Source organism: Ohtaekwangia sp. (genome assembly GCF_036786105.1).
Lineage (GTDB): Bacteria > Bacteroidota > Bacteroidia > Cytophagales > Cyclobacteriaceae > Ohtaekwangia.
Map to the genome: position 1 here is coordinate 38,398 of NZ_DAIQRQ010000010.1, position 57,671 is coordinate 96,068.

Below are 57,671 nucleotides of genomic sequence, written 5' to 3' on the forward strand. Positions count from 1 at the left end.
TCTTCTATAACAGCAACCCTGTATACGACTATCCTGCTGGCGACAAGATTGCTGCCGCATTGAAGAATGTAGAGCTTTCAGTTGCTACCAGCTATAAAGAGGATGAAACCGGAACGCTGACACACTATCTTGCTCCGGACCATCACTTCCTCGAAGCATGGAATGATGCCGAGCCTAAGAAAAATTTCTTCAGCCTTGGTCAGCCTGCCATTACGCCGATTTTCAAATCACGTCAGGCACAGGAAAGCCTCCTGGTATGGGCGAATGAACCAAAAGCAGATTACTTTGAATTTGTAAAGAACAACTGGAAGAACTGGTTCTATAAAGATCAGTCTGTAGACTTCCAGAGCTTCTGGGATAAGTGCCTGTACGATGGTGTGTATGAACAGCCTGCAACAGCCGCTGCCGCTGCAGCAACATTCGCGGGCAACGTAAGTGCCGCTGCGGATGCTATTGCAAGCAACTACAAAGCAGGTGCATGGGAACTGGTGATCTATGAAAGTGGTAACATCGGTAATGGCACACAGGCGAATAACCCGCTGCTGCAAGAGCTTCCGGATCCGATCACAAAAGCAACCTGGGATCACTATGTAACAGTAGCTCCGAAAGATGCTAAAGACATCGACTTCTCTGAAAGCGTTACAAAATATGCTACTATATCCATCGATGGTAAGAGTGTAAAACTTCCGATGCTGGTACAACCCGGCCAAACTCCGGGTACCATTGGTATACCAGTAGGATACGGTCGTACAAAAGCTGGAAAGGCTGCCGATGGTATAGGACAAAATATATATCCTTTTATAGGAATGGTGAATGGTTCACTGAGCTATTCAGCTACTGTGAAATTCGAGCCTACAAAAGAAACGTATCAGATCGCCCAGACACAGACCCACAATACGTACATGGGCCGCGAAACAGTAGTGCAGGAAACATTACTGACTGAGTACAAAAACAAGAATTGGGATCGTGAGTTTCATCCAAAGGTTGCTACCTGGACCTCACCGGATCATAAAGTTGCTCCTGGTGAACTTTCATTGTGGAAGGGCCACGAGTATAATAATCACCACTGGGCAATGTCTATTGACCTGAACACTTGTACAGGTTGTGCGGCTTGCGTGGTGGCATGTAACGTAGAGAACAACGTAGCGTTGGTAGGTCGCGAAGAAGTGATCAACCGCAGGGAAATGCACTGGTTGCGTATCGACCGCTACTATAGCAGCGATGCTCCGGCTGATGATTGGAGAGGTGTTGAAGTGGCTTCTGAAAACCCAGAGGTTGTATTCCAGCCGATGCTGTGCCAACACTGTAACAACGCACCTTGCGAAACAGTATGTCCGGTAGCAGCAACGACACACAGCACAGAAGGTCTCAATCAAATGACTTATAACCGTTGTATCGGTACACGTTACTGCGCAAACAACTGTCCTTATAAAGTAAGACGTTTCAACTGGTTTAAATACCACGACAACAGCAAGTTTGAGTCTGCGAACCCGGCCATGAACACTGATCTTGGCAAGATGGTGCTCAACCCGGATGTAACCGTTCGCTCACGCGGTGTAATGGAAAAATGTTCATTCTGCGTGCAGCGTATCCAGGCTGGTAAACTCAACGCGAAGAAGGAGAGAAGACCAGTGAAAGATGGAGAAGTAACAACAGCTTGTGCTGCTGCCTGCTCTACCGGTGCTATTGTGTTCGGTGATATTAACAATCCTGAGAGCAAGATTTCACAACTCCTCCGCATTAAGCCTCTCGATGAAACAAGACCTCATCGTATTGATAAGATTGCAGAGAACCCTCGCGCTTATCAGGTGTTGGAAGAGATCGGCGTGAAACCTAACATCTGGTACCTCACGAAGGTTAGAAATAAAGATGCAGCAAAAGCGTAGGCCCGGTATAAGCGCTTCATTTAATTGAAGAATACTGAGCAAAGCCACACACTCACACACGAATAACTTATAACGAATAACGGATAACTTTTTAAAATAAATGCAAGTTACGTCATCAGTTCGCGATCCCCTGGTAACCGGAGGTAAAACGGTAAAAGATGTTTCGCACGATATCAGCCGGCACGTAGAGAACAAACCGCCAAGATCATGGTGGTTGGCACTGGCTGTTTCACTGGTACTCTTCGTCTACGGATTTTACTGTGTTTGTACTGTACTGTGGAACGGTATCGGAATGTGGGGACTCAATAAAACAGTAGGTTGGGCATGGGACATCACCAACTTTGTATGGTGGGTTGGTATCGGTCACGCGGGTACCTTGATCTCTGCGATCCTTCTGTTATTCCGCCAGAAATGGAGAATGTCTATTAACCGCGCAGCAGAAGCGATGACAATCTTCGCCGTTATTTGTGCCGCTACTTTCCCGTTGATCCACATGGGCCGTCTGTGGCTCGGGTTTTACTGGGCACTTCCGCTGCCTAACGCATTCGGATCACTTTGGGCAAACTTCAACTCACCTCTGTTGTGGGACGTGTTTGCGATCTCTACATACTTCACCGTATCATTAGTGTTCTGGTATATCGGTTTGATTCCTGATTTTGCTACCATCCGCGACCGCGCTGTAGTGCAGGGAAAAAACATCAGAGCACAAGTATATAATGCATTGAGCTTCGGCTGGCAGGGTGGCGCCAAAACCTGGATGCGCTACGAAGCTGTGGCCTTGATCCTTGCAGGTCTTTCCACACCGCTTGTATTGTCCGTTCACACGATCGTATCCATGGACTTTGCTACATCGGTTATTCCTGGATGGCATACAACGATCTTCCCTCCATACTTCGTTGCCGGTGCGATTTTCTCTGGATTCGCCATGGTGTTGACGCTATTGCTGATCACTCGTAACGTATTTAAACTGGAAGATTATATCACAATTTACCACATCGAATTGATGAACATCATCATCATCGTAACAGGTTCAATTGTTGGTATCGCGTATATCACCGAGTTGTTTATCTCCTGGTACTCAGGAGTAGAATACGAAGGATATGCTTTCTATAATCGCGTTCAAGGTCCGTATGCATGGTCTTACTGGTCCATGATGACTTGTAACGTGATCTCTCCTCAACTTTTCTGGATCAAGAAGATCAGAACCAGCATCGTGGCAACATTCGTACTTTCGATCGTTGTGAATATCGGTATGTGGTTCGAGCGCTTCGTGATCATCGTAACATCACTGCACCGTGATTACCTTCCGTCAAGCTGGACTATGTTCCACCCGACTATGTATGATATCGGAGAGTACATATTCACCTTCGGCCTGTTCTTCACGGCATTCCTTCTGTTTGCGAAGTTCTTCCCGGTAATCAACATGGCAGAAGTGAAAAGCATTGTACGATCAGATTCTGAGAAAGTGTCGCACAGTACACATGTAAATGAAGAAGTTCACGCTTAATTAAGACTTTTGAAGAAATGGATGCAGATAAAAACTTTGTAGTAGGCGTATTTGATAACGAGGAGGTGCTGCTTGACGGCATCAGCCAGGTACGCTCAAATGGTCTTAAAATTCATGATGTGTTTTCACCATTCCCGGTACACGGTATTGACGATGCCCTGGGATTGAAGAGATCACGTCTGCCAAGAGCGGCTTTCCTGTTCGGTCTCACCGGTACAACGCTGGCACTTACCATGCAGATATGGATGCTTGGGTATGACTGGCCGATGATCATTGGTGGTAAGAACTTTGCATCTCTGCCGCCTTTCATTCCGGTAACGTTCGAGCTAACCGTACTATTGTCGGCACTGGGTATGGTAGCAACCTTCATGATCGTGAGCGATCTGAAACCTTACAGATGGCCACGCCAATTCGATGTGCGCAGTACAGACGATAAGCACGTAATGGCGATCGACCTGGCATTGAATGCAGGAAAAAGCAAAGAAGAGATCACCCGCATTCTGAAGAGTGCAGGAGCGTCTGAAGTAAACGAAAAGAATTTTGAATAATCATAGAATATTGACCATGCGTTTTGTAACAAGCTTGTTCGTGGGACTTTCGGCAGCAGCGCTGCTAACATCATGCGGTGCGGGTGGTGAAGATCAGGGTACTGAGTATGCACCGAATATGTATCACTCTGTAGCCTATGAACCCTATACTCAAATCGTGGATGAAGATGCAGGACGTTGGGTAACTTCCATCGATTATCCGGACGGCCACGCAGAATATTTCAACTCCAACAAGTTCAATCCTAACCGGATGAACATGCGCGAACCGGCTCCCAACACAGTAAGCCGTAACAAGAACGGATGGCTTCCTTATCGCCTCGGTAAAGACAGCCTCGCGTATGCAGCCGCACATATGAAAAATCCGCTAGACTCTACCGCAGAGATCGTAGCAGCAGGTAAAGTGTTGTACGAAACATATTGCGATCATTGCCATGGTCCAAAAGGAGCCGGCGATGGTAAAGTAGCAGCTGGTGTAAAGATCGATGGTGTGCAGAAAGGAAACTATAATGGTGTTCCTGACTACAGATCAGATGCATTGAAGAACATCACAGAAGGACATATCTTCCACGTGATTACACATGGTAAAGGTTTGATGTGGGCACATGGTTCTCAGATCAGCCCTGAAGATCGCTGGAAAATAGCGAAGTACGTAAAGACACTACAAAAATAGGTTAGTCTCTTGCTGAAGAGCAGGCGACAGAAGCTTAAACGGATAACAAATAAGACAAACGAATAACGGAACGGAAATGGCTCATCACGTAGAAGTTGCTGAAGAACAATATGTATTTAAACCGGAGACCAGAAAGAAGCTGTTCATACTGCTTGCAGTAGGGATTGTAGTGTTCCTCCTGGGGCTTGTGTTAGCCATGAATGACAGTGGTCATCATGAAGAGCACGGTGCGGCAGGACATGGTCATGCGGCAGTGACAGAAGCAGGCAAGCTGGTAGCATCGGCTGATCAGCATGGTGCGGCTTCAGAAGGTCACGAACATGCTGCTGCCGGAGCTGAGCATCATGAAAAACCTACCTGGTTAAGAAGATTATACAGCACGCTCTGGATGAACAATATTTTCTTCACAGGTCTGGGCATCATCGGTTTATTCTTTGTTGCCATTCAGTATGCTGCGCAAGCTGGTTGGTCAGTAGGGGTGAAGCGCATTCCCCTGGCAATGGGCAGTTGGATACCATTTGCCGGCATATTGATGCTGGTACTTTGGTTCATCACAAGCCACGATATTTTCCACTGGACACACGATTATCTCTATCAGGCCGGTGGTCCGCAATTCGATAAGATCATCAACAAGAAAGCTCCTTTCTTCTTTTGGCCTTTGGCAGGCGGTACATTCCCGCTCTTCTACATTGCCCGTATGGTAATTTTCTTTGGTCTGTGGTACTATTTCTTCGTGCAGATCAGAAAGAACATGCTTGCTGAAGATCTGGAGCCAACCAATGCTTACTGGTATAAAAATCGCGTTACCGCTACGCTCTTCCTGATCATATTTGGTGTAAGCTCTTCGGTATCTGCCTGGGATTGGGTCATGAGTATCGATACCCACTGGTTTTCAACCATGTTTGGCTGGTATGTATTTGCCAGCTGGTGGGTAACAGGTCTTGCTACCATTACATTGATCGTAGCACACCTCAAGTCTGCAGGTTATCTGAAAGTTGTTAACGCAAACCACCTGCACGATCTCGGTAAGTTCTGCTTCGCATTTTCTATCTTCTGGACTTATATCTGGTTTGGTCAATTCCTGTTGATCTACTATGCAAACATTCCTGAAGAAACTGTATACTTCGTTGAGCGTATGAAAACAGGTCCTTACAGCTGGATCTTCTACTTCAACCTGATCGCGAACTTTGTTCTTCCATTCCTGTTATTTATGACAAGGGATGCCAAGCGTCAGATTTCAACATTGAAACTTGTTTGTCCCATCATTATCATCGGTCACTGGTTTGATTTCTTCAACATGGTAACTCCTGGTGTAATGAAACAAGACGGAGTAGTTGGATTTATGGAAATCGGTGTGGCATTGATTTTTGCTGCAGCGTATCTGCTGGTCGTACTGAGTGGTCTTGCGAAGATGCCACTGTTCGGAAAGAACGATCCTATGTTACAAGAAAGTCTTCATCACCACATTTAATATATTGAAAACGCTATGATGAGTTTGATTATTTTTCTAGGTGTTGTTCTGGTCCTTGGGATCCTGTTTCTGATCTTCCGGATCAGCACCCTGGTAAGTATTGCGAAAGGAAAGAAAGAAGGTTATGTAGGTGCCAACAACGGCATTCACGGTACACTTTTCATCCTTTTCCTGGTGTTGGGGTTAGCTGGATTTTTCTGGTATTCATTCACATACTTTGACCAGTATACATTGCCGATCGCTTCTGAGCACGGCAAAAAGACAGATACATTGTTCTGGATTACGATGGGCGTTACAGTAGTAGCCTTTGTGATTATCAGTATCGTAATGTTCGTGTTCATCTATCAGTATCGCTATCAGGAAGGGAGAAGAGCTAAATTCTTCCCGGATAATCACTACCTCGAATTGACCTGGACGATTATCCCTGCCATTGTATTAGCTGTACTGATCTTCACAGGTCTGCGCACATGGAATGAGATTACTGCACCTGCTTCAAAAGAAGCTGAGGTGATTGAACTTGTGGCACAGCAATTCGCATGGACTGCACGCTATCCTTCCAAGGACAACCAGCTTGGAAAAGTAAATTATAAATTGATCGATGCGGTGAATGAATTCGGTCTTGATCTGACTGATAAAAATTCATTCGATGATTTCAAATCGCTGGAGCTTCACTTCCCGGTAGACGAAGAGATCCTGTTGAAGATCAGAGCAAAAGATGTATTGCACAGTGTATTCCTTCCGCACTTCCGTGTGAAGATGGATGCCGTGCCAGGTATGCCTACACAATTTAAATTCAAGGCAACCAAGACTACTGAAGAGATGAGAACGGAAACCGGTAACCCGAATTTCAACTACGAACTTGCTTGTACAGAGATATGCGGTAAAGGTCACTTCTCGATGAGAATGCCGGTGATTGTTGAAGACAGAGAGTCTTATGATCGCTGGAAGGCTTCGCAGGAAGCTTGGTTGAAACAGAACCCTGACTACCTGAAAAATGTACCGGCTCAATTGAAAGAAGCTGCAATGATCAAAGCAGGTTTGCAGAAAGATCCTGGTGCCAACGTAGCAGCAGTGAAAGAATAAGAGGAGTTTTTTCGAATCTAAGAATTATCAAGACATGGCAACGACCGATATTCACATTCATCAAAACGTACATCACGATGATCACGGCCACGAGCACGATGAGCATCATGAAGGTAACTTTTGGACCACGTATATTTTCAGCCAGGATCACAAGATCATTGCAAAGCAATTCCTGATCACCGGTATATTCTGGGCGCTTCTCGGAGGAACACTTTCTGTGATCTTCCGTCTGCAACTCGGTTTTCCGAACATGAACCTGGAGTGGTTGAAACCTGTACTGGGCGGTTGGATTACACAGGAAGGAAAGCTCGATCCTGAGTTTTATCTGGCACTGGTAACAATGCACGGAACAATCATGGTGTTCTTTGTATTGACAGCTGGTTTGAGCGGTACATTCTCTAACTTCCTCATTCCTTTGCAAATTGGTGCACGCGATATGGCATCCGGTTTCATGAACATGCTTTCATACTGGTTCTTCTTTCTGTCAAGTGTAGTAATGTTTGTGTCGTTGTTTCTGGAAACAGGCCCTGCTGGTGGTGGTTGGACTATCTATCCTCCACTGAGCGCGTTGCCGCAGGCCATTAAAGGTTCAGGCACAGGTATGACGCTGTGGCTTGTTGCGATGGCACTATTCATTGTAAGCTCATTGTTGGGAGGTATTAACTATGTCACAACGGTTATTAATATGCGCACACGCGGTATGTCGTTTACGCGCATGCCACTTACCATCTGGGCATTCTTCTTTACTGCGATTATCGGTATACTTTCGTTCCCTGTATTGTTTGCAGCGGCCTTGTTGCTGATCTTTGATCGTAGCTTCGGTACAAGCTTCTACCTGTCGGATATATACATTGGTGGTGAGGCGTTGGCACACGATGGTGGTAGCCCGATCCTGTTCCAGCACTTGTTCTGGTTCCTCGGTCACCCAGAAGTATACATTGTATTGTTGCCTGCACTCGGTTTGTCATCAGAGATTATAGCGACCAACTCACGTAAGCCTATCTTTGGTTACAAAGCCATGATTGGTTCTATGTTATTCATCGCGATTCTCTCATTCATCGTATGGGCGCACCACATGTTCGTAACCGGTATGAACCCGTTCCTGGGATCAATCTTCATGCTGTTGACATTGATCATTGCTGTTCCTTCTGCAGTGAAAATATTCAACTATGTAACAACACTCTGGAAAGGTAACATTGTGTTTACGCCAGCGATGTTGTTCTCAATCGGTCTTGTATCATTCTTTTTGACAGGTGGTATCACTGGTATATTCCTGGGTAACTCTGCTATCGATATTCAATTGCACGATACATACTTTGTAGTAGCTCACTTCCACTTGGTAATGGGTAGTGCATCATTCTTCGGTATGCTGGCCGGTATATATCACTGGTTCCCGAAAATGTTCGGTCGTATGATGAACTCGACATTAGGACAGGTTCACTTCTGGATCACATTTGTCGGAGTATACATGGTGTTCTTCCCGATGCACTATATCGGTATCGCTGGTTTCCCCAGAAGATATTATTCATGGACGAACTTCGAGACATTCAGTGGATTTGCTGATCTGAACATGCTTGTTTCGATCGCAGCGATCATCACACTGGCAGCTCAGTTTATCTTCCTGTTCAACTTCTTCTATAGCATTTGGCGCGGTCGCTTGGCTCCGGCTAACCCTTGGCACTCTAACACATTGGAGTGGACTACACCACGCAATCCCGGTCACGGTAACTGGGTAGGAGAGATTCCTTCGGTATATCGTTGGCCTTATGATTATAGCAAGCCTGGTGCGAAAGAGGATTACATCCCGCAGCATATTCCATTCTCTGAAACACCTGAATCAAACCTGCCACACGAGAATGAGCTTATCAAGCTTGAAACATCGAATGGCGAAGGCGCGATTGTAATAGAAGGTAACAAACACTAATTTAAAATTAGTTCAAGGTTTCAGGTTCCAGGTTCTGTTGCGTTAAGCAAGAAGGACCTGGAATCTGAAACCTTAAACTTTATATCCCATGCGGTCCTTTCGTAGACTTACAATAGCGACACTCGTAGCGGTATATGTGCTGATCCTGGTAGGAGGGATTGTACGCAGTACCGGGTCAGGCATGGGATGCCCTGATTGGCCGAAGTGTTTTGGCAGTTGGGTTCCTCCAAAAACAATAGATGATCTGCCGGACAACTATAAAGACATATACGCTTCCTATCGTGAGAAGAAGAATGTCAGGTTCGCAAAATATCTGAATGCTTTAGGGATGGAGGATACAGCACAGAAACTGTTGAATGATCCATCCGTATTGCAGGAAAATGATTTTAATCCTACGAAAACCTGGATCGAATACTTCAACAGGATTGTAGGCGTAATCATCGGCTTTTTGATCTTCGCTGTATTTGTATCTTCTATACGTTTCTGGAAGATGGAGACAAGGTTAACGGTTATAGCACTGGTCGCATTTCTGTTGGTAGGTTTCCAGGGATGGATCGGTTCGTTTGTAGTGTCAACCAACCTCACACCGTGGACGATTACGGTGCACATGTTCCTGGCACTGTTCATTGTAGCTTTACTGGTATATCTCATTCACAGAAGCAGCTATGTTACGATGATCAACTCCGTTATTGGTTTCTGGTGGTTACTGGTGTGCATGGCTGTATTGCTGGTACAGACTTTACTCGGCACACAAGTGCGTGAAGCAATCGATCGGGTAGCAGTCTGGGCATCGCGCGAAGCGTGGGTATCTAACCTTGGAATCGAATTTATATTGCATCGGTCATTCTCCTGGATTGTGTTGATATTGCATGTGGGATTAATCCTGAATTTGCGTAAAACTGAAGGCTCAAAAGTTTTCCTCCTTACCCTAATCGTGCTAATTTTGGGCACCATTTTAACGGGTGCTGGCATGGCTTACTTCGCTGTTCCGCCCTACCTTCAGCCGGTGCATTTGCTGTTTGCCACAGCAACCTTTGGCATGCAGTTTATGCTTCTGCTGAAATTAAATCGTAAAGAAGAATCTGTAGCGTTAAACTGATGGTAGCCGAACAAACAAATCAACTAACGGGCATTGCAATAGCAGGAGCAAAGGCGAAAGCTTATTGGGAGCTATTGAAGTTCAGGCTTTCATTTCTGGTGGCATTCTCCTGTGCTTTTGGCTTTACATTGGCTTCAGCGCACGTTAACTGGTTTACACTTACCATGGTATTTATAGGAGGTTTCCTTTTGTCAGGATCTTCTGTTATCGTAAACCAGATCATCGAAAAAGATATTGATAAACTGATGACGCGTACGATGTCGCGTCCATTACCGACAGAGCGCGTATCAATAAATGAAGCCATTATGGTTTCTGCACTTTGCTTTATAAGTGGTGTCGGGCTTCTATTCATGTATACCAATCCGCTTACTGTAGCACTTTCCGTAGTGTCGATGCTTTTGTACAGCTTCGTATACACACCGCTGAAAAGGGTAGGGCCTATTGCTGTATTTGTAGGTGCTATACCAGGTGCACTCCCTCCGCTATTGGGCTGGACAGCTGCTACAGGCGCTATATCACATGAAGCATTAATAATTTTTGGAATACAGTTCATCTGGCAGTTTCCACACTTCTGGGCGATAGCCTGGGTAGCGGATGAAGACTATAAAAAAGCAGGTTTTAAATTGCTGCCGTCAAGTGGAGAGAAAGATCTGAACACAGCAATACAGATCATGATCTATACGATGTGTCTGATACCGTTGGGTATGCTGCCGGCCACATTCGGCATCACCGGTGTGAACTCAGCCATTGTAGCAACGATCTGTGGTGTATTATTCTTCGCGCAGACCTTCTCTCTGATGAAGTCAGGCGATAGAAAAGCAGCACTGAAAATTATGTTTGGGTCGTTCCTGTATTTACCGATCGTACAGATCGCTTACCTGTTAGATAAAGTTTGATGACGTGAGGAAAGGAGAAAGACAGTATGGCATTGGATATTAAAATAGTGGAAGAGGCAAAGAAGCCGCTGGCAATGAATCCGAAGAAATTCGGTTTGTGGCTTTTTATTGCTACGGTGATCATGCTCTTTGGAGCATGGACCAGCGCATACATAGTGAAGCGTGGCGACATGGGATGGTCTGAGATTGTAGTGCCTGACCTGTTTTGGGTAAACACAGCAATCATTATGTTCAGCAGTGGAACCATGATATGGGCTGTGCGTGCAGCGCGCAAGAATAATCAGGAGCAGTTGAAAGTAGCCCTGAGCATTACAACTATTCTCGGGATTGCTTTTGTGGTTGGTCAGTTCATGGCCTACAACCAGATGGTAGAGATGAAAGAGCATTTTACCGGTGGTCCAGTATCACATTCATTTGTATATGTTTTAAGCGGCGCACATGCTGTACACTTGATCAGTGGAGTTATATTTCTCATCATTGTGCTGGTATCTGCGTTTCGCCTGAAAGTTGATTCCCAAAACATGACACAAATAGAAATGTGTGCCACCTATTGGCATTTTTTGGATCTTCTTTGGCTATATTTGTTCGTTTTTCTGCTGTTAAACAAATAATCGGAAAAAGAACAAGTCGATATAAACCTTGAACCTGAAACACTTTAAACCTGAAATTTCAAACTAGAATATGGCAAGTACCTCAGTAGCAACAGCTCCCGGACGGAGCGCTTGGGATGGCGGAACATCACCTATGGGTGCCAGTTATGGTAAACTGATGATGTGGTTCTTTTTGCTGTCAGATGCTTTTACCTTCTCAGCACTCCTTATTACCTATGGTTTAGTGCGTTCTGCACACCCGGTGTTCGTAGGTTCTGTTCACGACTTTAAATTCTCTCAACATTATTGGCCTATACCTGAACGCGTATTTGAAGCAGTTCCTTTTCTGCATGGTGTAGAAGCTCCGCTCGTATTCGTAGGTATCATGACCTTTATTCTCATCATGAGCTCTGTTACCATGGTGTTAGCAGTTGAAGCTGGTCATCGTATGGATCGTAAAGCAGTTGAAAAATGGATGCTCTGGACAATCCTTGGTGGTATCTGTTTCCTGAGCTGCCAGGCTTGGGAGTGGTCTCACTTCATTCACGGAAGTGAAGCCGGCAGAGCCGTTGTAGAAGGTACGAAATTCTTTGGCGCTAACCTGGTGCATAACCAGTATGGTCCTCCCGATTTCGCAGCATTCTTCTTCTTTATCACAGGTTTTCACGGCTTCCACGTATTCAGTGGTGTGTGCCTTAACTTCCTGATATACTATAACACGGTAATGGGTGTATATGACAGAAGAGGTCATTATGAAATGGTTGAAAAAGTAGGTCTGTACTGGCACTTTGTGGATCTGGTGTGGGTATTCGTATTCACTTTCTTCTACCTCGTATAATCAAGATAAACGCTAACTGTTAATAGAATAAACATGGCACACGCTGAAGAAACTGTACACGTAAATGTATTGCCCCCGGATCACGTAAAAATTCGCAAACTGTGGATGACTGCGTTGATACTTCTCGTAATCACTGTTATCGAGTTTATCGTAGCATTTACAATATCACACGAATACAAAGACCTGCGCGTCTGGATATTCATTACGATGACGATTGTGAAAGCCGCTTATATCGTGGGTGAGTTTATGCACTTGCGTTACGAAGTAAAGGTTCTGATCTGGTCTATTTTGATACCCATGATCTTTGTAGTATGGATGCTTGTTGCCTTCCTGTATGAAGGTATGGCAATATCTGCCGTGAGATAATCCACACTATAGATTTAAGAGATATACCAGAGGCTTAGGTGCGAACTTAAGCCTCTTTTATTTGACAGATAACATGAATTCTTATAGTGCTATAGTTTAGCACTTCGCGTATGAAAGGTACTAAAGCAATCCTGCTCTTCCTGGCATTTTTACTACCCATTCTCATTTTCCTGTTTCTTAAATATTTCGGGAAGAATGAATTTGCAGTGGCTCCTCTCTTTGTAAATGAAATGCCGGAGATGCAAAGCGGATGCGGACCGGTAACATTGCCGTATCATGTGCAGGATAGCGTATTGGCGGCACTTCCATGGAAGCAGGACAGTCTTATACTAATTGTATTTGGGCAACCCGATAAGGAAGCCACTACGCAACTGAAGCGCATAGCAGAGGAAGTGGAGGGCGGCATTCAACAAAAAATCATCACCGAAGCTGAACCCAACTTTGTTTCCCTGAAGAAATGTACTTTCCTTTTGCAGGAACCTTTTGACCTCGTTCTGGTTGATAAGAAAGGAACCATCCGCGGTCAATACATAGCCAGCGATCGCGAGGACATCGACAGACTGCTTACCGAAGCAGCTATTATTTTGAAAAAATACTAATCGAAATATGGAACAGACACTCAACGTCAATCAACAAAAAGAGCCTTACAGAAAACTGATCATCGCCGTTTCTATTCTGATACCGGCAGTAGTAGCGGTTTTGTTTGGTGTAAAAATTCCAGGATACGACCTGTCATTTTTGCCTCCGATCTATGCCACCATCAATGGTATTACTGCTGTGTTGCTGATTGCTGCGGTAATAGCGATCAAAAATAAAAAGAGAAAGCTTCATGAAACGTTGATGAAGACGTGTATGGTGCTCTCGGCTGCGTTCCTGGTCATGTACGTTCTATACCACATGACAAGCGACTCCACACCATTTGGCGGGGAAGGGGTTATCCGGTATGTATACTTCTTCATTTTGATAACCCACATTCTTTTGTCTATCGTGATTATACCGCTGGTCCTGTTTACGTTCTCACGTGCCTGGTTTGGCAATTTTGAGCGACACAGAGCATTGGCTAAATTTGCATTTCCGCTGTGGCTTTATGTGGCGGTAACAGGCGTGATCGTATACCTGATGATCAGTCCGTATTATCAATAGTATCAGGTATAGCAGTTCCGCAGAGTAATAGAAGTTAAACATGTGCGTATGAAAAGAATTGCAGTAATTACCATCGCGCTTCTGGCAAGCCTCAGCAACAGTTGGGCGCAATGCGCCATGTGCCGATCCACATTGGAGAATAACTACTCAAATGGCAATCCCGGTATAGCCGCGGGTATCAACACCGGTATACTATATTTGCTGGTGCTGCCTTATTCGGCTGTTATGATATTAGGATATCTCTGGTATAAATCAAGTAAAGATGCCCGCAACAAGTTATCTGGAAGCACTGCTGCAGGGTAAGTGCCCGCGGTGCCGGCAGGGCAAGATGTTTAAATATCCCGTTACCAACATCTCGAAGTTCGCGATCATGAACGAACGTTGCCCGCATTGCAACGTGAGGCTTGAGCCCGAGCCTGGATTTTACCAGGGATCAATGTACGTGAGCTATGGTATTACCGTAGGTTTTCTCATTGCCATGAGTATACTTTTTTACCTGGTTATTCCGAACCGTTCCGAATGGCTCTATATCGGCATATTCATTGCTCTCATGGTCTTCCTGATACCGTTCAATTATCGTTACTCGAAGATCCTGTTCTTATACTTTTTCGGAGGTATAAAATATCAAAAGCAAGAGTAAATCCAGGCTTCGCTCGTAAAGTAATGATTCGTGATGCTCATGCCCGCTTTTAACAGGAGCTGGACTGTGAAAACAAAAAACGGTTCACTAACTTTAACGATCACCATCGGCTTGCAGCATTTTGAAATCGAAGGTAAAACTCATCATTGCGTGTGTATTTTTTCTGGTAGCCGGGCTCCTTGCTGCACTCTACTCTCATCAGCGTCCCTCACCGCAGGCGTATGTAGTAAAGCTTGCAGACGGCGTTAACCACGAGCTGCGTGCGCTGGAAGAAGAAGCCGGTGATGTAATGCACAAACTGAAAACAGATACCACCACCCGCGCACTACCGGCCGAGCATGAATATTCTTTCTTTGTATACAACAAAGGTGAGCTTATTTATTGGAGCGATAACAAATACGTTCCTTCTTACGCATCGGTACAGGATGCCTTTGTATTAAAATTATTAAAGGCTGGTAACAGCGATTACCTGGCACGCAAGTGGAGTTTATCCGGAGAGAAAGTACTCATTGGCATCATCCCGCTATACAGGCGTTATCCCATTACCAACAACTATCTTCAGGCAGAGTGGAATGATAGAATTTTTTCTTCCGGCGATGTAACGATACTGGAGGCAAGCGCCACGGTAGGCATACCCGTTTGTGTGAAGGAGGCGTGCCCGTTTCGGGTTAGTATGCAACAGCAGGATATGTTGTTCCCGGAGCGTGCCGTGGCAGCAGTAGTGTTGCTATCCATTGGTATCATACTGCTGGTGATTGTAGTATATCAGGCCGCGCTAAAAGTCAGGTACCTCGAAGTGGGTTTCGTTATGCTTTATGTTTTTTTATATGCACTGCGCATTGTGATGATAGAGCTGAACTTCCCCGCAGATTTTCTGTCTTCCGATCTCCTCAATCCACAGATTTTTGCTTCCTCTACATTGAATGGATCGCTGGTTGATCTTGTGCTCAATGAGATTGGTGTATTGTTACTGTGCTTCTATATTTTCAAAAATTATGTTCGCTTCAAAGTTGCGCTGTGGCTCATTCACCATAAAGTATGGTCATGGCCGACTTCCGTGTTCTGCAGTTTATGTATACTTTTCGCTGCGCTGTTCCCGTTTGTGGTAATTCAAACACTCTCCAATAACTCGGTTATTGTGCTCGATATTTCGCAATCACTACGTGTTGATGTGCTTCGCATGGCAGCGCTGGTTGCGGTGGTTATTGCCGGAGCATGTTCGTTTCTGTTTATGCACGCGTTCATCCGCTTGCTGGCTGTGAACCGTAACCGCTTGCGTGCTCTTATATCTTTTCTGATTGCCATTGCAGTGTTTGTAGTGATCAACGCGATCACCCGGCAGGAGTATATCTCGTCTTTAATCATGGCCATTGTATACTTTGTGGTGATATACTCGCTGCACCTGTATAGCAGTTTAAAGCGATTGGGCTTTGCTACATTTGCTTATCTGTTCGTAGCATTGTTCTTTCTGGCAGCCAATGGCGCCTATACACTTCAATATTTTACACACAAGAAGAAGATTGAAAGCCAGTTTCGTTTTGCGCGTAACTTTTTGATCGACCGCGATGACTTTGGCGAATACCTGTTATCAGAAACAGCGACTAACGTATCACGCGATGTATTCATTCAAAAGCGATTAACCAGTATCTTTTTAAGTTATGATGCCATCCGGCAGAAGATACGCCAGGTATTTCTTCCGGCATACTTCAATAAATATGATGTAGATATATTTTTATTCAATGCCGCGGGGCAACCGTTGGATGATCTGACGGCTACTTCTTTCTCGGAGTTGATTGCACGCTACGATCGCGAAGCTTATCGCACGAAATACGAGAATGTATACTTCATCAACAACCCCGCAGGCGATGTGTCACAACAATATCTGGTTCGGATACCCATACGAAAGCAAGGCACGATAGCAGGCCACGTAGTGTTGCAGCTTTCGCTGAAGAAAATCATCCCCGAAAATGTATACCCGGAATTGCTGGTCGATAACCGATTCAAACAATTTGTGCGGGCACAGGATTTCAGCTATGCCGTATTTGCCAACAACAGGATTCTATACAGCGCGGGTGATTTTAACTACGATCTTCTTTTCGATACGGGATTATTTGGCGACATCGCTATTCACACCAATGGAACAGTTTTCAATGGCTACGATCATATTGCAGTAGAAGATGAGAGTGGGAGAGTGGCCGTGGTATCGTCACAACGCGATTCGGTTACGTTCCGGCTGGCAAGCTTTTCTTTTCTCATGGTAACCGGGTTGATGATTATCCTCGCGCTTATACTTGTGCAGGGGGTAGTGAACTATGTGCGGGGCGATAAACTATATTTCAGTGCACGCATTCAGTTGCTGCTCAACCTGTCGTTCTTCCTGCCGCTTATTATTGTGAGCTTTGTAACGCTGCAATTGATTGGCCGGTCTTCGCAGAATCAGCTCAACGATGATTACCTGCGCAAGGCACGCACCATCGGCGAACAGATATCCGGGCGGTTAAGCGATGTATCTGAATCGGGTACTGATTATATCACCAGTATTTTTGAAGCACAGATAAACAACCTGGCCAAGCTCGACAACCTCGATATCAATGTATACAATGCCCGTGGTGTGCTGATCGCTACCAGCCAGCCGATGATCGAAGAACATGAATTGCTTTCGGACTATATCAACCCGCGCGCCTATAAAAAAATACAGGCTGGTGAATATCTCTTTATTGACACCGAGCAGGTTGGCAAACTAAATTATTTCGTGGCGTATACCGTGTTGAAGTCGCCCGTGAGTGGCGAAACGATGGGTATATTAGGCATTCCGTTTTTCCGATCGGGTGCCTCGCTGGAAAGTGTGCAGATCACCATCTTCACCAACATCCTGAATATATTCACGCTCATCTTTATTGCACTTGTAGTACTGGCCTACTTTGTATCGAAGTGGCTCACCTTTCCACTGGAGTTCATTACCCAATCGTTGCGCAGAACATCCCTTACCAAAACCAATCAGCCGCTGGTGTGGAAGTCAGACGATGAGATTGGGCTCATGGTGAAGGAGTATAACCAAATGCTTTATAATCTTGGTGAAAGTAAAGCAGAGCTGGAGCAGAATCAGCGTGAACGCACGTGGCGCGAAGTAGCGCAGCAGGTGGCGCATGAGATCAAGAATCCGCTCACGCCCATGAAGCTCACCTTGCAGCAATTGGAGCGCACGATACAATCGGGTAACAACGTACAGGAGAAAACAGCGAAAGCCGTATCGTCATTACTCACACAAGTCGATACGTTGAATGATATAGCATCTTCGTTCAGCTCGTTTGCCAAAATGCCCGAGCCGGTTATTCAACCGGTGGAACTGGTGAGCCTCCTTAAACGTATTGTCGATCTGCATAGCCATAGCGGAGAGATCAATCTCAAACATCACCTCAAAGAACTTTATGTACTCGGTGATGATCAGCTTTTAGGGAGAACGTTCTCCAACATTATACTCAATGCCTTTCAGGCGGCACGTCCCGGTGAAGCAGCGGTGGTGAATATATCGCTTCAACGAAAAGATGGTGTTGCCCATATAGCCTTTCAGGATACAGGCAAAGGCATGGAGCCGGAAGTAGCAGAGCGGGTTTTCTTTCCACACTTTACTACCAAAAAGTCGGGTTCCGGGCTTGGTCTTGCCATTGCCCGGCAGGCGATTGAACACATGCAGGGGCGCATCTGGTTTGAAACACAACCGGGTAAAGGCACTACGTTCTTCATTGAAGTGCGGGTGCGCGATGGCGCAGCGAAATAGACGAATTTGTTTTTTAAGCTGAGCATCCGTAACCTTTCCTGAAAGGGGCAGTATGCTTTTAGGCTACGCAACCTTTTCATATTTCCATAGTCTTCTATCAAACCGCTATCGCATGATCAAAAACTATCTTCTCATCGCCATCCGGAACATCTTCCGGAACAAGCTCTTCTCAACGGTTAATATCCTTGGCCTCGCCTTTGGTATTGGCAGTGCGTTGCTCATCTTTTTGTGGGTGAATGATGAACTGGGAGTGGATAAATTTCACGCTCACAGTGACCGGTTATACCGGGTTATGGAGAACCAGACATACTCCGATGGCAGGATGTATACTTTCCAGTCAACGCCAGGGCCCATGGCGCCTTTCATTAAAGATAAGTTTCCGGAGATCGAGAAGGCTACGCGATGGACGTGGCAGATGACGCAATTATTCCAGTATCAGGATAAATCATTCTATAATGAGGGTTTTTATGTCGACCAGGATTTTATCGAAATGTTCTCATTTCCCTTTGTAGCAGGCGATGTAAAGACTGCGCTCAAGGAAAAGAATTCCATCGTGATCAGCGAGACGATGGCGAAGCGCTATTTTGGCGATGACGATCCGATGGGAAAGATTCTCACACTCAATACGCAAACTGCTTTTACCGTGACGGGCGTAGTAAAAGACATTGGTAAAAATTCATCGATACAGTTTCAATATTTACTGCCGTTTCAGTCATTTTTTGATGAGAACAAAAGCTGGCTCGACCAGTGGGGCAATAACAACATTCGAACATTTCTGTTGCTTGCCGAAGGTACGGATGCAGCTGCGTTTGCCAAGAAACTGAAAGGAGAGATTAAGGAACACGAAAAGGAATCGAATGTAGAGCTGTTCATTCAACCTTTTGGTGAGGCGTATTTGTATAATGAATTTGAGAATGGTATTCAGTCCGGCGGAAGAATCGAGTTCGTGCGCATCTTCTTTATTGTGGCTGTGTTTGTACTGGTAATTGCGTGTATCAACTTCATGAACCTCTCTACCGCACAGGCAACAAAACGTGCCAAAGAAGTAGGATTACGCAAAGTAATAGGAGCAGTGCCCAGTCAGCTATTCCGGCAGTTTATGGGCGAGTCGTTTATAACTGTATTTGTTTCGGCACTCATCGCCATGCTGCTGGTATATTTACTAATACCAGTGTTTAACAACATCATCGGTAAATCGCTCAGTTTAAATCTGCTCGATGCCAAAACACTGCTCATTTTTATTGCCATCATTATTACAACGGCATTTGTAGCCGGCAGTTATCCGGCATTATTCATCTCGGAATTTAAACCGGTGCAAGTACTCAAAGGACAATTGAAGAGCGGCAGCCGTGCCGCTATATTTCGTAAAGGATTGGTGGTGGTGCAATTCACCTTCTCTATATTCTTAATCATCAGCACGGTGGTTGTCTTTCGACAGATGAGTTTTATGGAAGATCGCGATATAGGTTTTGATCGTACAAACCTTTTCTCGGTGTGGCTGGAAGGAGATATACCCAAGAAGTACGAAACGTTCCGCACACGGCTTATGACCGAGCCGGGCATTGAATCGGTAACAGCATCCAGTCAGTTACCGATTGATGTCGGCAATTCCACATCGAACCTGCAATGGGAAGGTAAGGATGAAAACGAGCGCATTCTCTTTTCGAACATGGATGTTGATTATGAATTTATACAGACCATGCGCATGCAAATGGCCGAAGGACGCCCGTTTGATCGCAGCCTCGTTACCGATACCAATAATTATATAGTAAATGAAAAAGCAGCGGCGAAATTCGGGTTCAAGAACGGTACTGCAGGCCAAGATCTCACCATGTGGGAAAAGAAAGGCAAGATCATTGGTGTAGTAAAGAATTTTAACTTCGGCTCGCTGCATAGTGAAATTGAACCGCTGGTAATTCGTGTAAACGCTGGCTGGCGTAATTGCCTGCTGGTACGCGCGAAGGCTAACGAAACAGAAGCTGCGATACGCTCAGTGGAAAAGCTCTGGAAAGAATATGCTCCGGCTTATCCGTTCAAATATAGTTTCCTCAACCAGGACTGGGAACAGTTTTACAAAGCCGAAGGTCAGCGTGGAAAAGTGTTTAATACGCTGGCGATACTTTCCATCTTTATATCATGTTTGGGATTGTTCGGTCTTTCTGCATTCTCGGCTGAACGCAGAACCAAAGAGCTCGGCATCCGCAAGGCGATGGGTGCTACTGTGCCGGGGCTGGTACAACTCATGAGTCGCGAGTTTACCATGCTGGTATTGATTGCTGCCTGTATAGGTTGCCCGCTCGGATGGTACTTTATGGATAAGTGGCTGCAGGCGTATGCCTATCACGTAGAGGTAGGATACATCACGCTCATTGCTGCTACGTTGGTCTGTCTGGCCATCTCGATGATCACGATCTCCTATCACTCGATAAAAGTAGCAGCTACCAACCCGATAAAAAGTCTGCGCTACGAATAGAGTAAAATAAAAAGGCATCTCTACCATGAATCGTTGAAGATTGTGTAGAGATGCCTTACTATAAATTGTTGAACTACGCTATTATCAGCTTACGCGTAGAGCGCTTCTTTCTGTTCTGCTACTTTATCACTTTCAATATACTCATCGTAGCTCATCAGCTTATCGATGAAACCATTCGGTGTTATTTCGATGATGCGGTTGGCTACCGTTTGGGTGAACTCGTGATCGTGTGAGGTAAACAATATAGTGCCCGGGAAATCTTTCAGCGCGTTGTTGAACGCTGTGATCGATTCAAGATCGAGGTGGTTGGTAGGCTCATCGAGGATGAGCACGTTGGCACCGGCCAGCATCATGCGTGAAATCATGCAGCGCATCTTTTCTCCTCCGGAGAGTACATTGCACTTCTTGAATACTTCTTCGCCTGAGAAAAGCATTTTACCGAGGAACCCGCGGATATATACTTCATCCTTGTTCTCTTCCTCTGCAAACTGACGAAGCCAGTCGATCAGGTTATCGTTCGATTGAAAATACTTTTCGTTGTTGTTCGGCAAGTAGGCTGTGGTGATCGTTTGTCCGAATTTGAATTCACCGCCATCCGGTTTCAGTTCACCTGCCAGTATCTGGAACAACGATGTAATCGCGAGACTTTCTTTACTCAGCACTGCAATCTTGTCGCCCTTGTTTACAAAGAAATCAAGGTTCTTGAAAAGTGTGGTGCCGTTGAGTGAGTAGCTCAGATTTTCTACCTGCAGGATCTGATCGCCAGCCGTGCGTTTCTGCTGGTATATAATAGCAGGGTAACGGCGGGTAGAAGGTTGAATATCATCTACGTTGATCTTATCCAGTAATTTTCTGCGGCTCGTAGCCTGGCGTGATTTGGAAGCATTGGCGCTGAAGCGGGCAATGAACTCCTGTAATTCCTTCTTTTTGTCTTCAGCCTTCTTGTTGGCAGCCGAGCGCTGTTGTAACGCAAGCTGACTGGATTGATACCAGAATGTATAGTTACCAGTATATAATTTGATGGCACTGAAATCTATATCCACGATGTGCGTACAAACGGTATCGAGGAAGTGACGGTCGTGGGATACAACGATCACGGTATTCTTGAAATCCAGCAGGAAGTCTTCCAGCCACGTAATCGTGTTGATGTCAAGGTCATTGGTAGGTTCATCGAGGATCAGGATATCCGGATTTCCAAACAGCGCCTGTGCAAGGAGCACGCGTACTTTCTGGTTACCGCTCAATTCCTTCAGCAGCTTGTAATGATCTTCTTCCACAATGCCCAGTCCGCTCAACAGCGCTGCTGCATCTGACTGTGCATTCCATCCATCCATTTCGGCAAACTCAGCTTCAAGCTCTGATGCGCGAACGCCATCTTCTTCCGAGAAATCGGGCTTCGCATAAATCGCATCTTTCTCCTGCATAATGCTCCACAGCTTGCTGTGTCCCATCAGTACTGTATCCAGCACCGATGTTTCATCGTAAGCGTGGTGGTTCTGGCGGAGCACGGCCATGCGTTTGCCGGGTTCAATGCTGATGTTTCCGCGGGTAGGATCGATATCACCAGCCAGTATTTTCAGGAACGTGGATTTTCCGGCACCATTCGCACCGATCACACCGTAACAGTTGCCGGAAGTGAATTTAATGTTCACTTCGTCAAAAAGTACGCGCTTGCCGAACTGAAGAGAGATGTTATTTGCTGCAATCATGTTGTTGTGGACAAATCAAGCTGCAAAGATAACGAAAAGACTGACGTGCACCGGGCGTAGCGAGTTAGGCAAAGATTAAAATTTGTTGCAATCGAAATAGCGCAGCTGGCAGAACGGCTACTAGCCACAGGCTGCAGGCTACTGGAAAGACAGTTTCCGTGTTATTTTGTTTCCGATAGAAGTTATCGGGATGTGGAAAATAAAATCCCATCACGCAAAGGAACACAAAGAAGACACATAGTTTCCCAAAGAAATCATTCCTTGACCTCAATATGTCCAGCAGCCAGAAGCCTGCAGCTACTCATGCCGGTATCCTTTCTTCTCGATCACTTTTCCTTTCAATAGTGCATCGATATCGTCATCGCTTCGCAGGTAATTCATTTGTGAAACGATCCAGGTTGCACGCCTGTCCATGTAAGGCGAAGCGGGATTGACTTTATACTTTTTAGGATTGGGCAAACATGCTGCAATCAGTGCAGCTTCACGCTGTGTAAGTTTACGCGCAGGCTTTTTAAAATAATAGTGTGCAGCCGCTTCAATGCCGAATACACCGCGGCCCATCTCCGAAACATTCAGGTATACTTCCAGTATACGCTTCTTGCCCCAGATCTTCTCGATCATGAACGTGAAGTAGGCTTCAAGTCCTTTACGCGTCCAGCTGCGACCTTGCCACAGAAAAACATTTTTGGCTACCTGCTGGCTAATCGTGGAACCGCCACGGATAATAGAAGTTTTTTTACGATCGTTATATCGGATCGCTTTCTCTATACTCTTCCAGTCGAAACCATTGTGAACCGGAAACAACTGATCTTCGGATGACATCACCGCCAGCGGAGCATTGCTGGACATTTCTTTCCAGGTAATATAATCGCGCTTCAATCCATACCCGGATACCCAGCTCACCAGTTGTGTAATGGTAACAGGAGGATCTATCCACTTCAGCAGAATAATATATACCAGTTGTGCGAGAAAGAGTATAACAAATATCTTCTTCAGCTTATGTCCAATCTTCTTCCAGTTCATACTCAGCAGGGGCTCATGCAACAGGCGCTATACTTTTCATGGAAGAAAAGTATAGCGCCTGAAATTTTTCTGTCAACTACGTGTTAGTTCAATTCTTTCAATGCATTCTCCAGGTCGGCCTGAAGTTCAGGTTGCGAGAGAGCTCCTTTCAAACCGGTAATGAGGAAGTTGGGTACTTTCTCCGCACGCGCTATTTTATTTTTGATCTCGCTTATCATTTCGAGTGCGTTTGTCTTGCCGTCAAAATCGCTCATGCCTTTTACTTTTTCTTCCAGTGTATCCCATGAGTTTATCTTCTTGGTTTGCTCTACACGTGTAGCGATTACCTGTGTGTGCTCGGCAGTTCTTCCTGCAATGCATGCATTATACTCATCAATAATCTGCAGTAATTCTTTTTTGCCATAGTTACCTTCATCAATTTTGGCAGATACGGTAGGGCAATCGTCGAAGAAGCGGGTCATGATCTTTTTAAAGCTCAGGTTGGGAACTTCAGAACCTTCGCCATCGCGCTTTAAAAGAAAGCGGCCATCGTAGGTAGTCTGGTTCTCTTGTTGAAAAGCGAACAATGAAACATAGCCTTCTTTAAGCAGCTTCATAAAAGCATAACCGGCAGGGCCTTTCACCGGCTGGTATCTTTCTCCCTTCAGTATAAAGTATTTCACATGGAAAAGCGGGAATATCTGTTTCTTTTTATCGGCACCGGTAACCTGCACTTTTTTCTCGTGGCCAAAGGCCAGTTGCTTTACTGTGCCGGTAATAGAGTCTCCTTTTGTGGTGATAACATAATCCTGCGCCGAAACACATTGATAGGCGAGCATCAGAATCAGAAACAAGAGAATGTGAATGATACCAAAAGTTTTCATACGTTATTTTATTCGGCTTAGGTGAAATGCAATGCTATATTTCAGGTGTGCAGGTAAGGTGTGTGAGGCAGGCCACGAGCCTGTCAACTCGAAATATAAAAGGATTTTGTGAATACCGGATTTTAACTTTTTGATTTCAGCCGGTTGGCATCTTTTAATGCCTTGCTGATGATCCACTCCAGTTGCCCGTTGGTGCTGCGAAACTCGTCTGCAGCCCATTTCTCTACAGCTTTCAAAACTTCAGGATCAAGTCTCAGAACAAAAGGTTTTTTTTGCGCCATGCTACTCGTTTGAATGATTGGTGAACAGGCGCTTCAGTGCCCTATCAAATTCGTCCGGATGTTGGGTGCCGATCAATACCTTTCTGTCCCCCGACAGCACGAGCCGTATATATACCGATCCGCGGATGATCATGCTGCGCGAATTTCTGAAAACATTCCGGTGATATCCAATACCACCCGTCTCGGAGATAATTTTTTTCCGGCGAACTTCGTAGGATGTAATTTCTCCCCTGGCGATGGTGCGCCAGGTATATCGATTGGGGAAATAACGATAATGAACGCCTTCCGAATCGATATATACTTCCAGCCTGATGGAATATAGCATCCAGCCTGTAAGAGCCCAGCACACGAGCATAAAAAGGATAAATGCAATCAGACCATCGTTGCTCATGGGCTTGTCTCCCCAAGGTATTCCCTTCACGAGTTGAATATATATACCATTCAGCAACGGAAGGAACACGAGCAGCGTGAACGGCGTGAAGATATACCACACCCACCGGTTTTGCCGGAAGCGCTGTACCTCTTCAAAATATTTCCGCACGTGCGCCATACCGTGAGTATATATCAATGATTGAGCGTACCTGTATTTACCACCGGATTCACATCTTTTTCTGCACAGAGCACTACCATCAGGTTGCTTACCATGGCGGCTTTGCGCTCTTCATCCAGCTCTATAATCTGTTGTTTGGAAAGATGGTCAAGTGCCATTTGCACCATGCTTACAGCGCCTTCTACAATTTTAAAGCGTGCCGATACTACGGCTGCAGCTTGTTGCCTGCGCAACATGGCTCCTGCAATTTCAGGAGCATAGGCGAGCGAACCTATACGTGCCTCCACTACATGTATGCCCGCAATGTCAAGGCGGTTGCGCAGGTTCTCTTCGAGGGCGTGATTTACTTCATCATTACCCGAACGCAGTGTTACCTCTTCTTCTTTATCAAAGTTATCGTATGCATATTGACCGGCCAGTCTGCGCACAGCCGCATCGCTTTGAAGTTTTACAAATGATTCATAATTATCTACTTCGAAGTTGGCTTTAAAGGTATCGCGTACCTGCCACACCAGAATAACACTGATCTGTATCGGGTTACCAACCTTGTCGTTTACCTTGATCTTATCGCTGTCGAAGTTACGGGCGCGCAGCGATATAGGCTTCTTGCTGAGGAATGGATTGGCCCAATGAAAACCATTCGTTTTTACGGTGCCTTTATATTCTCCGAACAATGTTAGCACCATTGAGCTGTTGGGATTCAGGAAGAAGAAGCCCGGCATAATAAAGAGGAATGCTGCCATGAAAAGTATAGCGACAGGACTGCTCTGCGCCATGGCAACAACACCAAATATTGCTATCAAGATTGCGATTACCAGCATCATATACCCTGACACCGGATTGAAGTCCTTTTCTCTTTTCATAGAAGTGATATTAAAATGATATCATAAAGATATTGAATTGAATTTTATAACGCAAATGCACTTCATCAGGTTGAGGCGTTGCTTAAGAATATTTCTTGAACTTATTTAGCGGCCGGAAAACCGCCGTATGGTAAAGTATAACCCCAAAACCTGGCTCGCCCTCATTCTGCACTCGTATAGCCGCCATGTCGTAAAGACTTTGTTACCCGCCATTATTGTAATCGCCATCTTCACATGGGTATCCTGCTATATTATTCTGGATTATTTTGAATTTAAGCCCAACGAATTTCCCGGTACTACAGCCGTGCACTCTTTATTAGGTATTGTGCTCGGTTTGTTCCTGGTGTTTCGAACCAACTCTGCGTACGATCGCTGGTGGGAGGGAAGAAGACTTTGGGGCAGCACGATAAACAGCACGCGTAACCTTGCCCTGAAACTGAATGCCTACCTCGATGCAGAGAACAAAACCGAGCGCGCGTGGTTTGCCCGCATGATTCCCAACTTTGTGTTTGCCATGAAGGAGCACCTGCGTGGTGGCGTAAAACTGGACGAACTGGATATGGATCGTGCAGAAGCGGAGGCGCTGAAATCTGTCGAACATAAACCCAACAGGATATCAGCCCTGTTGTATAGCAGGGTAAACCAGTTGTATAAAGCAAATATTCTTACGGGCGATCAGCTTATCAATCTCGATAAAGAGCTGAAAGATTTTATCGATCTCATCGGAGCTTGTGAGCGGGTCAAGAATACACCCATTCCGTATTCGTACTCCATGTTCATCAAGAAATTTATATTCATCTATATCGTTACCTTGCCTTTCGGGTTTGTGATAACGTTTGAATACTTCACAATTGCTACGGTTGTGCTTGTTTCGTATGTGTTGTTAAGCATTGAACTGATCGCAGAAGAAATCGAAGATCCGTTCGGTCGTGACGTTAACGATCTGCCTACCGATGAACTGGCGAAGCGTATCAAGAAGAATGTAGATGAGATATTGCTCTAATCGGGTTACGGCACTATTAAAGCACCGTGCTGATGATAAAGTAAATAATGATCATCAGGATGAGCGATGCGTACATAATAAGGTCAACCCGCACATAAGGTTTATACTGTTGATATAATTCTTTAATCTTTCTGAACATAAGCACTTCTCATGGCAACACAATGCTGCCAGTGCTACAAAGGTATTACAATAATTTCTTACGCGCAGGGCAACCAATATTTTCTTTTCCCGTCCTAATAAGCTTCCCCCGAGTCGCGTATGTAACATCATACTATGTTCACGTAATACGCGATAATATTTTTTTGTGAGATGGGGGGTAACGATCACCTGATTGTCTTGAAACCGAAATAACACAAACCCCTTATTATACAATGACTCGATTTTTGGTTGTTACAACAATGTTAGTCTTGGCAGGTTTCATGGCCCGATCGCAGGATAAAGTTACCCTGAATGGCTACGTGAAAGATGCAGACAATGGAGAAGAGCTTATCGGTGTAACGGTATACATTCCGGAATTAAAGGCAGGCACTGCTACTAATGCATACGGTTTTTATTCCATCACAGTTCCCAAAGGTACATACGAAGTGCAGTATAGCTTTATAGGCTATACGATACAGAATGTGAGTGTCGATATGAAATCGGATGTATCACGAAACATTGAGCTGGCAGGTGAAGCACAGATCATTAACGAAGTAGAGATCTCTGAGAAACCGTTGGATGAAAATGTGGTTTCGGTGCAGATGAGTAAAAACACACTTAACATCAGCCAGGTAAAAAAACTGCCTACACTTTTTGGCGAAGTAGATATCATTAAAAATGTACAGATGTTGCCCGGTGTAATTTCGGCCGGTGAAGGAACGTCTGCATTTTTTGTGCGCGGAGGTGGCGGTGATCAGAACCTGATATTGATTGATGAAGCTCCTATATATGATGCATCGCACCTGGGTGGTATGGTATCTGTATTCAATGCCGATGTAATTAAAGAATCAGAGCTATATAAAGGCGGTATACCTTCACGCTTTGGTGGCCGATTGTCGTCTATACTGGAAGTGCGCACTATTGACGGTAACAATAAGCGCTTGGGTGTTACAGCCGGTGTTGGCACCATGGCGAGCCGTGTAATGATAGAGGCACCTATCAAAAAAGAAAGGAGCTCTTTTGTATTGTCGGGCCGCACTTCGAACCTCGGCATGTATCTGAAAGCAGCCAATACCGACAACAGTATAAATTTCTACGATCTGAATGGAAAAGTAAACTGGCGTGCGAATAACAAGAACCGCTTTTTTGCATCCGCTTATACCGGTCGCGATAAAATATCATTCTCCGGCGGCGATATAGGTTTCGGTTGGGGTAACACCACCGGTACATTTCGCTGGAACCACCTCTTCAATGAACGCCTGTTCTCGAACACAACCCTGATTGCCAGTAACTTTGATTACCTCTTCGAGATCAAAGACCCGGTGCAGGGGTTCAGATGGAAATCCAGTTTGCAAGAGGTAAGTCTTAAGAACGATCTCACGTATTTTGCCAATGTAGACAACGAATTTACCTTCGGATACCACCTTTCCGGAAGACGTTTCTCACCGGCTACGATCGAACCTAACTCAGATGAATCGATCTTTCAACATACGGTATTCGACAAAATGTATGCGCTGGATCATGGACTCTATATCAGTAACCAACGAAAGCTGACGGATGCGCTTACGCTGGATCTTGGCGTGCGTCTCTCCATCTTCCAGAACATGGGACCTGGCAAAGTATATTTGTATGAAGATCCTAAAGACAATGCCGATCCTACACGTATAGATTCGTTGCAGTTTAAGAGCTGGGAGTCGGTCAAAACCTACGCGAACCTCGAACCACGATTAGGATTACGCTATTCTGTATCCGAAACACAATCGGTAAAATTCTCTTACAACCGCATGGTGCAGAACACTCACCTCGTGGCCGCCGGCACTGTGCCGCTTCCTTTCAACACGTGGAGCCCCAGCGGCTATTATCTGAAACCTCAATTGGCCGACCAGGTAGCGCTCGGATATTTCCAGAACCTGCAGGACAATATGTATGAAGCATCTGCCGAGATATACTATAAAAACTCACAGCATGTAACCGACTTTGCAGACAATGCGGAGATACAGCTGAACAAGAACCTGACGACTGAATATCGCCAGGGGCGTGCGTGGGCGTATGGTGCCGAGTTTATGGTAAATAAAAAAGAAGGACGCCTCACCGGTATGGTAAGCTATACATGGTCAAAAGCACAGCGCAAGATCGATGGTGTAAATGCAGGCCGCACGTATGCTGCCAACTACGATCGCAGAAACGTAGTGAACATCAACGCAGCGTTTGAGCTGAACGACAAGTGGACATTCGGGGGAGCCTTTACCTATAGCACCGGAAGACCTACTACCGTTCCATCGGGTAAATATGAATATGGTACGTATCATCCTGATGTTGTTACCGAGCGTAACGGCTATCGCCTGCCAGCCTTCCACCGGCTGGATCTTTCAGCAACACTCAACCCGAGAAAGAACCTGAATCGTAAATGGAAAGGACAGTGGGTATTCTCGATCTACAATGTATACAGTCGCAAGAACGCGTTCACGATCTATACCCGAACCAAGCAAGATAAAGATGGCAACGTAATTGGTGATGGAACTGTGAAAGAAGCGCGCATGGTATATCTCTTTCCGTTCATGCCATCGGTAACCTATAACATTAAATTCTAATCAACATGCAGTATATAGTATCAACCGCTCAATCGCTTAACCGATCCGTACGCGCCATGTATATCCATACAACATCTTTCAACCGTATATTTCTGCTGGCTGCACTGGTCATGCTGGCAGCTTCCTGCGAAGAAACAGTCGTATTAAAACTGAATAACGATACGCCACGAATCGTTATCGAAGGACAGGTAACGAATCACCCTTTTTACCAGTATGTGAAAGTTTCCAAGTCTGTAAGCTTTTATACCAGCGGAAAGACACCGCGCATCACCGATGCCACGGTGCGTATAGAAGACGATCAGGGCAACCACATTGACTTTGTGCACAACCCCCGCAATCATGCTGACTCGGTTGGTTACTATCTTCCGCCCACATCGTTTATAGGCCAGGTGGGAAGAACCTATACCCTCACCGTGGTTGCCGAAGGACAAACCTATACCGCACAGGATAAACTGAATCCGATTACCAATATCGAAAAATTAGAGTATCGCATTGACGAAGATGAAGCAAAAGATCCGGAACTGGCAGGCAGAATTTATGAAGTGCTGATGTATGTAAAGGAACCTAAAGAAACAAGAGATTACTATCTTTTTAAGACGTATCGCAATGATTCGTTGACCTACGACCGGGATTCAGATATATACTATGCCGATGATGAGTTGGTGGGAGAGAAGATTGATGGCTTTCCGCTTCCGGTGTTCTTTAGCATGAACGATAAAGCCCGGGCCGAAGTGCTCAGCCTTTCACGCGAGGCTTACATCTTTTACCGCGACCTTGACAAGCTGTTGAACAATGACGGAGGTATGTTTGATCAGCCTGCAGCCGAGCCGCGTACTAACTTATCGAATGGAGCGTTAGGACTCTTTCAGGCCAGTGCCGTTACCAGCAAAGAGATACGTGTAGGCGAATAAGTTCTTTCAGAATTAAGTAGCAATAGTTGCTTTTCACAAAAGGGAGTTTCATATTTCATCAGGTAAATTATTTCCGGATGAAACGAATACTCCCTTTTTTACTTTTCCTATTCTCTGTTATAGCGCATGCGCAAACTACTGTTCTGGAAAATAACCCCACAGGCATTCACTGGTATCAGGTAAATACACCGCATTTCAGGGTGTTGTTTCCGAAAGGATTTGAAGAGCAGGCACAGCGGATGGCTAATACGTTAGAGTATATCCACGACCCGGAAGCCAAATCGTTAGGTACACGGCCCCGCAAAATTTCAGTAATCCTGCAGAACCAGTCATCGCAATCCAATGCCTTTGTGTCTATTCTGCCACGCAGATCGGAGTTCTATACCATGCCCCCGCAGGACTATAATTTTATAGGTACGGGCGACTGGCTTAATATGCTGGCCTCACATGAATACCGGCACGTAGTACAGTACCAGCATGCCACGCGCGGGTTCAACCGGTTGATTTACTATATCTTTGGTACACCTACGCTTGCAGGTATGGCGCAGGCAGCTGCACCGCAGTGGTTCTGGGAAGGTGATGCCGTTGTTACCGAAACAGCATTCACGCGCAGCGGCCGTGGAAAGATACCTTACTTTAATCTTGTATTTCGAACCAACTTACTGGAAGGAAGAACTTTCAATTATCACAAGCAATACCTGCGATCGTACAAGCATAATATACCCAACCACTATGTGCTGGGGTATAACATGGTAAGTTACCTGCGTAAAAAGACCAACGATCCGGAGATATGGGGGAAGATAACCGCACGGTCGTGGAATGTTCCGTTTATACCCTTTGCGTTTTCCAATGCTATTCATAACAAGACTAACCGCTATGTTACCGGTCTGTATACAGACATGGCCACCGAACTACGCAAGGAATGGCAGAAGGAGATTGATCAGTTAAAACTTACTTCGTTCGAGAAAGTAAATGTACGCAGCAGCTCAGCGTATACCGATTACTTCTATCCCCAACCGCAGGAAGATGGAAGTATACTCGTAATGAAATCAGGTATAGGTGATATAGAGCAGTTTGTATTGTTGAAAGACGGGCAGGAGAAAAAAGTTTTTACACCGGGATTTATCAACGATGCCGGTATGCTTTCCACAGCTGAAAATTCTGTAGTGTGGAATGAGTATGGCTATGATCCGCGCTGGCTGGTAAAAAACTTCTCACTCATCAAGATATACGATTACAAAACGAAACAGAAACGTGTGATCGGTGGCCGGCACGAACGCTATGGCAGTGCAGCCTTATCACCGAAAGGCGACAAGATCGTTACGGTCCGTTCCGACAACGGTTATCATAATACGCTGCTGGTGCTGGAGTTATTCACCGGCAAGGTGCTAAAGGAATTTGACAACCCGCAGAATTACTTCTACTCCATGCCGCGCTGGTCGGATGACGGTTCTAAAATTATAGTGTTGAAAACTACCGCTACAGGAAAAACAATAACGCTGGTAGATGCCGCGTCTGGTGCCGAAACCGATCTTCTACCTGTATCGAAGGAAAATGCGGGACACCCGGTGCTTTATGGTAAATATGTATTCTTTAACTCACCTTCCAGCGGCATCGACAATATATATGCAATTGATCTGGAGACGAAACAGCGATACCAGGTTACTACCAGCCGGCTGGGTGCGTACAATGCCGCGGTTTCGAAAGATGGTAAATCAATATACTACAACGACCAGTCGCGCGATGGTTTGGATGTAGTAAAGATACCGTTCGATCCTGCAGCGTGGCAGCCGGTAAATAATGTAGTGATCGATGACACCGAGTATAAACACCTGGTGGAGCAGGAGGGAAGACCGATGCTCTTTGATAGTATACCACAGCAAACACTACCGGTAAAACGATATTCCAAATTAAAAGGCATGATCAATCCCTTTAGCTGGGGACCATACCTGGAGAGCAATCTTACGCGTGCAGACTTTGGTATAACTTCACGTGATATACTCAGCACCACTACTATCACAACAGGCTATACGTATGATATCAACGAGCGTGATGGCTTCTGGCGTGCAGGCGTAAGCTACCAGGGTTTATTCCCGATCGTGGATGTGAACGTTACCAAAGGAAGTCGCTCCACAACCGAAGACGCGGTGAAGTATGCAAAAGTGGTGGGAAGAGACACCACGCTGGTAACTCAGAAACCTAAATTTCAATGGGACGAAGAGAACGTGGAGGCCGGCCTGCGCATTCCGTTGGTTACTACCAGTTCGCGATTTTATGGAGCCGTAAATATAGGAAACTATATAGGCTACACGCGTGTTACAAACTTCCGCAATAACATTGATGGTGGTGGTCGCTTGTTCCCCTCCAACTATCCGCAGTACTTCTTTCGCGATTACCAGGATCACGGTAACCTGCTCTACAACCATTTCAGCGTATCGGCACAGCGCCTCATGAAACGCAGCAGACGCGACATCAACAGCAAATGGGGACAGGCTATATTTATGCATGTGCTCAACACACCGTATGGTGGCGATTACTCCGGCAACCAGTTTTCATTTTATGGTTTGGGATATTTCCCAGGTCTCTTTAAGCACCACTCCTTCTATGGCTATTGGGCATACCAGTATTCTGATATAGCCACCACGCTGAATGTAAAAACTGGTGAAGGCCTCGATAATTATACTTTCAGAAACTGGGTGCCACTGCCGCGCGGACAGTCGGTGGCGCGATTCAGGAATTTCTATTCGATGTCGGGTAACTATACATTGCCGCTGTGGTATCCGGATATAGCACTCGGGCCGCTACTGAATGTACAGCGTGTACGTGCCAACCTGTTCTTTGATTATGGTTATGGTTCTACCGTATATCCTAAAGAGGTGGTGAGCCAGGAATATGTTTCAACGGGTGCGGAAATGAAATTCGACATCAACATTATGAGGTTCCTGCCACAGATCGATGTAGGTTTCCGGTATTCGTATGGCATCCGGCCGTCTGTTACCAAGTTCGAACTGCTCATCGGTACATTTAATTTTTAGGATTCAAAAAATCCTTGAAAATCGCCTTTTATACCCTATTTTTGGAAGCTTAATGCGGAAAAAAGAGGTTTGCAACGGTTTGCAAAAGGGCTTTTTCCTAATCTTTGAAATCATAAAATCTACAATCGACAATGGCAGAAATCATACGCATGCCCAAAATGAGCGATACCATGACCGAAGGCGTGGTGGCCAAGTGGCATAAGAAGGTGGGCGATACCGTGAAGTCAGGTGAGTTAATGGCTGAAATTGAAACTGACAAGGCTACAATGGACTATGAGTCCTTCAACACCGGTACTGTTCTTTACCTGGGAGTAAAAGAAGGTCAGGCAGTAAAAGTAGATGATGTTCTCGCAATCGTGGGAAGCAAAGGTGAAGATTACTCTGCCCTGCTGGCCGGCGCAAGCAATGCTGCCGCTACCGGTGGCAAAACAGAAGCCCCGAAAGCTGCCACCGCGGCTCCTGCGGCCAGTGCAGCACCTGCTATTGATACATCCAACATTAAAGCAGAGATCGTACGTATGCCGAAGATGAGCGATACCATGACTGATGGTGTGATTGCTGCCTGGCATAAAAAAGTAGGCGATAGTGTGAAGTCAGGCGAACTCCTGGCTGAGATCGAAACCGATAAGGCTACCATGGAGTATGAATCATACAACACGGGTACGCTGTTATATATAGGTGCTGAAGCCGGTAAAGCGGTTCCGGTAAATGGTGTACTCGCCATCATTGGTGAGAAGGGTGCTGACTATCAAACGCTGTTGAAAGCTGCTGAGGTCGGTGCCGGTGCACCCGCTGCGGAAGCTGCCAAGCCTGCAGAACCAACAGCAGCAGCCACTACATCTGCTCCTGCAGAGGTATCGGCTGATCATAGCACCAACGGCCGCATCAAAGCATCGCCACTGGCAAAGAAATTAGCAAAAGATAAAGGATACGACATCAGCAAAATACAAGGCTCCGGTGAGAACGGCCGTGTAACCAAGCATGATGTTGAGAACTACAAACCGGCACCGGCTGCTACACAACCCGCTGCAGGTAAAGAAGGTAAAGCTGCTGCACCGATCGTATTGCCACAGGTGGTAGGTCAGGTGAGCTTTGAAGATGTACCTGTATCGCAGATGCGCAAAACCATTGCGAAGCGTTTGGCCGAAAGCAAATTCAGCGCGCCGCACTTCTACCTCACCATGGAGATCAACATGGACAAAGCGGTTGAAGCACGCAAGAGCATCAACGAGATGAGCCCGGTAAAGATATCGTTCAATGATATTGTGATAAAAGCTACCGCCGCTGCACTGCGTCAACACCCGGATGTGAATGTGAGCTGGCTTGGTGATAAGATCCGCAGGAATGCGCACATCAACATCGGTGTAGCCGTAGCGGTGAAAGACGGATTGCTGGTACCGGTAATTCGCTTTGCTGATAATAAATCACTGTCGCATATAGCCGTGGAAGTAAAAGACCTGGCGCAGAAAGCACACGATAAAAAACTGCAGCCTGCGGATTGGGAAGGCAGCACTTTTACTATTTCCAACCTCGGCATGTTTGGTATAGAAGAATTTACAGCCATCATCAATCCTCCCGATGCATGTATTCTGGCAGTAGGGGGTATCAAGGAAACTGCTGTTGTAAAGAACGGACAACTGGTTCCAGGCAATGTGATGAAAGTTACAATGTCATGCGATCACCGCGCGGTAGACGGAGCGGTAGGATCGGCCTTCCTCAAAACGCTGAAAGGCTTGCTGGAAGACCCGATCAGAATCTTGATCTGATAAATAAAAAGGTATAGATTGAATGTCCTGTAGAAATGCAGGACATTTTTTTATATCCTAAATCCTATACATTAAAAAACCTCTAACCCAATCAATGTATGCGAAACGTTATGCTCGCGGCCTTCGTGGCACTGCCCCTTTGTTGTGCTGCACAGTTTAACAAGTGGACCATTTTCACGAACGGCACAGGAGCATACAGCTATAGTAAATATACCGGCTCCAATAATAGCAGCGACAAAAGCATGACGTTAACACCAAGTATAGGCGTCTTCGTGTTCAACCGGTGTGTGGCAGGTGTGGAGTTCAACTACCTGTACGCCAAAGACGAGTCGAGCACGGTGTTGTTATTAACCAGTCAAAACGTTTATGCTAACCGTGAGACTACGCGCTCGCGCGCTTATGCGCTTGGCCCGTATGTTCGCTATTACCCGGTAGCAAAACTGTTTGTACAGGGAGGTTATTTCTGGGGAGGAACGAAACAGGAAAATGTAGCGGATACCTATGCAACAGGGACCGGCAACTTGCCCGATTTGCCGACACAACCCTCCCGAACGCATACGGAGCAGAGATCGAATGTATCATTGAATGGTTTTTCGGTAGGGCCAGGGTATTCTTTTTTTATTGATGGTAATAAGAAGGTAGCGATCGATCTTTCAATCGTATATCAACATTATAGTGCAGAAGGAAATGGCTACAACGGCTTCAGTGTTGGGCTTGGTTTGAGCGGATTTCTGCGCAGGCAGGTAGAATAAAAACAACTAAACAAAATCATGGAAAAAATTCACGCAACAACCATTATAGGAGTTATACACAACGGACAGGTTGCCATTGGTGGCGATGGTCAGGCAACGATGGGCAATTATGTTGCCAAAAGTAATGTGCGCAAGATCAGAAAATTACAGGATGGAAAAGTGCTTGCCGGTTTTGCAGGTTCAACAGCCGATGCTTTTACACTGATTGAGCGCTTCGAAGAAAAACTGAATGGCTATGGTGGCAACATGAAACGTGCTGCTATAGAATTGGCAAAAGACTGGCGTATGGATCGTTTCCTTCGCAGACTTGAAGCGATGCTGATCACGGTAAACAAAGATGAATTACTGGTGCTCTCCGGCACAGGCGATGTGCTGGAACCCGATAATCAAGTCGCTGCTATTGGTTCAGGAGCGATGTATGCACAATCCGCTGCACTCGCACTGAAACGTCATGCCCCGCATTTGACTGCCGAGGAGATTGTACGCGAAAGTCTCACGATAGCGGCCGACATCTGTATCTATACCAACCACAACCTGGTTATTGAGAAACTGTAGGAGGTTCTTCATCTCCTTCACGCTCAATTTCCTGAACCACTATATCGGCTGTAGTCTCGGGTACTTTTTTTCCGCCGGAAGAATCATCTTCAAGCAGGATCACAAACGACTTGAGGCGATGCGTATGCGCCAGCAGGATTTTCATCAATCCTATACCCGGCACGGCCAGGATCATACCGGCTATGCCGAGCAGCTTGCCGCCAATGAGTAATGCAATGATAGCAGCCAATGCATTGATGCTGACTTTTGAACCGGTGATGCGCGGGGTTATAAAATTACCTTCGAAGAACTGTACTGTGGCGAACACAGTAACTACTCCCACGGCATACCAGATGCTTTCTTTGGTGATGAGTGCCATCACGATCGGGAAAGTAGCCCCGATGATGATACCTACGTAGGGAATGATGGTGAGTACACCGGAAAGTATACCGAAGAATATAGCGTGCTCGATGCCTAATGCCAACAACCCGATGGTGTTGAGCGCTGCAATGATGAGCGTAACCAGGAACAAACCGGATATATAGCCTTGAATAACGCGCTCTACATCTTTCTTCCAGATCAGCTCTTCGCTTTTGAGCATACTTAAGAAGAACAGGCGAAACTTGTCGCGGTATATCAGGAAAAGAAATATATAGATCGGTATTTGTACCAGTGTAGAAATGATGTTGGTGGTTGACAGAAGTATACCGCCCAGGTACGTGCTGATGCTGCGCATGATTTCGCCCACCAGGTTTTTCTGCTCCGCTTTGCTGATGCCAAAATCTCTTTTCAGCGTACGACTCATCTGGTCGATGAAGGATTCGAATTTTACCTGCAGGTTTGGAAGGTCATCTACGAGGCCTACCACCTGGTTCACAATAAGCCAGATAAAAAGTGCAAGCACCACAACCGTGGTAAAGAGCACCAGAGTAATGGATAGCGCTGTGCCTACGCCGCGGTCTTCCAGCCTTTTGATTACCGGCAGCATAACAACCGAAAGTATACCGGCAAATGCAAAAGGTATAATGATATCCTGCGCAAGCACAATGGCTGTTACAGAGAGCGCAATAATAACGAGCAGCTTGTAGGTATAGTCGAGCCGGTCGAATGGTTTTGACGGATGATCAGGCATGCAACGAAATTAAGCATTATCGATAGCCAGCAAAATGGAGGCACATGATTCTTTGATTTGTTCTTCGGTAATAGTAAGCGGGGGTGCTATACGAAAACTATAGGGATGTGACAAGAACCAGTAGGTGATGATGCCTCGTTGCTTGGCCTGCTCTACAATTTTGTTTACCCGCTCGGCAGAATCAAAATCGATCGCGAACATCAGGCCGATCCTTCTTACTTCTTTTATCTGTGGGTGTTTCAATAATCGTTCGAAGAGCTTTCCTTTTGCTTCTACCTGTTCGAGTAATTTTTCTTCTTCTATTACTTCCAAAGTAGCCAGTGCTGAAGCACAACAAACCGGATTACCACCAAACGTAGTAATGTGCCCCAGCATAGGATCATGTGTAAGCGACCGCATAATCTTTCGGTCGCTGATAAAAGCCCCGATGGGTAATCCGCCTCCAAATGCTTTTGCTGTAGTAAGTATATCCGGCACGATGCCGAACTGCTCGAATGCAAAGAGCGTACCCGTGCGGCCCATGCCACATTGAATTTCATCGAGTATAAGTAAAGCTCCCGTCTCGTTGCACTTCGCACGCAGGGCTTTCATATAGGCTTGCGATGGAATGCGAACACCGGCATCACCCTGAACCGTTTCTACGATCACGCATGCCGTGGATGTGGTGATCTGTTCGATGTCTTTCATAACATTGAATTCGATGAAGCGCACATCCGGAAGCAAAGGCCGGAATGCCTGCTTCTTGATCTCATTGCCTGATACGCTCATCGAGCCATGCGTACTGCCATGGTATGATTTGCGGAAGGATACAATCTCGGTGCGCCCCGTATAGCGCTTGGCTAATTTCAATGCACCTTCATTGGCTTCCGTGCCGGAGTTCACGAAGTAGCAGCAATTCAGATTTTTGGGCAGGAGCGAAGTGATCTTCTGTGCGAGGAGGTTGGGAGTTGATTGGATAAATTCGCCATAGACCATTACATGCAGGTGCTTATCGATCTGCTTTTTAATGGCATCCACTACTTTGGGATGGCGATGGCCAATATTACTTACGCCAATACCCGAAATGAGGTCTGTATAGCGCTTGCCATCAGGACTGTATAAATAGATTCCCTCAGCCCGATCGATAGTGAGCAGGTAAGGAGAATCGGTTGTCTGGGCAATATTGTTAAGAAATATATCCTGGCTGAACTCCATGTTGTAAAGATAAACCAACGATGGCGATGGAGGCAGGTACTGATATAAAAAACAAAAACCCCGATAGCCGGGGTTTTGCTGAAACTAAATTTAACCTTAAAAAAAATTGGTTTAATCTTGCGTTTAAAAAATGGATATTAAAAATCGTTAACTACTTAATAGGGAGCCTGCTACGCTGCATTCACTGTAATGGAGATGATCATACCGATCAGGATAGCACCTATCAACACAAGTACTTGCTTAAGCCGGGAACCTACCCGGGCATTGCTTACATCTCTAAAATCAAGGTTCTTCATGTATGGCATGGCTGTGGGGTTTTTACACTTCAAAATTCGGAAAAACAGGCCCCTGATTTCAACCGAAAGTAATGTGAAACCATACATTTGTGACTTAACCGTAAGGGATTGGCAATGTTAGCTTTATACGTACAAGGCTCAAGTGTCATTTACCCCGTTCGTGCTGGTAACTATCCATCAATGCTATAAAATCCTTCATTGCTTCATTGGGAACTGTTACCGACAGGTGATATTGTTCTATTTTCCATCCATCAGCAGTTTTACGAAGTATACCGGAGCCACGGCATGTGCCCATGCGTGTTGTTAAAAGTTCTGAGAACCATGCAAAATTACCTTCAGATGTTACATGAAAGTCTCGATTATGGGGTGTAAACGTCCAGGCTTTTCCTTTATCGAAATAAGGTTTAGCGTACGCCAGGAACTCCGGCTTCGTCCAACGCTCCGTTGCATCTGTGCCAATATAGATACCGTTGTCAGCTATACACCCGAAGAAAAGCTTCTCGTTGGCATCGGCCGCAGCCTTGTGCCACGCATCTATAAAGTGGTTAAGCTCATTGATTACGGTAACAGACTGTGCGTGTGCCCCGGCCGACAGGCAGGTGAGCAATAGCAATACAAAAAAAGATTTCATGATGCTGTCAGGAATTTAATGGGTTCAGATTCAGGTAATTGATTCACGTTTACCTGATTCAAGGTAGGCAAAGTTAAGATAAACGTAGTGCCCTTATTCAATTCTGATTCCACGGCGATAGTACCCCGCAGCATTTTTACGGACTCACGCACCAGGAACAAGCCAATGCCCGAACCTTTGGCATAGTCGCTGGCGCGATAAAACATATCGAATATTTTATAGATATGCTCATCGGCAATACCAATACCGTTGTCTTCTACTTTTATAATCGTGACGTTACGCTCGTGGATGACCTCCACGAGGAGGGAGGGCTTTTCTTTATCCAGATCGGCATACCGTATAGCATTGGAGATAAGGTTTTTAAGGATAATCTCAAGCCGTGTTTTGTCCGTGTAAAATTCTCCGCTGCCAATGTGTATGGTCGTGGTGATGCGCTCTGCCTGAGGCATAAACTGGAAGCTCTGAAATATATCGTTGAATACCGTTTGCAGGTTTATCTTTTCAGTCTTGATCTGCTGCCGCTTGTTCTTGGCATAGTCGGTAATGTCGCGGATAAAGCCTTCCATTTTTTCGATGCTGTTCTGCATGCGCTCGAAGTAATGGTTATGCTCCGCTACGTTCATTTCACGCTTGGCCAGATGCACAAGCCCGGCCATGGAGGCAAGCGGTGATTTGAGATCGTGCGCAGAGCTATAGATGAAGCGGTCAAGCTCTTCATTGAGCTTCTGTAACTCTGCATTTCGCTTTTCAAGAAGCTGCGATTTTTTCTGAATCTCATCAAACTGTGTTTTCAGTTTCCGGGTAAGCTTTACATAGGCGTTCGAGAGATTGCTGATCTCGTTGGTTACCCCCGCGTCTTTCAGTTCATCTTCATTCAGTCCCTGCGTTACCATGAACTTGCCGATGGAGTGCGACAGTTTTTTGATAGGTCGCGTGAGTCGCAGTGCCGTCACGTAAGTAAGTATAAACGAAACGATGATAGCACTTACGCCAATGATGATATAGGTAAAAAGACTTTGCCGGATGATAGCATTGGCACGCTCGTCTGACAGGTCTACCAACGATGTTAATTGTGCTGAGAGCTGGTTGGTGCGATTATTCAGATCGCCCATCAATCCTTGTGTAGGTATAAGTCCGATCTCTTCGTCCAATGTTGCCAGCTGATTAAAATTTTCTTTATACGATCGCAGCAGGTGTACTACAAAACTGTTTTCAGAACCGAGGCGTGTAATGAGCGAATCAGCCAATGAATTGAATCTGCGCTTGTATACTTTTTCTTTTCGCAGAAAGTAATCCTTTTCATGTCGGCGCAGGGTGAGTATATCTACGATGCTTACCTCGGTAGTATGTTTCTCCAGTTCGTGCGCAAATTTACGCATGCGCCCTTCCATGCCATAATCTTTAAAACCACGGTATATTATTTTCTCCTTGATACGCGCGAACGTAGTGTTATAGGTTTGCAGTGTTTGATTGATGGAGTCGAAATTCTTTTGCACCCCCAGGTTGTAGTCGAACATGATCGTGTTGAGTAAGGCAGCCTCTTGCAGAATGATATTGTTCAGGCTATCGCGCTGCAGTAATACAGCACTCTGATTGGTGCGGTAAAAATCCTGGTTAATGATTTCGAAGCGAAGAAAGTCGAGATCGAGCTTGAGCAGGCGTTCAATTTGAATGCGCTCGTCTTCAATGCGCTTGGTAAGCTCATAAATATTTCGCGTGCGGGAAATAAAATGGTAGGAGAGGACCGAGATGATAATGACGTTTACCGCCAGGATGCTGAAGGAAAGGAATAAACGCTTTCCGATGGTATTAATATTCCAGAACATTGCTAGTTCAAGGGCACAAAGCTAACGCAGCCTTAACGGTTCGGATTATAAACCGTGTTAAGGAAATATGAATTTTAAAATGAACGGAAATATATATAGTGCAGATGAAGCAGCTTACGCTTCGTGCAGCTTCAGAAAATCCATTACCTCCTGGCGCACATCACGGGTTTCTCCTTCATCGTATGCTTCGGTCGCTATAGATTTGAAAAGATCACTCACGATCGATGGACGGAAGCCGAGCTGTTCGGCATATATAGTGGCTACTTCCAGCTCTACATCTTCTACTACGGCATCCAGGTAAATCATATATACGAGATGATAGATCGATTCGAGCTTGGAAATCTTATCGGCCGGATCGGCAAATTGCAAATGCGTAAGATCTACATTTGCCTTCGCAAGATCTTCGGGACTCAGGTGCAGCTGGAATCCCCACTTCAGTAAACACCGGAGAAATCGGCTATCAATCTTGGATTGTCCGAGGAACAAGGCAAGAATATTAAAATAACTGTTCTTAACGGATAAGAGATGTTCGCGATCCAGTTGTTTGTTCATGATACAGGGCTTTTAATGTATTAACTGTTATTTGGGTTGCTTGTGATTCTATAACATACCGCAGAAACAGTTAACGGTATGTAAAAGTACAGATAATTTATGGTTTTGCTTACGGGCAATACTTGCGAATGAGTATTTCAGAGTCCGTTGCGCCTCGTTCTTTTGCCTTTCGCAAGTCGGCACATACATTTTCAAAAGTTCGTCCGCTGATTTGTGCCTGTGCCCGCAATTTATAGGGCATTGCTTTTTCGGGTCGCAGGTACATGGCCCAGTTACAGTCGTTTTTTACATCGTCAAAGTGTTTCAGAATGAGGTTTGCACGGGCGCGGGCCTCAAATATATCGTAGTAAATATCCGGAGCATCCGCAGGGTCCATCACAATCATGAAGGCCTCGCCATATATCTCTGTAAGGTTCTCTTTAAAAAGTTTTTTGCCAAGGTTCAGGTACTGCAGCGCTTCTTCCGGCTGATCGAGCTTGTCGAGGTTGATAACGCTGATGCGATAGATGAGCTGGAGATTTTCGGGCTGCTGGTTATGAAGGTGCTTAAGCGCGGTAACAGCTTCCTGAAAATTACCCAGGTAATACTGGCACAGTGCTATCTTTTCCAGCGTCTCAAACCGTACGGGTTCTTCGTGTTTTTTTAATACTATATAATGCGATACCGCTGCAGCAAACTGCTGTTCTTTAAATTCGAGATCAGCAGAATTTTGTAAAGTTGTAATAAGGCTATCGTGTGCATAAATGAAGCGCAGTTCCAGCGGATCTTTCTCCTGTAGCGTAAGCACCATGGCAAATGCTTCGTCAAACTTACCGGTACCGAACAGGGCATTTACCTGGTTCAATGCCTGGCTGTTTGCCCGCCACTGCGCAAGTCGTTTCTGCTCAACAAAATAATAGGTGGTATGTATAACGGCAAAGCAGAAGCCTGCTATTACGATAAACACCAGAAAAGCCAGTGCCTGAATTTTGAAATATTCTTTATCAATCTTATAGCGTTTCTGATGGGCATATTGCCATTGCCAATACCTGCGCCGGTTAAATTCGTATTGCTGGGTATATATGGTTTCTACCGGCGGATCAGGATTGAGGTGGAGGTCGTAGCGTGATTTTTTGAGAGGATCGGAGAGAACGTGATAAGCTTCGTTTATTTTTTTAAACATTTCTTCTGCGGCCGGCTCGCCAGCATTGCGATCCGGATGGTACAGCATGGCCATTTTTTTATACGCTGCCCGTATATCTGTGGAATTTGCTGAAGGATTGATGCCGAGTATCCGGTAATAATCTTCCATAGCCCAAAGTTTATGCTACTGTATAAACGTTTTTGCAGGGCTTTTTCTTCTTAAAGCCCGGTAAAATTTAGCTTCCTATACTATAAAAGAGTGCCAACCGCTTCTCTTACCGCTATAAATGCTATAAAAAGAAAAACCCGGAGAATTTACGTTCTCCGGGTTTTGTAAAAAAACGGTATAGTTAATTTATACTTTTGCCAGTTCAGATACCAGGTCGATCAGCTTGTTAGAGTAACCCCATTCGTTATCGTACCATGATACTACTTTCACGAAGTTATCATTCAGTGCGATACCTGCTTTCGCATCGAAGATAGACGTGCGGGCATCACCCAGGAAATCCTGCGATACTACATCGTCTTCTGTATAGCCGAGGATGCCTTTCAGTTCGCCTTCAGAAGCTTCTTTCATCGCAGCTTTGATCTGCTCGTAAGATGCTGCTTTCGCCAGTCTTACAGTAAGATCTACCACCGAGACGTCAGCTACCGGCACGCGGAATGACATACCGGTAAGTTTACCTTTCAGTTCAGGAATAACCAATGCTACGGCTTTGGCAGCACCTGTAGAAGAAGGGATGATATTCTGGTAAGCACCGCGGCCACCTCTCCAATCCTTCATGGAAGGGCTATCAACCGTTTTCTGTGTAGCGGTAACAGCATGCACAGTGCTCATCAGACCTTCTACGATTCCAAATTTGTCGTTCAGAACTTTTGCAAGAGGAGCAAGGCAGTTTGTTGTACAAGATGCATTGGAAACGATTGTATGCTGTGCAGTAAGTTTCTTGTGGTTAACACCCATTACGAAAGTAGGGGTGTCGTCTTTTGCAGGAGCAGAGAATACAACTTTTTTCGCTCCGGCAGCGATGTGCTTTTGGCCATCGGCTTGTGTAAGGAACAGACCAGTAGATTCAATCACGATTTCAGCGCCTACTTCAGACCACTTCAGGTTTGCAGGATCTTTCTCAGCGGTTACGCGAATCTTCTTTCCATTCACGACAAGGCTTCCATCCTTTACCTCTACCGTTCCTTCAAATTTTCCATGGGTAGAATCATACTTCAGCATATAAGCCATGTATTCAGGATCCACCAAGTCATTAATCCCTACGATCTCAATATCTTTGCGATTGATAGCAGCTCTGAAAGCCAGGCGACCGATACGGCCGAAACCGTTAATACCTACTTTAGTCATTGTTGTATTTTTTTGGTTAAAATTTCGGAAGCCAAAAATAAAGTACCCCGGGGACTAAAACCAATGAAATAAAATTGTGTTTGAAAAATTTTTTTGAGCACCGATTTGCAAATCCAAATAGCAGCTCTATCTTTGCACACCTTTTTGAAGGGAATAGCAAAAAGGGAGCACACTCAAAGACACTAAAACACAAATAGACGGTCCGTTCGTCTAGGGGTTAGGACACCAGATTTTCATTCTGGTAACACGGGTTCGATTCCCGTACGGACTACGAAATGAAAGCAACTACTGATTGGTAGTTGCTTTTTTGTTTTTAGCCTGTACAGAATTCTGATATAGATATATGTGTACGTAGCCATACCGTTGTTTTATAGCATAAACCTTGATATATATACCTGCATCGTCACATCAGATGCAGTGCCAGGTGTGGCGTGCCGGGAGAGACGACTTTTAAAACTTAGGTTTTTATTTTATGATGGAGAGATTCACAAACCCACGCCACCCTCCAGGATTAGTCCACTATAAAACGGGTATATCTTACGCCTTTCTCATAATCAAGTTTGATTATATATATACCGGGCTTAAGGGTTGGAGATTAAATGCAGTTGATATCGCTTATCACCTTCCTGCCGCACTTGTTTTTTCAAAACACTCCATTCTATATTTTCAGGTAATGGCCATGATATGTCAATCACCACTACGGTATCACCGACAACAGATTCTTTGGGATGTGGAAACAGTGCACTATAAATGTCAGTAATACACTTACCAAGAATACCTCATAGTGTGGTAAATATCATTATCGTTCTTCCTCAAGAATAGGGCTTTTTTAAAAGGTATATCTTCTGGTAACTATTGTTCACCGATAAATTTCTATAGAACACCTATGCACGTGCCTTTAAACGTTTTTTTGTTGTAATTTTGATTAGTCCATTTTACACTTACTGTGAGTGAGCGCAGGGAGAAATTAAAAAAATATGAAAAATTTTATCGAGGAGTATGGCACTGTGGTGCATGAGCAAGATCAAAACCTGGTAAGCATTTGTTGTAAAGGCTATATACCGTATGAAAATCTGGTTGATATAGCGGAGTATGGGTATTCTATGATTGTGTTCTACAAAGCTGATGCGTGTCTTATCAACATGCAGGAGATGAAGATCTATCCCTTCGCGTTTGAAGAATACCTGCGAAATACATGGTATGCCAAAATAAGAGCTGCGGGTATCAACCGCATCGCGTTTATTGTTCCGGAAAATATTTTTGGCAAAATTTCCATGGAACACGTGCACAGCAGCGAAGATGTTAAAAAAATAGAGCGGCAGTATTTTACAGATGAACAAAGCGGCAGAGCGTGGTTAAGTCATATACCGGAAGCTGCCTCGCAGGCCGTCTTGTCTCATTGATCAATTCACCGTCTTCATGGTTTTGCGTCTTTTGTGAATAGCGTCCGTCTTATGGGCGAACAAAATGTTCATTAAAGTATTCACTAAATTCTATTACCATGGAAGATCTGATCGTATCCATCGAAGGCGGTGGGTGTTGTGGTGGCACAGGGTGCTGCTAAACAAAAGAGCGGGAGATTACTCCCGCCTTTCTTCGTTTTGGTAATTATACTATACATATTGGCAACAATTCCGCTGCCGATTCATGCAGACAACAATGTTTCCATACCGGTCTGCTTTAATAACGAGTGCTTTGTGAAGTTTCTCTTTCAGCATTTGTCGGGCACGCTGCACGCGCGACTTTACACCTGAATAGGAAATTCCCAAACGATTGGCTATTTCCAGTTGTGAAATGTTTTCAAGCCCGGCCATTTCAAGTGCTTCCCTGTATTTGAAAGGAAGTGTCTGGAGTATTTTCTTCAATGAATTCTCAACGCATTCGTTAAAATTAAGCGCATCATCGTGTGCATTTATATCATAAGGGCCTATATATTTTGATTGCTTTCGGAAGTGATCAATAATGGTATTTCTGGTTATCTGGTAGATCCATCCGGCTGCCTTCTTGGGTTCCTGTAGCTGGTTTATCTTTTCCTGAACTTTTATAAATACATCGTGAACAATGTCTTCAGCCAGTGCCTTGTCTTTTACCTGTTTGTAAACAAAGCCCTTCAGTTCGTTTTCAAAGAAGCATGCAGGTGTCTCGAATTGTTCCATAATTCTTATGCTATAAACTTTCACGGTAATGATGACGCGGTGTTTCCGGAAAAGACGCAAAATAAAAGGGAAAAGTTTTGTATAACTTCTTGTCAGTGTTTTGCCGGCAACGTGAAGTAAAACGTGGCTCCTTCGTCTACTTTTGCATCGGCCCATATTTTTCCGTCATGCTTTTCTATAATTCTCTCCACAAGCGACAAGCCTATACCGATGCCTTCAAAATCTTTTTGCAAATGCATGCGCTGAAAAACACCAAACAGCTTCTGTGCGTATTCCATATTGAAGCCTGCACCGTTATCTTTCACATAATAAAGAATGTTGTCCTGCTTTTCTTCAAATCCTATTTCGATGATCGCTGCTTCTTTTTTACGGGTATATTTCACTGCGTTGGAAATCAGGTTCACCCACACTTGCCGGATCAATGTAGTGTCGGCCTGTATATCGGGTAAATCGGATATATGGAAAATAAGCTGGCGATCTCCCTTCTGTTCCATGAAACTTTCGCAAACATCGCTCACCATCTTCTTTATAGCTACATTTGTTTTTAGCAGTTGTTGTTTGCCCATCCTGGAAAATGCCAGCAATCCGTCAATAAGCTGTTCCATGTGTTTTACACTGTTCACGATCCGCTCGGCAGTATTCCTTTCGTGTATGTCAAATTTATCGCCGAGGCTTCTTTGGAGAATATCTACAAAGCCGGAAATAGATCTGAGCGGAGCCCGCAGATCGTGTGATACAGAATATGAGAAAGCCTCCAGCGATTTATTGGCAGCTTCCAGGTCGGCTGTACGATCTTTTACACGTTGCTCCAGTTCGTTATATACATTTACATTCTCCATGGTTACGGCTGTAATATCTGCGAGCGACTGAAGTAATTTAACTTCATCCTCTGTAGTCTGGTGGTGGTTAGCCCAATAATTGCCAATCGCTCCAATAGGTTCAATGGTTCGGATGGGCACCATGGCAAGGCTCTTCACAAACGTTGGGCGGTAAGCATCGTGTGGAATTCTGTTATCCTGGTATATATCTTCAATAGCAACAGGTCGCTTGTTGAGCATAGCCCAACCGCTAATGCAGGATGTTAACGGAAAGCGATTACCCTTCCACAACGGGCTTATCGCATCTTCATCAGCATAGTAACATTTATCTTTGTCCTTCAAAACAAATGTAGCACCATCAGCACCGGTAAGTTTTCTGGCGGCTGTTCGTACTATTTTCATAACCGTATCCAGATCGCGCGCAAGCGATAACTGTTGCACGACTAAAACCAGGTGTTCCATTCCCGTCTGCGGAGTATTCGTATCCATTGCGATAGAAATTTTACTTCACTACCTAGCCGATAACACTGCTGATCTCGGCTGTGAGGCATGATTAAGTGTAATTAAGTTAATGAATGTTGGCACAAATTAAAGCAGACTGGCGATAAAAATCCATCCATACAAAATTTAGTATACATAAATTACTAACTTAGGCAACTGAACCTTTACCTCATTCTCTTCCCGTAATTGCAATTAAATGCAGTGACACCTATTGTCACCGTTGACACGACACTCTTTAAATTACAAGGTTATGAATGATCAAAAGCAATTGAAGATCCTCATGCTGGAGGACGATCCGAACGACATTATTCTGATTGAGCATGTTCTTCGCAAGGAAAAGCTGGTATTTTCCAATCAGTGCGTAGACACACGAGATGAGTTTGATCATGCCATTAAAACCTTTAAACCCGATGTAGTACTTTCTGATCATGGTCTTCCGGGTTTTAATTCGCGTGAAGCACTTAAAATATGCTTACAGGAAGTACCTTCTACACCGTTCATCCTGGTTACAGGTACGGTATCAGACGAGTATGCTATATCGTGCCTGCGCGAGGGGGCTGATGATTACATACTGAAATCAAACCTGGCCCGCTTGCCGTCTGCTATAAAAGGTGCACTAAAGAAACGCAGAATAGAAAAGCTGAAACGCGAAGCGAGGCTTTTGCTTCGAAAGCAAAATGAAGAATTGCTGAAAGTAAACAGAGAGCTCGACAGCTTTGTATATAGTGTTTCGCATAACCTGCGCGGTCCGCTTGCTTCTGTTATGGGACTCCTGCGTCTTGCCAAAGAACAAAAAGATATACAGACGGTGTCTTCACTTCACAACATGATGGAAAGCAGCATCAGCAAGCTGGATGAAACGTTGCGTGAAATATTGGAGTATTCGCAAAATGCAAGAAGTGAAACACAACCCACAGCTATCGACTGGCAAACGATTTTACAATCGTGCCTGGAGAAGCTTAGCTATATAGACAAAGCGAACCCTATCAGAAAAAATATATCCTTATCAACCAGTATACCGTTTTATTCAGATACAAATCGTATCCAGACTATTCTTCGAAGTTTGTTATCAAACGCATTTTTATATACTGAAAAAAATCGTGAGGCGATTGTGGATATTGAAATACATACTACCGATGTTGAGGCATCGATCGTTGTAAAAGACAATGGTATTGGTATCCGAACAGATATACTTCCCAAAGTCTTCAACATGTTCTATCGCGGAACGGAGAAAAGTCAGGGTGCCGGCCTCGGGTTATATATTGCAAAAGACATTCTTGCAAAGCTGCGCGGGCAAATTAATATAAGCTCTGTTTATGGTGATGGAACTACAGTTACCGTTACCATTCCACAATTGTCATCGCAAATAGTGAACGCTAATGCTGAACCTTGTGTGTAAACAATGATGTATAGTATATTCTGAAAACAGCATTTAAGCTACCTGTAGTCTATAAAATTGTACGTTGACTAAAATCAACATATAAAACTGCGCCATTGCGTTGGGATTTTTACTTAAACTGGTTATATTGCTATAACCTACCTACCGGGCAAAATCAAAAAAACGAATTATGGTGACTTATTGTGCCGAAGTCGTAATCAGGATACGAAGTGCTGTCAGTGATGGCGAACTTCAGAAGCGGGTAGATGATTCCATCGCGGAATTTGAAAGGAGGAGTGCTGCGCACATAGCAAGCTATATTCTTAATATGATCGTGACACTACAGGCTGCCCTGGAAGATGATGAAACTCCTGATGCAATCCGCCACAACATGCGTAAAGCCATGGAGCTCTTTCGGGCTTATAATCGTCTTTACCAGGCATCGCCGTTCTAGGATATTATGGTTGAAATTTGAAAATTCTGTAAGGTTGTGTGGGATTTTTAATGTGAATTTGTGAAGTAGTTACGTAGATGGTTCCATCCGGGCCAACAGCAAATGAATCGGGCCATTTCAGATCTTCACCTTGCGTTACTATACTGGTTGCACTTTCGCCTTCATCATATACTCTCACTGCATTTTCTTCTATAGAAGTAAGGTATAAACGGCCATTCTTTCCGAAGATCATGCCATCCGAAGGTGGAAAGTCGCCCATGTGTTGAACGTTCGCCGATAAAGTACTGTCAGTAACGTTCGGGTCGTTTAATAGTGCCGTCGAAAGCCTGTAAAGACTTTCTCCATTAATCGGTCGCCAGTATATATAACTTTTGTCGGGATTGATTTCAATTCCGTCTGAATGAAAGTTTATATATTCTCCCTTTTCGTTTCGGACTTTTATTCCTTCTACAGTAAGAATTCTATTTTCCGACTTCGTAGTGGGGTCTTGAGCCAGGCACCTTCTGGCTTCGCCAGATTGAAGGTTTACCACTACCAATGCGCCCTCGTTGGAATCAGTTATATAGCCGATCTGTCTGGCTTCGTCTATTCTGATATCGTTCAGGTAACTGTTCTTCTCAATAGCTGGTTCATGAAATACAATTGTTTTGACAACTGTATTGGTGTTAAGATCAATCTTTACCAGCTTGGCACCGCCCGGCACAACACCCAGATATTCGCCCTTGCGCTGTGGATTGGCGGCATCGAGAATCCACAGATAATTTTGCTGATCAACAAACACAGATTGAACACAAATAAAATGCTCTGACGGGTCTTGCTCGCCTGTCCATGTATTCCAGGCTTCGTTGGGATAAGGTCGCTTGTTCGCTGTATCTGTCAATTCAATCACCGACAGTGTATGACCTTCTTTCCAGTTCGGATAGTTTGCAAATGTACGTGATGTCTGGGAAACAGCTATACCGGTCCATTGCGAAGAAGAATTGGCCACCAGCGTAAGATCATGATTGTTGTCTGGTCCTGCATCACCATCATTGTTATTATTATCACATGAAATAAAAATTATAAAAATCAGCCACAACAACATCTGGTAGCGACAATGTATCAGTTTCAGATAATTATTCATGCGATATATATTTAGCAAAACGTCTATCCTCTAAATTCTTGTGCCTTGTGTTTCTATCTGTTATGGAGATGCAATAACCGCTGTGGCAAAAACAATATATATGCACTGGCATGAATTTATTCAAGCCATTATGATCACAGAAAGCCTGAAAATGAAAAAAATACCTGTATATAATTTTGCTCTTCGTTTGCTGATTTTATTACTGCTTTGGGGATGCGGGAATACGCATCCGGATTCGAAAGAAAATCAGGCCGTTTCCCCGGATCAAACGGCAGCACTCTGGTACAAGAACGCGATCATCTATACACTGGATGTAGAAGTATTCAAGGATAGTGATGGCGATGGTGTTGGCGATTTTAAAGGGCTTACTTCCAGGATTGGGTATATTGATTCACTGGGTACAACGGTCATCTGGCTTGCTCCCTTTCAGCCGACACCTAACCGCGATGATGGATATGATATATCAGATTACTATGGCATTGATAAACGGCTCGGAACACTCGCAGATTTTAAGGATTTTTTACACGCTGCACGAGAAAGAAATATTAAAGTAATTATGGACCTGGTGGTAAACCATACTTCCGACAAGCACCCCTGGTTTGAGGATGCAAGAAAAGGTAAACATACATTGCATCACAACTGGTATGTATGGAGTGACGATCGCCCGTCAAACTACGACAAGGGAATGGTATTTCCGGGAGTACAACAATCCATCTGGACTTTTGATACAAGCGCGCATCAATATTATTACCACCGGTTTTATGATTTTCAACCCGACTTAAACATGCAGAATCCTGCTGTGAAAGAAGAGATAAAGAAAGTTATCCGCTATTGGTTGCATCTCGGCCTCGATGGATTCAGGCTCGATGGCGTTCCTTTCTTTATAGAGATTCCTGAAAAGAAAGGTGACCGGTTCGAGCATCAATTTGAGCTGCTCACCGAGATGCACCTCCTGGTTGATAGCATCAATCCACAGGCTGTTATTCTGGGCGAAGCCAATGTATTGCCAAAAGAGAGTAAAGACTTTTTTGGTAAAGATGGCAATGGTATGCACATGATGTTTAATTTCTTTGTGAATCAGCACTTGTTTTATGCGCTTGCATCGGAGCAGGGCAAGCCGTTGGAGAAATCGCTCGAAGAAACAAAAGCCATTCCCACATCGTGCGCATGGGGGCAGTTTCTCAGAAATCATGATGAACTGGATTTGGGAAGATTGAGTAACAAAGAGAGACAACAGGTATACGATTCGTTTGGCCCGGATAAAAATATGCAACTATATGATCGCGGCATTCGCCGAAGATTGGCTCCTATGCTTAATAACGATCGGCAACACCTGGAGCTTGCCTACAGTTTGTTGCTATCACTGCCCAGTACACCTGTGCTGCGCTATGGTGATGAGATTGAAATGGGGGACGATCTGTCACTGAAGGAACGGCTCTCTGTGCGTACGCCCATGCAATGGAATAACACAAAAAATGCAGGCTTTACCACCAGCAGTAAACCGGTTTTGCCTGTTATTGATGCTGGTATATATAGCTACCAGCACGTGAACGTTGCTGCAAGCAAGTTGGACAATAATTCTCTGTTAAACTGGTTGAGACGCATGATTGCCCTGCGAAAAAAACATCCTGAAATTGCTTATGGTAATTGGAAGATTATAAAGACCAACGCGCCCGAAGTTATAGCGATGCTTTATACCTGGCAGGGGAAGCAATTGCTGGTAGTGCACAACCTGGATGATGCACCGAAACATATAGCGATAAATATAGATGGCAAGACTATGAAAGACTTGCTTCATCAAGCGGTATATACAGCAGACAATCTCAGTTTAATCGGGCATGGTTATAAGTGGATAGAGGTGTCGGATCGTTTATGATCAACTGTGCCGTCTGGTGTTTACGCGTTTTTGTTGCTGCCAGTGTTGATAAATAGTTATTAAACGTTAAATTCACGACTTATCAGTGTTGATGAAAACGAGTATGATGAGAGTTTTGATTATTTTACTGGTGTTGTTAGGAAATGCCTTTGCAGCGTTTTGCCAGGCAGATACGGTTGGGCACCATGTGGATACAATCACGAACCCAGAGTCAGTATATAACAGTGAATTGCCGCACGATCTTAAGCCCTATAAAGACAGTGTAAGGCTTGCGCCGAATGAGATACCCAAAAAGCTGCTGCACCGGCTTACACATAACAAGCGTTACGATGGATGGGAAGAAAACGGTGTATACCTGGATAAAAACACAGGCGTCTATATGTTATACATTGCCAGCGACAGTTTGATGATTAAGTATGGCCTGGATGAGTATGGAAAGGTAGTTACCTATACTTCGTTTGTGAAGCGGTAATAGCGATACCAGTTCCTTTTACTTTGCAAATCTTTTTATACTTGCCACAAACATGGCGATAGCAAAAACAATGTTTTTGAATGCGTTTGATCCGTTGTGAAGCGCCCATGATAGCAGGAATTGATTGTCGTTTTTATCAATGACCCGGTCTACAGTGGCGAAAAGAAAGAGGTTCGTACCAAAGTATATAAATACAGCAGCACTTGCCCAGAACATAAAAATTCTTTCAATGAACGGGTCTGGTAAATCATGCAGCAGCTGGTGGAAGTATAAAACAGAATATACCAATAGCAAGGCACTGGACGCCGTAAAAGCATTTGAGTTTAGCCGTACAATTCCCTGAACAAAGAAGAAGTTTACAAAAGCAAACGCTACAAACAGCACTATACCTGCGATGGTTATTTTTTGCAGGATCGTATTTGTATACACACTTCTATATACAAGCGACAACAGTATAAATTGGGCCACGGCGTATACAAGAATAATAGGGTTGGGGTTGATTTTGAAATACTGATAGCTGATAAGGCTTATAAAATCGGAGAGTGCTGAGATGACGAGTAAACTGCCCAACAGCTTTACCGATGCCGGTTGTAACTTGTTACAAAGGGCGCGAACAAAAAACAGCAACGGTATAAAAACGGAATACATGGACAGGTTCCTGATGATGTTATAGGTTTCCATACCCATTATACAGAGAAGTCTTTTAATTAGGTTTGTAACTCATACGTAGCCAGGGGGTAAATTAAAATATTAAATTGTTATCACCCGACCAGCTTAATTTGTATTGATGTTATATTGCTGATGCACATTCTGTATTTTGTGGCAATGGAAGTATACAGAGGCGGAAATCCACAAGCCGTGCCGGTTACTGATAAATCGTGCAGCCTGACGATGTAGTAAAAATATACTATGACATTAGTATATTTTTACTACGACACGAATTGCCGGTTGTGTTTATATAAAAATGAAACGCGTGCTTTCAGCTGAAGATATATTCTGGAATACCAGTTCCTACATATTGTTGGCGATTGAGCTTCTGTTCTGGAACAATACGATCAGGTATTTATACTGATTTTGTCATGCGTAATGGACGAGACGTTGCGTTTTTTTTCATCATCTGATTTACATTTGCATGCCATAAGCTGTGCTCCCAATAGAAATACGTAAAATTTTGGGATAATACAAAGCGCAGTGAGACTGTTAATCGTCCGATGCATGCGAGGAGACTGGAATATAATCACCCAAAACGGGATGATGAAAAGTATCTACCGTTGCCGCGTTTGAGAATAAAACGTTGGCACGAAGGATCTTATCCAAACGTTCTTCGCGATTTAGAAAGGCGCATTACGTTCTGGCAAAAAAATTGTGATTACTCATGATGGGCTGTTTCTATAGTTTAAAAAAGAACTAACGCAACGATTTCGTGTTAATTTTTTTCGGTAAAAAAAGCGAAAAATCAAATTAAAAATCAGAGCGCGTATGGCCTTCGGAATTTTCAAATGTTAAATTGCATTTATAAAATGGAGTCTGTGGAATCGTTGAAAGAGTTTCGTCCCATGCAGTCAGAACATGTAGCTTTTCAGGAATTGCGCCCTTCTATCCATCAGATCATAGAATGGGTTCAACAATGCCGGAACAGCAAGGTAAAATCGTTTATGCAAAAGGATGTAGTGATTTCTTTCTTTAGAGAAAACCTGCAGGCACCACTCAGTGAGCGCAAATTTGAATTTCTTTCGCGCGAACTGAAAGAGCTTACCCTTTCTCCTGTCGATCTTGTACATTATTCATCTGTTATTACTGAGTTAAAAGAATCACCGCACAAACCGGAGTTGGTCGATCTGTGCGACCAGCTGGTAATGGATGAACTTTCTGCCATTTTCAGAAAGTATATCTTCTGAGTAATACTTCCAATTATTGCCTTTTTGTTTTTATCAGCTTCAATTCCGGAAAAAATTCCCCGGAGGTGAGCAATATTTTCCTCCCTGTAATTCGTTGTTGCCCGATGATACGGCAGGTATATGAATTGTTGAATTGAATATAATTATTCAACAAACCATCGCTGTATGAATCCAATCATTGATGAAACGGAAGATATACTCCCTGTTGCCACACGGGTGTGGGGCCGCAAGGAAGTGTTTGTGAACTTTTATATGATACAAGATGAGGCATCTGGTAACTGGGCTTTGGTAGATGCCGGGTTGAAGTGGTCGGCACCGAAAATTATCCGCATGGCCGAAGAGCTTTTTCACGATCGTGCGCCAAGCGCCATTGTGCTTACCCACGGGCATTTTGACCATGTGGGAGCTTTGCCTTCGTTGTTAAAGAAATGGAACGTGCCGGTATACGCGCATGAACTGGAACTACCTTATCTTACCGGTATATCAGAGTATCCACCGGCCGACCCATCGGTAGGTGGCGGTATGATGTCGGCTATATCATTTATGTACCCACGAGGCCCGATCGACATCAGCAGTAATATTCAGAAACTTCCAAACGATGGTACAATACCCGGTTTTCCAGAATGGAGATATATAGAAACTCCCGGGCATTCGCCTGGGCACATTAGTTTGTTTCGTGAGAGTGATCGCGTACTTCTGGCAGGCGATGCGTTTGTTACCACCAAAGCCGAATCAGCGTTCTATGCACTTACGTTTAAAGAATATCTTTCCGGTCCGCCTAAATATTTTACCTGCAATTGGGCATCTGCTAAGATGTCGGTGTTAAAATTATTGGGGCTTCATCCGGAGATCATTGCCACCGGCCATGGAAAACCCATGCAGGGAAGCGAGATGCGTGCACAGCTTGAACAACTGGCTATTCATTTTGATGAGCTGGCACAACCCGCGCATGGCAGGTATATACAAGAACCGGCGGTAACCAATCGGTATGGTCTTGCCACAGTGCCGGCGCGAAGCGGTATTCATCCTGCTATAAAAATGGTTGCTGCTGCTGTTCTCGTATTCTCATCTGCCTATATACTTTACAGCAGGATACGGGCATCACGGTAGTATATCTCCGTAGTGATTATACCGGATCGTTCGTTGCCATCATTCGTTGGTAATCGTACGATCCGGTAAGTATATAAATGCTATTCGTTTCGCAGTGCTTTCAGCGGATTGGCTGTAGCGGCTTTGAAAGATTCGAAACTTACAGTAAGCAGAGCAACAAGCATGGCAGCACCACCTGCGTAAACGAATACCAGTACATCGATAGAAGTGCGGTATGCAAATCCTTCCAGCCAGCGATCCATAGCATACCAGGCCAGCGGCACGGAAATGATTAATGCAATCACAATAAGTTTAATAAACTCAGACGACATGAGTGTTACAATTTGGTTAACGCTTGCACCCATCACTTTGCGAACACCCATCTCTTTGAATCTTCGCTCAGCCATATAGGTTGAAAGACCGTACAAACCCAGGCAGGAGATCAATACAGCAATGCATGTGAAGATGGTAATGATAGAAGATACTTTTCGATCTTCATCGTATTGTCGTTGAATGTTTTCATCCAGGAATGAATATTCGAAAGGTGTATCGTTTACAAGCTCTTTCCATACTTTCTCGATGGAGGCAACGGTGTTATTAAAATCAGTGGGCTCTACGCTGGCGATCATGTAATCATATCGTGTTGCCTCGCCGGGTATCTCAAACATGATAGCTTTGATTTCTTCTTTCAGTGAAGTTTGGTGAAAGTCTTCCATGACACCAATTACTTCATAATTATACTTCTGTCCTTGCCAGTCGAAGTATAAGTGTTGCCCGATAATTTCTGCCGGTTCAAAACCAAACTTTTTGGCCGATGTGCGATTCACAATGACTTTATTTTTGCTTTCCACTTCGCGGTTGTCGGTAA

General features: G+C 44.7%; 52 protein-coding genes and 1 tRNA gene (1 of these 53 running past the window's edge). 34 read left to right on the forward strand and 19 right to left on the reverse strand.

Annotated elements, in window-relative coordinates; all coding sequences use genetic code 11:
* From V7Q33_RS07060 to V7Q33_RS07145, 18 genes are all read left to right on the forward strand, one after another.
* Positions 1-1,886, forward strand: a 1,886-nt coding sequence (locus V7Q33_RS07060; RefSeq protein ID WP_333819379.1) for a 4Fe-4S dicluster domain-containing protein, incomplete at its 5' end; no start/stop codon positions are given.
* Between the two features lie 100 nt (positions 1,887-1,986).
* Entirely contained in the window at positions 1,987-3,393 is a 1,407-nt protein-coding gene (gene nrfD / locus V7Q33_RS07065) for an NrfD/PsrC family molybdoenzyme membrane anchor subunit (RefSeq protein WP_331978149.1), read from the forward strand.
* A 17-nt stretch (positions 3,394-3,410) separates the two neighbouring features.
* Entirely contained in the window at positions 3,411-3,941 is a 531-nt protein-coding gene (locus tag V7Q33_RS07070; protein ID WP_331978151.1) for a DUF3341 domain-containing protein, read from the forward strand.
* On the forward strand, positions 3,934-4,611 hold the full coding sequence (locus tag V7Q33_RS07075) for a c-type cytochrome (protein ID WP_331978153.1): 678 nt from the start codon (positions 3,934-3,936) through the stop codon (positions 4,609-4,611). The genes V7Q33_RS07070 and V7Q33_RS07075 overlap by 8 nt, the downstream gene beginning before the upstream one ends.
* A 76-nt stretch (positions 4,612-4,687) precedes the next feature.
* Positions 4,688-6,082 (forward strand): quinol:cytochrome C oxidoreductase, encoded by a 1,395-nt coding sequence (locus V7Q33_RS07080; RefSeq protein WP_331978155.1) that lies wholly within the window; start codon positions 4,688-4,690, stop codon positions 6,080-6,082.
* Positions 6,083-6,097: 15 nt separating this feature from the next.
* The gene (locus V7Q33_RS07085) at positions 6,098-7,165 is read left to right on the forward strand and encodes a cytochrome c oxidase subunit II (RefSeq protein WP_333819380.1); all 1,068 of its coding nucleotides are present in this window, start codon (positions 6,098-6,100) and stop codon (positions 7,163-7,165) included.
* Positions 7,166-7,199: 34 nt separating this feature from the next.
* The gene (locus tag V7Q33_RS07090) at positions 7,200-9,089 is read left to right on the forward strand and encodes a cytochrome c oxidase subunit I (RefSeq protein ID WP_333819381.1); all 1,890 of its coding nucleotides are present in this window, start codon (positions 7,200-7,202) and stop codon (positions 9,087-9,089) included.
* A gap of 88 nt (positions 9,090-9,177) precedes the next feature.
* Positions 9,178-10,188 (forward strand): COX15/CtaA family protein, encoded by a 1,011-nt coding sequence (locus V7Q33_RS07095; protein ID WP_331978160.1) that lies wholly within the window; start codon positions 9,178-9,180, stop codon positions 10,186-10,188.
* Entirely contained in the window at positions 10,188-11,084 is an 897-nt protein-coding gene (gene cyoE / locus V7Q33_RS07100; RefSeq protein WP_331978162.1) for a heme o synthase, read from the forward strand. The genes V7Q33_RS07095 and cyoE overlap by 1 nt, the downstream gene beginning before the upstream one ends.
* A gap of 26 nt (positions 11,085-11,110) precedes the next feature.
* Positions 11,111-11,695 (forward strand): cytochrome c oxidase subunit 3, encoded by a 585-nt coding sequence (locus V7Q33_RS07105; RefSeq protein WP_331978164.1) that lies wholly within the window; start codon positions 11,111-11,113, stop codon positions 11,693-11,695.
* Between the two features lie 70 nt (positions 11,696-11,765).
* Complete coding sequence (locus V7Q33_RS07110; RefSeq protein ID WP_331978166.1) at positions 11,766-12,512, forward strand: cytochrome c oxidase subunit 3; 747 nt, start codon at positions 11,766-11,768, stop codon at positions 12,510-12,512.
* Positions 12,513-12,545: 33 nt separating this feature from the next.
* Positions 12,546-12,878, forward strand: a complete 333-nt coding sequence (locus V7Q33_RS07115) for a cytochrome C oxidase subunit IV family protein (protein ID WP_333819382.1) — start codon at positions 12,546-12,548, stop codon at positions 12,876-12,878.
* 110 nt (positions 12,879-12,988) lie between these two features.
* A complete protein-coding gene (locus tag V7Q33_RS07120) occupies positions 12,989-13,477 on the forward strand; it encodes a hypothetical protein (protein ID WP_333819383.1) in 489 nt (162 codons plus the stop codon).
* A 7-nt stretch (positions 13,478-13,484) separates the two neighbouring features.
* Positions 13,485-14,021, forward strand: coding sequence for a DUF420 domain-containing protein (locus V7Q33_RS07125; RefSeq protein ID WP_333819384.1), 537 nt, complete (start codon positions 13,485-13,487; stop codon positions 14,019-14,021).
* 48 nt (positions 14,022-14,069) lie between these two features.
* Entirely contained in the window at positions 14,070-14,324 is a 255-nt protein-coding gene (locus V7Q33_RS07130; RefSeq protein WP_331978174.1) for a hypothetical protein, read from the forward strand.
* The gene (locus V7Q33_RS07135) at positions 14,284-14,661 is read left to right on the forward strand and encodes a DUF983 domain-containing protein (protein ID WP_331978176.1); all 378 of its coding nucleotides are present in this window, start codon (positions 14,284-14,286) and stop codon (positions 14,659-14,661) included. The genes V7Q33_RS07130 and V7Q33_RS07135 overlap by 41 nt, the downstream gene beginning before the upstream one ends.
* A gap of 121 nt (positions 14,662-14,782) precedes the next feature.
* On the forward strand, positions 14,783-18,439 hold the full coding sequence (locus tag V7Q33_RS07140) for a sensor histidine kinase (protein WP_333819385.1): 3,657 nt from the start codon (positions 14,783-14,785) through the stop codon (positions 18,437-18,439).
* A gap of 112 nt (positions 18,440-18,551) precedes the next feature.
* Positions 18,552-20,912 (forward strand): ABC transporter permease, encoded by a 2,361-nt coding sequence (locus tag V7Q33_RS07145; RefSeq protein WP_331978180.1) that lies wholly within the window; start codon positions 18,552-18,554, stop codon positions 20,910-20,912.
* Positions 20,913-21,001: 89 nt separating this feature from the next.
* On the opposite strand, the gene V7Q33_RS07150 is transcribed toward V7Q33_RS07145, so the two are convergent.
* From V7Q33_RS07150 to V7Q33_RS07175, 6 genes are all read right to left on the reverse strand, one after another.
* Positions 21,002-22,621: an ABC-F family ATP-binding cassette domain-containing protein gene (locus V7Q33_RS07150; RefSeq protein WP_331978182.1), complete on the reverse strand. Its 1,620-nt coding sequence runs from the start codon at positions 22,619-22,621 to the stop codon at positions 21,002-21,004.
* A gap of 297 nt (positions 22,622-22,918) precedes the next feature.
* The gene (gene mtgA / locus V7Q33_RS07155; RefSeq protein ID WP_331978184.1) at positions 22,919-23,644 is read right to left on the reverse strand and encodes a monofunctional biosynthetic peptidoglycan transglycosylase; all 726 of its coding nucleotides are present in this window, start codon (positions 23,642-23,644) and stop codon (positions 22,919-22,921) included.
* Between the two features lie 83 nt (positions 23,645-23,727).
* Positions 23,728-24,507, reverse strand: a complete 780-nt coding sequence (locus tag V7Q33_RS07160) for a hypothetical protein (protein ID WP_331978186.1) — start codon at positions 24,505-24,507, stop codon at positions 23,728-23,730.
* Positions 24,508-24,629: 122 nt separating this feature from the next.
* Positions 24,630-24,788 (reverse strand): Arc family DNA binding domain-containing protein, encoded by a 159-nt coding sequence (locus V7Q33_RS07165; RefSeq protein WP_331978188.1) that lies wholly within the window; start codon positions 24,786-24,788, stop codon positions 24,630-24,632.
* 1 nt (position 24,789) lies between these two features.
* Positions 24,790-25,338, reverse strand: a complete 549-nt coding sequence (locus V7Q33_RS07170) for a hypothetical protein (RefSeq protein WP_331978190.1) — start codon at positions 25,336-25,338, stop codon at positions 24,790-24,792.
* A 14-nt stretch (positions 25,339-25,352) separates the two neighbouring features.
* Positions 25,353-26,201: an SPFH domain-containing protein gene (locus V7Q33_RS07175; RefSeq protein WP_333819387.1), complete on the reverse strand. Its 849-nt coding sequence runs from the start codon at positions 26,199-26,201 to the stop codon at positions 25,353-25,355.
* Positions 26,202-26,328: 127 nt separating this feature from the next.
* Here V7Q33_RS07175 and V7Q33_RS07180 point away from each other — a divergent pair, with 127 nt between their 5' ends.
* Positions 26,329-27,204 carry a bestrophin family protein gene (locus V7Q33_RS07180; protein ID WP_331978194.1) on the forward strand — a complete coding sequence of 292 codons (876 nt, stop codon included), beginning with the start codon at positions 26,329-26,331 and terminating at the stop codon, positions 27,202-27,204.
* A gap of 16 nt (positions 27,205-27,220) precedes the next feature.
* On the opposite strand, the gene V7Q33_RS07185 is transcribed toward V7Q33_RS07180, so the two are convergent.
* Entirely contained in the window at positions 27,221-27,343 is a 123-nt protein-coding gene (locus V7Q33_RS07185) for a hypothetical protein (protein WP_331978196.1), read from the reverse strand.
* 232 nt (positions 27,344-27,575) lie between these two features.
* On the opposite strand from V7Q33_RS07185, the gene V7Q33_RS07190 reads away from it, so the two are divergent.
* From V7Q33_RS07190 to hslV, 6 genes are all read left to right on the forward strand, one after another.
* Positions 27,576-29,933 (forward strand): TonB-dependent receptor, encoded by a 2,358-nt coding sequence (locus V7Q33_RS07190; protein WP_333819388.1) that lies wholly within the window; start codon positions 27,576-27,578, stop codon positions 29,931-29,933.
* Positions 29,934-29,938: 5 nt separating this feature from the next.
* Positions 29,939-30,844, forward strand: a complete 906-nt coding sequence (locus V7Q33_RS07195) for a DUF4249 domain-containing protein (RefSeq protein ID WP_333819389.1) — start codon at positions 29,939-29,941, stop codon at positions 30,842-30,844.
* Between the two features lie 77 nt (positions 30,845-30,921).
* Positions 30,922-33,879: a hypothetical protein gene (locus V7Q33_RS07200; RefSeq protein ID WP_333819390.1), complete on the forward strand. Its 2,958-nt coding sequence runs from the start codon at positions 30,922-30,924 to the stop codon at positions 33,877-33,879.
* A 131-nt stretch (positions 33,880-34,010) separates the two neighbouring features.
* Positions 34,011-35,645, forward strand: a complete 1,635-nt coding sequence (locus V7Q33_RS07205; protein ID WP_333819391.1) for a pyruvate dehydrogenase complex dihydrolipoamide acetyltransferase — start codon at positions 34,011-34,013, stop codon at positions 35,643-35,645.
* Positions 35,646-35,743: 98 nt separating this feature from the next.
* Positions 35,744-36,397 carry a hypothetical protein gene (locus V7Q33_RS07210; protein ID WP_333819392.1) on the forward strand — a complete coding sequence of 218 codons (654 nt, stop codon included), beginning with the start codon at positions 35,744-35,746 and terminating at the stop codon, positions 36,395-36,397.
* Positions 36,398-36,415: 18 nt separating this feature from the next.
* Positions 36,416-36,952 carry an ATP-dependent protease subunit HslV gene (gene hslV / locus V7Q33_RS07215; RefSeq protein ID WP_331978205.1) on the forward strand — a complete coding sequence of 179 codons (537 nt, stop codon included), beginning with the start codon at positions 36,416-36,418 and terminating at the stop codon, positions 36,950-36,952.
* Here the strand turns inward: hslV and V7Q33_RS07220 are convergent.
* Positions 36,936-38,063: an AI-2E family transporter gene (locus V7Q33_RS07220; protein WP_333819393.1), complete on the reverse strand. Its 1,128-nt coding sequence runs from the start codon at positions 38,061-38,063 to the stop codon at positions 36,936-36,938. The two genes, hslV and V7Q33_RS07220, sit on opposite strands and share 17 nt — an antisense overlap.
* A gap of 9 nt (positions 38,064-38,072) precedes the next feature.
* Entirely contained in the window at positions 38,073-39,257 is a 1,185-nt protein-coding gene (locus V7Q33_RS07225; protein WP_333819395.1) for an aspartate aminotransferase family protein, read from the reverse strand.
* 26 nt (positions 39,258-39,283) lie between these two features.
* On the opposite strand from V7Q33_RS07225, the gene V7Q33_RS07230 reads away from it, so the two are divergent.
* The gene (locus V7Q33_RS07230) at positions 39,284-39,625 is read left to right on the forward strand and encodes a hypothetical protein (RefSeq protein ID WP_331975112.1); all 342 of its coding nucleotides are present in this window, start codon (positions 39,284-39,286) and stop codon (positions 39,623-39,625) included.
* Between the two features lie 73 nt (positions 39,626-39,698).
* Here V7Q33_RS07230 and V7Q33_RS07235 read toward each other — a convergent pair whose 3' ends face one another.
* From V7Q33_RS07235 to gap, 5 genes are all read right to left on the reverse strand, one after another.
* Entirely contained in the window at positions 39,699-40,184 is a 486-nt protein-coding gene (locus V7Q33_RS07235) for a nuclear transport factor 2 family protein (protein ID WP_333819396.1), read from the reverse strand.
* Positions 40,181-42,010, reverse strand: a complete 1,830-nt coding sequence (locus tag V7Q33_RS07240) for a sensor histidine kinase (protein ID WP_333819398.1) — start codon at positions 42,008-42,010, stop codon at positions 40,181-40,183. Before V7Q33_RS07240 ends, V7Q33_RS07235 begins: the two co-directional genes overlap by 4 nt.
* 114 nt (positions 42,011-42,124) lie before the next feature.
* Positions 42,125-42,562, reverse strand: coding sequence for a hypothetical protein (locus V7Q33_RS07245; RefSeq protein ID WP_331975118.1), 438 nt, complete (start codon positions 42,560-42,562; stop codon positions 42,125-42,127).
* A gap of 109 nt (positions 42,563-42,671) precedes the next feature.
* Positions 42,672-43,853, reverse strand: coding sequence for a DnaJ domain-containing protein (locus V7Q33_RS07250; protein WP_333819400.1), 1,182 nt, complete (start codon positions 43,851-43,853; stop codon positions 42,672-42,674).
* A gap of 186 nt (positions 43,854-44,039) precedes the next feature.
* Positions 44,040-45,038 carry a type I glyceraldehyde-3-phosphate dehydrogenase gene (gene gap, locus V7Q33_RS07255; RefSeq protein WP_331975122.1) on the reverse strand — a complete coding sequence of 333 codons (999 nt, stop codon included), beginning with the start codon at positions 45,036-45,038 and terminating at the stop codon, positions 44,040-44,042.
* Between the two features lie 199 nt (positions 45,039-45,237).
* On the opposite strand from gap, the gene V7Q33_RS07260 reads away from it, so the two are divergent.
* Positions 45,238-45,309 (forward strand) — tRNA-Glu (locus V7Q33_RS07260).
* Positions 45,310-46,015: 706 nt separating this feature from the next.
* Positions 46,016-46,441: a hypothetical protein gene (locus V7Q33_RS07265; protein ID WP_331975124.1), complete on the forward strand. Its 426-nt coding sequence runs from the start codon at positions 46,016-46,018 to the stop codon at positions 46,439-46,441.
* Between the two features lie 210 nt (positions 46,442-46,651).
* On the opposite strand, the gene V7Q33_RS07270 is transcribed toward V7Q33_RS07265, so the two are convergent.
* Positions 46,652-47,194 (reverse strand): sigma-70 family RNA polymerase sigma factor, encoded by a 543-nt coding sequence (locus V7Q33_RS07270; RefSeq protein ID WP_333819402.1) that lies wholly within the window; start codon positions 47,192-47,194, stop codon positions 46,652-46,654.
* 92 nt (positions 47,195-47,286) lie between these two features.
* Positions 47,287-48,501, reverse strand: a complete 1,215-nt coding sequence (locus V7Q33_RS07275) for a sensor histidine kinase (protein ID WP_333819403.1) — start codon at positions 48,499-48,501, stop codon at positions 47,287-47,289.
* Between the two features lie 262 nt (positions 48,502-48,763).
* On the opposite strand from V7Q33_RS07275, the gene V7Q33_RS07280 reads away from it, so the two are divergent.
* On the forward strand, positions 48,764-49,912 hold the full coding sequence (locus V7Q33_RS07280) for an ATP-binding response regulator (protein WP_333819404.1): 1,149 nt from the start codon (positions 48,764-48,766) through the stop codon (positions 49,910-49,912).
* A gap of 169 nt (positions 49,913-50,081) precedes the next feature.
* On the forward strand, positions 50,082-50,345 hold the full coding sequence (locus V7Q33_RS07285; RefSeq protein WP_331975132.1) for a hypothetical protein: 264 nt from the start codon (positions 50,082-50,084) through the stop codon (positions 50,343-50,345).
* Between the two features lie 4 nt (positions 50,346-50,349).
* Here the strand turns inward: V7Q33_RS07285 and V7Q33_RS07290 are convergent, their stop codons facing one another.
* Complete coding sequence (locus V7Q33_RS07290) at positions 50,350-51,468, reverse strand: L-dopachrome tautomerase-related protein (protein ID WP_333819405.1); 1,119 nt, start codon at positions 51,466-51,468, stop codon at positions 50,350-50,352.
* Between the two features lie 82 nt (positions 51,469-51,550).
* Here V7Q33_RS07290 and V7Q33_RS07295 point away from each other — a divergent pair, with 82 nt between their 5' ends.
* Positions 51,551-53,344 (forward strand): alpha-amylase family protein, encoded by a 1,794-nt coding sequence (locus V7Q33_RS07295; protein ID WP_333819406.1) that lies wholly within the window; start codon positions 51,551-51,553, stop codon positions 53,342-53,344.
* A gap of 103 nt (positions 53,345-53,447) precedes the next feature.
* Positions 53,448-53,816 (forward strand): hypothetical protein, encoded by a 369-nt coding sequence (locus tag V7Q33_RS07300; protein ID WP_333819407.1) that lies wholly within the window; start codon positions 53,448-53,450, stop codon positions 53,814-53,816.
* A gap of 18 nt (positions 53,817-53,834) precedes the next feature.
* On the opposite strand, the gene V7Q33_RS07305 is transcribed toward V7Q33_RS07300, so the two are convergent.
* Positions 53,835-54,497, reverse strand: a complete 663-nt coding sequence (locus V7Q33_RS07305) for a hypothetical protein (protein ID WP_333819408.1) — start codon at positions 54,495-54,497, stop codon at positions 53,835-53,837.
* 839 nt (positions 54,498-55,336) lie between these two features.
* Between V7Q33_RS07305 and V7Q33_RS07310 the strand changes: the two genes are divergently transcribed.
* Together V7Q33_RS07310 and V7Q33_RS07315 are read left to right on the forward strand one after the other, a co-directional pair.
* Positions 55,337-55,714: a hypothetical protein gene (locus tag V7Q33_RS07310; RefSeq protein ID WP_331975142.1), complete on the forward strand. Its 378-nt coding sequence runs from the start codon at positions 55,337-55,339 to the stop codon at positions 55,712-55,714.
* A 165-nt stretch (positions 55,715-55,879) separates the two neighbouring features.
* On the forward strand, positions 55,880-56,824 hold the full coding sequence (locus V7Q33_RS07315; protein WP_333819409.1) for an MBL fold metallo-hydrolase: 945 nt from the start codon (positions 55,880-55,882) through the stop codon (positions 56,822-56,824).
* Positions 56,825-56,904: 80 nt separating this feature from the next.
* Here V7Q33_RS07315 and V7Q33_RS07320 read toward each other — a convergent pair whose 3' ends face one another.
* On the reverse strand, positions 56,905-57,671 hold the 3' portion of the coding sequence (locus tag V7Q33_RS07320) for an ABC transporter permease (protein WP_333819410.1). It continues 1,657 nt past the right edge of the window; the window shows 767 of its 2,424 coding nt (coding positions 1,658-2,424); its start codon lies beyond the right edge, outside the window — the gene reads right to left on this strand; it ends in the stop codon at positions 56,905-56,907.

Bases quoted from the DNA above. Each gene is read 5' to 3' on its own strand.
- nrfD (WP_331978149.1), top strand. From the start codon at position 1,987: ATGCAAGTTACGTCATCAGTTCGCGATCCCCTGGTAACCGGAGGTAAA.
- V7Q33_RS07070 (WP_331978151.1), top strand. From the start codon at position 3,411: ATGGATGCAGATAAAAACTTTGTAGTAGGCGTATTTGATAACGAGGAG.
- V7Q33_RS07080 (WP_331978155.1), top strand. From the start codon at position 4,688: ATGGCTCATCACGTAGAAGTTGCTGAAGAACAATATGTATTTAAACCG.
- V7Q33_RS07085 (WP_333819380.1), top strand. From the start codon at position 6,098: ATGATGAGTTTGATTATTTTTCTAGGTGTTGTTCTGGTCCTTGGGATC.
- V7Q33_RS07090 (WP_333819381.1), top strand. From the start codon at position 7,200: ATGGCAACGACCGATATTCACATTCATCAAAACGTACATCACGATGAT.
- V7Q33_RS07095 (WP_331978160.1), top strand. From the start codon at position 9,178: ATGCGGTCCTTTCGTAGACTTACAATAGCGACACTCGTAGCGGTATAT.
- cyoE (WP_331978162.1), top strand. From the start codon at position 10,188: ATGGTAGCCGAACAAACAAATCAACTAACGGGCATTGCAATAGCAGGA.
- V7Q33_RS07105 (WP_331978164.1), top strand. From the start codon at position 11,111: ATGGCATTGGATATTAAAATAGTGGAAGAGGCAAAGAAGCCGCTGGCA.
- V7Q33_RS07110 (WP_331978166.1), top strand. From the start codon at position 11,766: ATGGCAAGTACCTCAGTAGCAACAGCTCCCGGACGGAGCGCTTGGGAT.
- V7Q33_RS07115 (WP_333819382.1), top strand. From the start codon at position 12,546: ATGGCACACGCTGAAGAAACTGTACACGTAAATGTATTGCCCCCGGAT.
- V7Q33_RS07120 (WP_333819383.1), top strand. From the start codon at position 12,989: ATGAAAGGTACTAAAGCAATCCTGCTCTTCCTGGCATTTTTACTACCC.
- V7Q33_RS07125 (WP_333819384.1), top strand. From the start codon at position 13,485: ATGGAACAGACACTCAACGTCAATCAACAAAAAGAGCCTTACAGAAAA.
- V7Q33_RS07130 (WP_331978174.1), top strand. From the start codon at position 14,070: ATGAAAAGAATTGCAGTAATTACCATCGCGCTTCTGGCAAGCCTCAGC.
- V7Q33_RS07135 (WP_331978176.1), top strand. From the start codon at position 14,284: ATGCCCGCAACAAGTTATCTGGAAGCACTGCTGCAGGGTAAGTGCCCG.
- V7Q33_RS07145 (WP_331978180.1), top strand. From the start codon at position 18,552: ATGATCAAAAACTATCTTCTCATCGCCATCCGGAACATCTTCCGGAAC.
- V7Q33_RS07150 (WP_331978182.1), bottom strand. From the start codon at position 22,621: ATGATTGCAGCAAATAACATCTCTCTTCAGTTCGGCAAGCGCGTACTT.
- mtgA (WP_331978184.1), bottom strand. From the start codon at position 23,644: ATGAACTGGAAGAAGATTGGACATAAGCTGAAGAAGATATTTGTTATA.
- V7Q33_RS07160 (WP_331978186.1), bottom strand. From the start codon at position 24,507: ATGAAAACTTTTGGTATCATTCACATTCTCTTGTTTCTGATTCTGATG.
- V7Q33_RS07165 (WP_331978188.1), bottom strand. From the start codon at position 24,788: ATGGCGCAAAAAAAACCTTTTGTTCTGAGACTTGATCCTGAAGTTTTG.
- V7Q33_RS07170 (WP_331978190.1), bottom strand. From the start codon at position 25,338: ATGGCGCACGTGCGGAAATATTTTGAAGAGGTACAGCGCTTCCGGCAA.
- V7Q33_RS07175 (WP_333819387.1), bottom strand. From the start codon at position 26,201: ATGAAAAGAGAAAAGGACTTCAATCCGGTGTCAGGGTATATGATGCTG.
- V7Q33_RS07180 (WP_331978194.1), top strand. From the start codon at position 26,329: ATGGTAAAGTATAACCCCAAAACCTGGCTCGCCCTCATTCTGCACTCG.
- V7Q33_RS07185 (WP_331978196.1), bottom strand. From the start codon at position 27,343: ATGTTCAGAAAGATTAAAGAATTATATCAACAGTATAAACCTTATGTG.
- V7Q33_RS07190 (WP_333819388.1), top strand. From the start codon at position 27,576: ATGACTCGATTTTTGGTTGTTACAACAATGTTAGTCTTGGCAGGTTTC.
- V7Q33_RS07195 (WP_333819389.1), top strand. From the start codon at position 29,939: ATGCAGTATATAGTATCAACCGCTCAATCGCTTAACCGATCCGTACGC.
- V7Q33_RS07200 (WP_333819390.1), top strand. From the start codon at position 30,922: ATGAAACGAATACTCCCTTTTTTACTTTTCCTATTCTCTGTTATAGCG.
- V7Q33_RS07205 (WP_333819391.1), top strand. From the start codon at position 34,011: ATGGCAGAAATCATACGCATGCCCAAAATGAGCGATACCATGACCGAA.
- V7Q33_RS07210 (WP_333819392.1), top strand. From the start codon at position 35,744: ATGCGAAACGTTATGCTCGCGGCCTTCGTGGCACTGCCCCTTTGTTGT.
- hslV (WP_331978205.1), top strand. From the start codon at position 36,416: ATGGAAAAAATTCACGCAACAACCATTATAGGAGTTATACACAACGGA.
- V7Q33_RS07220 (WP_333819393.1), bottom strand. From the start codon at position 38,063: ATGCCTGATCATCCGTCAAAACCATTCGACCGGCTCGACTATACCTAC.
- V7Q33_RS07225 (WP_333819395.1), bottom strand. From the start codon at position 39,257: ATGGAGTTCAGCCAGGATATATTTCTTAACAATATTGCCCAGACAACC.
- V7Q33_RS07230 (WP_331975112.1), top strand. From the start codon at position 39,284: ATGGAGGCAGGTACTGATATAAAAAACAAAAACCCCGATAGCCGGGGT.
- V7Q33_RS07235 (WP_333819396.1), bottom strand. From the start codon at position 40,184: ATGAAATCTTTTTTTGTATTGCTATTGCTCACCTGCCTGTCGGCCGGG.
- V7Q33_RS07240 (WP_333819398.1), bottom strand. From the start codon at position 42,010: ATGTTCTGGAATATTAATACCATCGGAAAGCGTTTATTCCTTTCCTTC.
- V7Q33_RS07245 (WP_331975118.1), bottom strand. From the start codon at position 42,562: ATGAACAAACAACTGGATCGCGAACATCTCTTATCCGTTAAGAACAGT.
- V7Q33_RS07250 (WP_333819400.1), bottom strand. From the start codon at position 43,853: ATGGAAGATTATTACCGGATACTCGGCATCAATCCTTCAGCAAATTCC.
- gap (WP_331975122.1), bottom strand. From the start codon at position 45,038: ATGACTAAAGTAGGTATTAACGGTTTCGGCCGTATCGGTCGCCTGGCT.
- V7Q33_RS07265 (WP_331975124.1), top strand. From the start codon at position 46,016: ATGAAAAATTTTATCGAGGAGTATGGCACTGTGGTGCATGAGCAAGAT.
- V7Q33_RS07270 (WP_333819402.1), bottom strand. From the start codon at position 47,194: ATGGAACAATTCGAGACACCTGCATGCTTCTTTGAAAACGAACTGAAG.
- V7Q33_RS07275 (WP_333819403.1), bottom strand. From the start codon at position 48,501: ATGGATACGAATACTCCGCAGACGGGAATGGAACACCTGGTTTTAGTC.
- V7Q33_RS07280 (WP_333819404.1), top strand. From the start codon at position 48,764: ATGAATGATCAAAAGCAATTGAAGATCCTCATGCTGGAGGACGATCCG.
- V7Q33_RS07285 (WP_331975132.1), top strand. From the start codon at position 50,082: ATGGTGACTTATTGTGCCGAAGTCGTAATCAGGATACGAAGTGCTGTC.
- V7Q33_RS07290 (WP_333819405.1), bottom strand. From the start codon at position 51,468: ATGAATAATTATCTGAAACTGATACATTGTCGCTACCAGATGTTGTTG.
- V7Q33_RS07300 (WP_333819407.1), top strand. From the start codon at position 53,448: ATGATGAGAGTTTTGATTATTTTACTGGTGTTGTTAGGAAATGCCTTT.
- V7Q33_RS07305 (WP_333819408.1), bottom strand. From the start codon at position 54,497: ATGGAAACCTATAACATCATCAGGAACCTGTCCATGTATTCCGTTTTT.
- V7Q33_RS07310 (WP_331975142.1), top strand. From the start codon at position 55,337: ATGGAGTCTGTGGAATCGTTGAAAGAGTTTCGTCCCATGCAGTCAGAA.
- V7Q33_RS07315 (WP_333819409.1), top strand. From the start codon at position 55,880: ATGAATCCAATCATTGATGAAACGGAAGATATACTCCCTGTTGCCACA.